Source organism: Paenibacillus sp. YIM B09110 (genome assembly GCF_037167145.1).
GTDB lineage: Bacteria > Bacillota > Bacilli > Paenibacillales > Paenibacillaceae > Pristimantibacillus.
Genome location: NZ_JBANSP010000013.1, coordinates 115,343 through 173,013, shown reverse-complemented (window position 1 = coordinate 173,013; position 57,671 = coordinate 115,343). Strand labels below are relative to the sequence as shown.

Annotated in this window: 46 protein-coding genes and 2 riboswitches (2 of these 48 running past the window's edge); of the genes, 7 read left to right on the top strand and 39 right to left on the bottom strand. The window is 51.7% G+C overall.

What is annotated here, in order from left to right; translation table 11 throughout:
- From V8F51_RS19620 to V8F51_RS19590, 7 genes are all read right to left on the bottom strand, one after another.
- Positions 1-363 carry the start of a M24 family metallopeptidase gene (locus V8F51_RS19620; RefSeq protein ID WP_337102098.1) on the bottom strand. 714 nt of this gene lie to the left of the window's left edge, so 363 of the gene's 1,077 nt are visible here — the first part of the coding sequence; the start codon lies at positions 361-363; its stop codon lies beyond the left edge, outside the window.
- 15 nt (positions 364-378) lie between these two features.
- The gene (locus tag V8F51_RS19615; protein WP_442956462.1) at positions 379-1,254 is read right to left on the bottom strand and encodes a carbohydrate ABC transporter permease; all 876 of its coding nucleotides are present in this window, start codon (positions 1,252-1,254) and stop codon (positions 379-381) included.
- The gene (locus V8F51_RS19610) at positions 1,224-2,126 is read right to left on the bottom strand and encodes a carbohydrate ABC transporter permease (RefSeq protein ID WP_337102097.1); all 903 of its coding nucleotides are present in this window, start codon (positions 2,124-2,126) and stop codon (positions 1,224-1,226) included. Before V8F51_RS19610 ends, V8F51_RS19615 begins: the two co-directional genes overlap by 31 nt.
- 101 nt (positions 2,127-2,227) lie before the next feature.
- Positions 2,228-3,646 (bottom strand): ABC transporter substrate-binding protein, encoded by a 1,419-nt coding sequence (locus V8F51_RS19605; protein WP_337102096.1) that lies wholly within the window; start codon positions 3,644-3,646, stop codon positions 2,228-2,230.
- A gap of 153 nt (positions 3,647-3,799) precedes the next feature.
- Positions 3,800-5,374: a response regulator transcription factor gene (locus V8F51_RS19600; protein ID WP_337102095.1), complete on the bottom strand. Its 1,575-nt coding sequence runs from the start codon at positions 5,372-5,374 to the stop codon at positions 3,800-3,802.
- 12 nt (positions 5,375-5,386) lie between these two features.
- A complete protein-coding gene (locus V8F51_RS19595) occupies positions 5,387-7,198 on the bottom strand; it encodes a cache domain-containing sensor histidine kinase (protein WP_337102094.1) in 1,812 nt (603 codons plus the stop codon).
- A 34-nt stretch (positions 7,199-7,232) separates the two neighbouring features.
- Entirely contained in the window at positions 7,233-9,191 is a 1,959-nt protein-coding gene (locus tag V8F51_RS19590) for a glycoside hydrolase family 127 protein (protein ID WP_337102092.1), read from the bottom strand.
- A gap of 205 nt (positions 9,192-9,396) precedes the next feature.
- Here V8F51_RS19590 and V8F51_RS19585 point away from each other — a divergent pair, with 205 nt between their 5' ends.
- Positions 9,397-10,761: a dipeptidase gene (locus V8F51_RS19585; RefSeq protein ID WP_337102091.1), complete on the top strand. Its 1,365-nt coding sequence runs from the start codon at positions 9,397-9,399 to the stop codon at positions 10,759-10,761.
- Positions 10,762-10,835: 74 nt separating this feature from the next.
- Here V8F51_RS19585 and abc-f read toward each other — a convergent pair whose 3' ends face one another.
- On the bottom strand, positions 10,836-12,740 hold the full coding sequence (gene abc-f, locus V8F51_RS19580) for a ribosomal protection-like ABC-F family protein (RefSeq protein ID WP_337102090.1): 1,905 nt from the start codon (positions 12,738-12,740) through the stop codon (positions 10,836-10,838).
- Positions 12,741-12,841: 101 nt separating this feature from the next.
- Positions 12,842-12,985 carry a hypothetical protein gene (locus tag V8F51_RS19575; RefSeq protein WP_307206274.1) on the bottom strand — a complete coding sequence of 48 codons (144 nt, stop codon included), beginning with the start codon at positions 12,983-12,985 and terminating at the stop codon, positions 12,842-12,844.
- A 161-nt stretch (positions 12,986-13,146) separates the two neighbouring features.
- On the opposite strand from V8F51_RS19575, the gene V8F51_RS19570 reads away from it, so the two are divergent.
- The 3 genes from V8F51_RS19570 (at position 13,147) to V8F51_RS19560 (ending at position 17,854) form a co-directional block, all read left to right on the top strand.
- On the top strand, positions 13,147-13,701 hold the full coding sequence (locus tag V8F51_RS19570) for a YdeI/OmpD-associated family protein (protein WP_337102088.1): 555 nt from the start codon (positions 13,147-13,149) through the stop codon (positions 13,699-13,701).
- Between the two features lie 615 nt (positions 13,702-14,316).
- Positions 14,317-16,092: an ABC transporter ATP-binding protein gene (locus tag V8F51_RS19565; protein WP_337102087.1), complete on the top strand. Its 1,776-nt coding sequence runs from the start codon at positions 14,317-14,319 to the stop codon at positions 16,090-16,092.
- Positions 16,079-17,854 carry an ABC transporter ATP-binding protein gene (locus tag V8F51_RS19560; protein ID WP_337102086.1) on the top strand — a complete coding sequence of 592 codons (1,776 nt, stop codon included), beginning with the start codon at positions 16,079-16,081 and terminating at the stop codon, positions 17,852-17,854. Before V8F51_RS19565 ends, V8F51_RS19560 begins: the two co-directional genes overlap by 14 nt.
- A gap of 330 nt (positions 17,855-18,184) precedes the next feature.
- Here V8F51_RS19560 and V8F51_RS19555 read toward each other — a convergent pair whose 3' ends face one another.
- The 16 genes from V8F51_RS19555 to V8F51_RS19480 form a co-directional block, all read right to left on the bottom strand.
- On the bottom strand, positions 18,185-18,892 hold the full coding sequence (locus V8F51_RS19555; protein ID WP_337102085.1) for a DNA alkylation repair protein: 708 nt from the start codon (positions 18,890-18,892) through the stop codon (positions 18,185-18,187).
- A 47-nt stretch (positions 18,893-18,939) separates the two neighbouring features.
- On the bottom strand, positions 18,940-19,734 hold the full coding sequence (locus tag V8F51_RS19550; RefSeq protein ID WP_337102084.1) for an ABC transporter permease subunit: 795 nt from the start codon (positions 19,732-19,734) through the stop codon (positions 18,940-18,942).
- A 27-nt stretch (positions 19,735-19,761) separates the two neighbouring features.
- Positions 19,762-20,559 carry an ABC transporter permease subunit gene (locus V8F51_RS19545; RefSeq protein ID WP_337102083.1) on the bottom strand — a complete coding sequence of 266 codons (798 nt, stop codon included), beginning with the start codon at positions 20,557-20,559 and terminating at the stop codon, positions 19,762-19,764.
- 6 nt (positions 20,560-20,565) lie between these two features.
- The gene (locus V8F51_RS19540) at positions 20,566-21,450 is read right to left on the bottom strand and encodes an ABC transporter ATP-binding protein (protein ID WP_337102081.1); all 885 of its coding nucleotides are present in this window, start codon (positions 21,448-21,450) and stop codon (positions 20,566-20,568) included.
- 120 nt (positions 21,451-21,570) lie between these two features.
- Positions 21,571-21,736: riboswitch (cyclic di-AMP (ydaO/yuaA leader) on the bottom strand.
- 139 nt (positions 21,737-21,875) lie between these two features.
- Complete coding sequence (thiD, locus tag V8F51_RS19535; RefSeq protein ID WP_337102079.1) at positions 21,876-22,730, bottom strand: bifunctional hydroxymethylpyrimidine kinase/phosphomethylpyrimidine kinase; 855 nt, start codon at positions 22,728-22,730, stop codon at positions 21,876-21,878.
- An 8-nt stretch (positions 22,731-22,738) separates the two neighbouring features.
- Positions 22,739-23,857: a glycine oxidase ThiO gene (gene thiO / locus V8F51_RS19530; RefSeq protein WP_337102077.1), complete on the bottom strand. Its 1,119-nt coding sequence runs from the start codon at positions 23,855-23,857 to the stop codon at positions 22,739-22,741.
- Between the two features lie 27 nt (positions 23,858-23,884).
- On the bottom strand, positions 23,885-24,664 hold the full coding sequence (locus V8F51_RS19525; protein ID WP_337102076.1) for a thiazole synthase: 780 nt from the start codon (positions 24,662-24,664) through the stop codon (positions 23,885-23,887).
- Positions 24,665-24,667: 3 nt separating this feature from the next.
- Entirely contained in the window at positions 24,668-24,865 is a 198-nt protein-coding gene (gene thiS / locus V8F51_RS19520) for a sulfur carrier protein ThiS (RefSeq protein ID WP_337102074.1), read from the bottom strand.
- A 13-nt stretch (positions 24,866-24,878) separates the two neighbouring features.
- A complete protein-coding gene (thiE, locus tag V8F51_RS19515; protein WP_337102072.1) occupies positions 24,879-25,496 on the bottom strand; it encodes a thiamine phosphate synthase in 618 nt (205 codons plus the stop codon).
- Positions 25,497-25,514: 18 nt separating this feature from the next.
- Positions 25,515-26,528: a ThiF family adenylyltransferase gene (locus V8F51_RS19510; protein WP_337102071.1), complete on the bottom strand. Its 1,014-nt coding sequence runs from the start codon at positions 26,526-26,528 to the stop codon at positions 25,515-25,517.
- Between the two features lie 122 nt (positions 26,529-26,650).
- Positions 26,651-27,658 carry an ABC transporter substrate-binding protein gene (locus V8F51_RS19505; RefSeq protein WP_337102070.1) on the bottom strand — a complete coding sequence of 336 codons (1,008 nt, stop codon included), beginning with the start codon at positions 27,656-27,658 and terminating at the stop codon, positions 26,651-26,653.
- A gap of 35 nt (positions 27,659-27,693) precedes the next feature.
- Positions 27,694-28,449 carry an ABC transporter permease gene (locus tag V8F51_RS19500; protein ID WP_337102069.1) on the bottom strand — a complete coding sequence of 252 codons (756 nt, stop codon included), beginning with the start codon at positions 28,447-28,449 and terminating at the stop codon, positions 27,694-27,696.
- Positions 28,446-29,267, bottom strand: coding sequence for an ABC transporter ATP-binding protein (locus V8F51_RS19495; protein ID WP_442956461.1), 822 nt, complete (start codon positions 29,265-29,267; stop codon positions 28,446-28,448). The genes V8F51_RS19500 and V8F51_RS19495 overlap by 4 nt, the downstream gene beginning before the upstream one ends.
- On the bottom strand, positions 29,255-29,926 hold the full coding sequence (gene tenA / locus V8F51_RS19490) for a thiaminase II (RefSeq protein ID WP_337102066.1): 672 nt from the start codon (positions 29,924-29,926) through the stop codon (positions 29,255-29,257). The genes V8F51_RS19495 and tenA overlap by 13 nt, the downstream gene beginning before the upstream one ends.
- A complete protein-coding gene (locus V8F51_RS19485; RefSeq protein WP_337102065.1) occupies positions 29,907-31,262 on the bottom strand; it encodes an acetylornithine deacetylase in 1,356 nt (451 codons plus the stop codon). Before V8F51_RS19485 ends, tenA begins: the two co-directional genes overlap by 20 nt.
- A gap of 67 nt (positions 31,263-31,329) precedes the next feature.
- A riboswitch (TPP riboswitch) is annotated at positions 31,330-31,439 on the bottom strand.
- Positions 31,440-31,648: 209 nt separating this feature from the next.
- Complete coding sequence (locus V8F51_RS19480) at positions 31,649-32,125, bottom strand: GCN5 family acetyltransferase (protein WP_337102064.1); 477 nt, start codon at positions 32,123-32,125, stop codon at positions 31,649-31,651.
- Positions 32,126-32,276: 151 nt separating this feature from the next.
- On the opposite strand from V8F51_RS19480, the gene V8F51_RS19475 reads away from it, so the two are divergent.
- Positions 32,277-33,254 carry a toxin Cry1Ac domain D-VI-related protein gene (locus V8F51_RS19475; RefSeq protein ID WP_337102063.1) on the top strand — a complete coding sequence of 326 codons (978 nt, stop codon included), beginning with the start codon at positions 32,277-32,279 and terminating at the stop codon, positions 33,252-33,254.
- A gap of 289 nt (positions 33,255-33,543) precedes the next feature.
- On the opposite strand, the gene V8F51_RS19470 is transcribed toward V8F51_RS19475, so the two are convergent.
- The 3 genes from V8F51_RS19470 to V8F51_RS19460 all read right to left on the bottom strand — a co-directional run bounded on the left by V8F51_RS19470 (position 33,544) and on the right by V8F51_RS19460 (position 42,431).
- Entirely contained in the window at positions 33,544-38,064 is a 4,521-nt protein-coding gene (locus V8F51_RS19470; RefSeq protein ID WP_337102062.1) for an S-layer homology domain-containing protein, read from the bottom strand.
- Between the two features lie 168 nt (positions 38,065-38,232).
- Positions 38,233-41,286 carry an ATP-binding protein gene (locus V8F51_RS19465; protein WP_337102061.1) on the bottom strand — a complete coding sequence of 1,018 codons (3,054 nt, stop codon included), beginning with the start codon at positions 41,284-41,286 and terminating at the stop codon, positions 38,233-38,235.
- A complete protein-coding gene (locus V8F51_RS19460; RefSeq protein ID WP_337102060.1) occupies positions 41,283-42,431 on the bottom strand; it encodes a response regulator in 1,149 nt (382 codons plus the stop codon). The genes V8F51_RS19465 and V8F51_RS19460 overlap by 4 nt, the downstream gene beginning before the upstream one ends.
- Positions 42,432-42,705: 274 nt before the next feature.
- Here V8F51_RS19460 and V8F51_RS19455 point away from each other — a divergent pair, with 274 nt between their 5' ends.
- Both V8F51_RS19455 and V8F51_RS19450 read left to right on the top strand, forming a co-directional pair.
- On the top strand, positions 42,706-43,368 hold the full coding sequence (locus tag V8F51_RS19455; RefSeq protein ID WP_337102059.1) for a transcriptional regulator: 663 nt from the start codon (positions 42,706-42,708) through the stop codon (positions 43,366-43,368).
- Between the two features lie 276 nt (positions 43,369-43,644).
- Positions 43,645-43,824, top strand: coding sequence for a hypothetical protein (locus V8F51_RS19450; protein WP_337102058.1), 180 nt, complete (start codon positions 43,645-43,647; stop codon positions 43,822-43,824).
- Between the two features lie 46 nt (positions 43,825-43,870).
- On the opposite strand, the gene V8F51_RS19445 is transcribed toward V8F51_RS19450, so the two are convergent.
- The 11 genes from V8F51_RS19445 to cysD all read right to left on the bottom strand — a co-directional run.
- Positions 43,871-45,487: a response regulator transcription factor gene (locus tag V8F51_RS19445; protein ID WP_337102056.1), complete on the bottom strand. Its 1,617-nt coding sequence runs from the start codon at positions 45,485-45,487 to the stop codon at positions 43,871-43,873.
- A complete protein-coding gene (locus V8F51_RS19440) occupies positions 45,462-47,243 on the bottom strand; it encodes a sensor histidine kinase (protein WP_337102055.1) in 1,782 nt (593 codons plus the stop codon). Before V8F51_RS19440 ends, V8F51_RS19445 begins: the two co-directional genes overlap by 26 nt.
- 82 nt (positions 47,244-47,325) lie before the next feature.
- Positions 47,326-48,204: a carbohydrate ABC transporter permease gene (locus V8F51_RS19435; protein ID WP_337102054.1), complete on the bottom strand. Its 879-nt coding sequence runs from the start codon at positions 48,202-48,204 to the stop codon at positions 47,326-47,328.
- A 24-nt stretch (positions 48,205-48,228) separates the two neighbouring features.
- Positions 48,229-49,125, bottom strand: a complete 897-nt coding sequence (locus V8F51_RS19430; RefSeq protein WP_337102053.1) for an ABC transporter permease — start codon at positions 49,123-49,125, stop codon at positions 48,229-48,231.
- Between the two features lie 109 nt (positions 49,126-49,234).
- The gene (locus V8F51_RS19425; protein WP_337102052.1) at positions 49,235-51,028 is read right to left on the bottom strand and encodes an extracellular solute-binding protein; all 1,794 of its coding nucleotides are present in this window, start codon (positions 51,026-51,028) and stop codon (positions 49,235-49,237) included.
- Between the two features lie 425 nt (positions 51,029-51,453).
- Positions 51,454-52,014 carry a DUF4256 domain-containing protein gene (locus V8F51_RS19420; protein WP_337102050.1) on the bottom strand — a complete coding sequence of 187 codons (561 nt, stop codon included), beginning with the start codon at positions 52,012-52,014 and terminating at the stop codon, positions 51,454-51,456.
- Between the two features lie 37 nt (positions 52,015-52,051).
- The gene (locus V8F51_RS19415) at positions 52,052-53,215 is read right to left on the bottom strand and encodes a DUF4317 domain-containing protein (RefSeq protein ID WP_337102049.1); all 1,164 of its coding nucleotides are present in this window, start codon (positions 53,213-53,215) and stop codon (positions 52,052-52,054) included.
- A 69-nt stretch (positions 53,216-53,284) separates the two neighbouring features.
- Complete coding sequence (locus tag V8F51_RS19410) at positions 53,285-53,851, bottom strand: SF0329 family protein (RefSeq protein WP_337102048.1); 567 nt, start codon at positions 53,849-53,851, stop codon at positions 53,285-53,287.
- Between the two features lie 135 nt (positions 53,852-53,986).
- Positions 53,987-55,243, bottom strand: a complete 1,257-nt coding sequence (locus tag V8F51_RS19405) for a carbohydrate-binding domain-containing protein (protein WP_337102047.1) — start codon at positions 55,241-55,243, stop codon at positions 53,987-53,989.
- Between the two features lie 156 nt (positions 55,244-55,399).
- Complete coding sequence (locus V8F51_RS19400; RefSeq protein ID WP_337102046.1) at positions 55,400-57,004, bottom strand: sulfate adenylyltransferase subunit 1; 1,605 nt, start codon at positions 57,002-57,004, stop codon at positions 55,400-55,402.
- On the bottom strand, positions 57,004-57,671 hold the 3' portion of the coding sequence (gene cysD / locus V8F51_RS19395; RefSeq protein ID WP_337102044.1) for a sulfate adenylyltransferase subunit CysD. It continues 229 nt past the right edge of the window; the window shows 668 of its 897 coding nt (coding positions 230-897); its start codon lies off the right edge, out of view — the gene reads right to left on this strand; the stop codon is at positions 57,004-57,006. Before cysD ends, V8F51_RS19400 begins: the two co-directional genes overlap by 1 nt.

Below are 57,671 nucleotides of genomic sequence, written 5' to 3'. Positions count from 1 at the left end.
CTCTACGCACACGCATCCGTTACCGCCTAACTCCTCTTGCAGCATCCGGGCTTGCGCCATGGTCAATCGACTACTTTCAACAGCCAGCTCGCGAACGCCGAGCTTGCGGACAAGCTCCGCGATCGACGCGAAGGGCCGCTCCCCGTGCCGTTCCACCGTAAAGAGCGAAGCTTGCTCCGCCGCTTGCGACAGATAACGGAAATCGGTCAGCAGCACTGCGTGCCCGCCGGTAACGATCGCATAACCCGAAGTTCCGGTAAACCCGGTCATGTATAGGCGATTCGGTCCATGCGAAAGGAGAATGGCTTCTAACCCTCTCTGCTTCAGCACGGAGCGCAGTCTGGACAATCTTTCATTCGTCATCCGGAGTCAGTCTCCTCACCCTTTAATCCCCGTCAGCGTAATGCCCTCGATAAAGTAGCGCTGCGCGAGGAAAAAAAGCAAAATAATCGGCGCGACCATCGTAGCCGACGCGGCCATCAGATAGCCCCACTGCGCATTGTAAAGTCCTTTAAATGAAGCGAGCCCTAACGCCATCGTAAAGTTGGATTCCGAGCTGAGGTACAGAGTAGGCTCCAAAAATTGATTCCACACGTCGTTGAACGAAAAGACCGTTATGACCAGCAAAGCGGGTTTGGATAGCGGTATGATGACTCGCCAAAGCACCGTCAAAGGCCCTGCGCCGTCCATATAGGCCGCCTCGTCAAGCTCGCGGGGAATGGACAAATAAAACTGGCGCATTAGAAAAATAGCGAAAACGCCTTGCCCGGTATAGACGCCGGCGCCGAACCAAGAGGGCAGCGCGAGCGGAACGAACGAATCGAGCGCTCCCACTTCCCGCCACAGGACGAACATGGGTATGAGCGTCGCTGCGCCAGGCAGCATGCCGGTTGCCATCAGCACCCCGAACACGATGTTTCTTCCCGGCCACCTCAGCCTTGCGAACGTATAGGCCGAGATGATCGTCGTGACGAGAACGCCGCTTACCGTGAGCAATTCAAGCGTCATTGTATTCAGGAAGAAGCGGCTGAACGGCACGGCGGTGAGCGCTTCCGGATAATTGCTCCAACGGAAAGGGCTGGGCACCCACTCCGGCGGGAAAATGAATATTTGCGCATTATCCATCAAGGAGCTTCGGGCCAGCCAAACGAGCGGCAAAATCATCAGCAGGCTGAGCAAAATGAGCGTAATATACGTAACGATGCGGGGATTGGTTCTGCTCACTATTTTCCGCCCCCTTCGTAATACACCCATTTGCGGGACGTCCGGAACGTAATGAGCGTCAGCACGACGATAATAATGAACAAAATCCAGGACAGCGCGGAGGCATAACCGATCTTCGTCTCGGTGAAGGCAACGCGGTACAGATAGACGACATAGAGCAAGGTAGCGTTATTCGGTCCGCCCTGCGTCATGACATACACGCTGTCGAAGCTTTGGAAAGCCCCGATCTGCATCATGACCATATTGAAGAAAATCGTCGGCGTCATCGAAGGCAAAGTGACATGGTAAAACTTGCGCCAAGCTCCTCCCCCGTCCACTTCAACCGCTTCGTACAGATGCGCGGGAACGGATTGCAGCCCGGCCAAAAAAATGATCATATAATTGCCGACGCCCCATACGCTCATGAGCGCGATCGAGGGAATCGCCGTTTCTTCCGCATAGATCCATTGGCTGCCGGGCAGCCCTACGAATTCGAGCATCGAATTGAGCAAGCCGAAGTCGGGATTGAACAGCCACAGCCACAGCATCGTACTGGCTATCCGAGGAACGATGGAGGGTAAAAAAAAGATCGTGCGAAAAATCGATAATCCTTTTACTTTGCGGTTCAGAAGCATGGCCAGCCCGAATGCGGCGACAATAGCGACCGGCACCGTAGCGAGCACGTAATAGACGGTCACGAACAGCGATTTCGTAAATACCGGGTCTTCCGTTAAAATCGTCTCGTAGTTTCTCAAGCCTACGAAAGAGGATTGTCCGCCTATTTGCCAGTCGGTCAAGCTGAAGGCAAAGGATGCAATGATCGGGCCTATGGCGAACAGAATCAATCCCAGCGTAACCGGAAGCGCGAGAAGCATGCCCCAGCGGCGTTCCATCTTGAGAAGTCCGGACTTGTTGCGACTCATATTGGCTCCCTCCTTCCGGAATAGGTGAACGATGCGGCGATCAAGGGAGCGGAGCGGCGGCCAGCGCCGCCGCATTCCGCTTTACGTACGGATACGGGCCGTTATTCGTTCGGATATTCCCCTTGGATGAGAGGCTCAATCTGCGGCTTCAGTTCATCGAGCGCTTCTTGGGCTGTTTTCTTGTTCGTCCATATGAGGTCCAGTCCCGGTGTGAGCTTGCTGTTGATTTCCGGCCAATTTTTGATCGCCGTCGATGGAGATTTGACTGCATAGCCCTTCGTATATTCGATGCCGGCCTGCAGAAATTCCGGCGGATGCGCGGGATTATCGGTCCACTGCTTAATGGCCGCTTCTTCCGAGTAATACTTTTCCTCCGTCGGCATCCAGAGACCCGTACGGTACAAATCGACCTGCTCCGGATTGTTATGGAACAAGTAGAACTCCAGCGCCTCGGCAGGATGCTTCGTCGAATTGAAGACGACCGTCGTACCGGCCAGAATGACCGTCTTCGGCTCCTTCAGCTTCGGCAACACGCCGATGCCGTAATGGAGTTCCTTGTTGTTCGTCAAGTCGAGCAGCGCCCACGTTCCGTCGAGCACCATTGCGACTTTGCGCGTTTGAAGGCGAACATGGTTATCCGGCATATTTTGCTGCTGAATCAGATTCGGAGAAACGTGGTGGACATAAATCAAATCCTGCAGCTTCTGGAACACTTCGACGGCCTCCGGCTGGTTAAGCGCGTAGTTTTTGCCGGAATCGTCCAGAATGCCTGCCCCGTTGCTCTCGAGCAGCGGACCGTACGTGCCGCGGTCGGTACCGAACGAGAAGCCGTACGTATCGATGTTCTTCGCATCGAAGTTCGGATCCTCCGCATTCCGGCCTTTGTTGTCTTTCGTCAGCTTCTTGGCGACGGATACGAACTCATCCCACGTCCAGGCTTGCGTCGGATCGGAAGGCGGAAGCGCGATGCCTGCTTCCGTGAAAATATCCTTGTTGTAGTAGAGGACCATAACCTCGAGCGCGGTAAAGTTGGCCACCGCTTTGCCTGGCTCCGTGAACAGATACGAAGCTTTCAGCTTGTTTTGCAGCTCGGGGTAAGTATCGTAGTATTGGCTGAAATCAAGCAGCTTGCCCTCGCTGCCCCATTTGTTCGTCAAGCCGTCACCCAGATAAGCGACGTCCGGCAGCTCGTTAGCCGCCATCAATGTATTCATCTTCGTGTTGTAATCGCCTGGAACATGCTCGCCCGTCACCTGGATGTGAGAGTGGGATTCATTGAACGATTTGATCATGTTATCCATTGCCTTCTTCTCGTCCGTGCTGCCCCAGTACATGAACTTCAGCTTGACCGTTTCTTTCGGCGCTTCGCTCTTTTCCGTTTCGGCCGGCGCCTTCGATTCGCTTGGGGCCGTCGTCGGGTCTCCGTTGCCATTGCCGCCGTTCGAGCTGCAAGCTGCCATCAAGCCAAGCAAGACAGCCAACAATAGGAAAAACCATCTTCGTCTGCGTATCACCATCATGCTGGAATCCCCTCTCCATATGGAAATAAGTCTTTCGCATTCATTATCCGACTTTCCGGTGACGGCCAATATAAGGTTGCTCCATGTCCTCTTTGTTTTGGTCCGATTGTTTCAGCTTGTAGCCCCTATAAACAAAATAGATACCTCTGTTGCTCAGAGGTATCGTTTGCGAAATTCCGACGGCGTCAGGCCCATATTTTTTTTGAAGGCCATGCTGAAGTAGTTCGTATCGCTATAACCGACCGCCTCCGCGATCGCGGACACCTTTTGTCCCGGATCGAGCAGCAGCTCCCTGGCCCGCTCGAAGCGAACGCGGCTTAAAAAATCGGCAAAGCACTCGCCGGTCACCTGCTTGAAGCGCGAGCTGACGTACTTCGGGCTCAAGTGCAAATAATCAGCGAGACCGTTCAGGCTCGCCTCTTCGTGTAAATGCTCGCGTATCCAATGCCTCGCGTCCTCAAACATCTTCGGAACGGCAAACTCCCGCGATTCCCGAATCCATTTCCCGACTTTCAAGAAATAATCGGAAATGAAAGCGACAATGTCGCTTCCGCTCGTCATCCGCGACATTTCGAGCAGCGGATCACGGCAGAATCGCCCGCCCCTGTCCGGCAGCGGAAAGTCCTGAACGACCCGCATGACATAGAGCACGAGCTGCGTCGCCATCAGCTTCACTTGCCGCGATGGCAGGCTTGCGAATTGCGCCGTCCATTCCTGCAGAATCGATAACACAGCGCCGTCGTTTCCCGCGCGGATTTCGGACAGGAGTATCAACTCCTTGTCGAGCAGCGTTCGATTGTTCGTGGTCGCGATTTGCACGCTTTCGTACGGAATGATCTGCCCGTCTCCTATCCAACCCTTATGCTCTGCTGCATGCAGCGCTTCCCTATAAGCTTCCGGCAGCAGCTTCAGCTCCGACAATAACCGGCTTGCGCCGATCGTAATCGACACGTCCATATACGACTGGACGGCGGTTCGAACGCTCTTGGCCGCCTCGGTTACCGTTCCCCTTCCGGCGGAAGAGAGCACGATAAGCAGCCGGTCAAGAGACGTCGCCGCTCCGTATGCCGCCGCGCTTACTTGCGCCGCTTCGGTCGCCAGCTTGGCGAACGCGAGGCCGTACAGTTGGCGATCCTCCGCCGTCGAGAGCCGGGAGGGCAGCACATCCAGCTCGCAGCAAAGCACTGCGAAAGGCGGCTTCGCTTCTGCAAGCGGAGCCCCGGCAGCGCGCAGCTCCGCGATGGCGTCACCCCAAGACCGCCGCTGCAGAAGCAAATCCAGCAGCGCGTATTCCTGCATTCTGTGACGCTCCCGACTCCGTCTAGCATCACCGCTTTCGTCAAACCGACCGCGTCTCGACAATCGCTCCTCCGCCCGAAGCAGACCGGACGTCAGTTCATCCTTCGTAATAGGCTTGAGCATATAATCGACAGTCTCGAGCGTGATCGCTTCCCGAATAAACGCCATAGAGTTATAACCGGTCAGAAACAGCAGCTGCGTCTCTTCGTCAATAGCCCGAATTCGACGTGCCACGTCCAATCCGCTGAAGTCCGGCAGGTTGATGTCGAGAAGAACAATGTCCGGCTTCAGCTCCTCGTATAGGCGCATCGCCGTTTCCCCGTCTTCGGCGGCGCCTGCAACCTGGACAGGTAGCTCCATCTGAGCAATCAGATGCTTCAAGCCTTCGCGAATGTGGTGTTCGTCATCAACGATCAGCAATCGACGCATCTTTTTCCCCCTCTAAGACTGCTCCTCACGAATGGGAACATACAAAGTAATCGTCGTATATTTTCCGAGCTCGCTTGCAATGTGAACGCCGAATTCGGAACCGTAATGTCGCAGCCGTTCATGCACGTTTCTTAGACCGAACCCGATTGCGCCGACCTCCTCATGCTGTCCACTCAACGTTCGCCGAATTTCATCGAGCCTTTGTTCAGGTATACCGTTACCGTCATCGCTGATCGAGAAGCGCAGTCGTCCTTCTTCACGAACGCCGGACAGCATTAGGTAGACTACGTCTTTCCTTCGCTTTGCCCCGTGATAGATGGCGTTCTCCACGATGGGCTGGAAGATCAGCTTAGGCACACGGCAGTGCAAAATATCTTCGTCGATCTCCGATATCCATTCCAACTTGTCCTTGAAGCGGAATTGTTGGACGCGAACGTACGCGCCCGCATGCTCTGCCTCGTCGGCAACGGTAATTTCCTCGCTGCCTTGGCTAAGCGCGATACGAAAAAACTTGCCTAGCGCGCCAATGACCTCGGACATTTCGTTATGACCGCTCGCAAGCGCCAGGCCGTTCAACGATTCCAGTGTATTGTATAGGAAATGGGGGTTAATCTGCGCCTGCAAAGCCCGGAATTCCGCTTCCTTCCGCGAAAGCAGCGCCTCGTAAACCCGCTCGTTCAGCTCCTTGTTTTCTGTCATCATCCGCTCGAATCGGTCGCCGATCTGTCCGACTTCGTCCAGCGGATCGAAAGGCGGGAGCGCCGAGGCCATGCCGCCCGTCGTGCCTATCAAGCGGCGCAGCCGGCGGAGCGGCCGCCTGATCGTATCGCTCATCCGATACGCGACGATCCAGCCGATTACGAACACGACGAGAAATATTTCCATCGTCCATCTGCCAATCTGATTCGCGTCCTTTAATAACGCGTCCGCTTCGGCCAAGTGCAGAAGCGTCCATTGGTTGGCCGCAAGCGGCGCGTAAGAAACCATCGTCCGCTTGCCGTTCCAATCCGTCCAGCCTTTATCCTGCGTCGGACGGCTTGCTGCGGCTTCCGCGACTTCGCGCAGCGCGCGATGATCCGCGACGGCCCCTTCTGGCATCCGATAGACCGAATTGCCGCCGCTGTCCACGATCCAGAACTGCTCCTTATCATTCGGGTCCAACACGGATATGCCGCTAAAAAAATGCACCTTCTCGATTTCCAGCATCAAGAAACCAAGATCTTCGTAATTTCCTTCCGTCTGCCGCAGCAGCTTGCCGACATACAGATGCTCATCATCCGCGGAAGCATTCCCGTTGCCTTCAAAGGGTGAGCCGTCATGCCACATGATGCGATTGTCGCTGCGCAGTTGGTCATAATAAATGCGGGCTTCCAGTTCAGTCGGGAGACCCCCGAAGCGGATCGAATCGTTGCCTTGATAGAACGTTTGATTTTCACCGCCGCCGGGGGCGTATACAAGTGTGGATATAATGTAGGATTTCGTCTGCGTTTGCGCTCGGATAATTTTGTTCACCCGCTCTACGTTGCGAAGGAAATCGTAATCGTCCGCCGGGCGCAGTTGCAATATCGCTTGTACTTCGGGGTTGCCTAGAATAGCGTTAGTTAAATCGTGAAGATCAGCAATCGTGCGGTTCAAGAAGCTCTCGCTCATTTGCCTCGATTGCGTCGCGCGCTCCTCCGCCTTGCCGACGAGGGAATGTACGGCTATGCGATGGAAGGTAAAGGTTAGGACAAACATCGGCACGACCGTAAGCAGCAAGGTAAGCATCAGAAATTTACCCCGTATCGTACGGATCCTCCATACTCTGCCCCGCCGTATTTTCATCCGTCGTCCGCCTCCCTTTCGGTTTGAAGGCTCTCTATTGTAATCCGCTTTCTCTTTCCCGTATCCAAACCGTCATTTCGCCTTCCTCACGGTTGGCCCAAGCATAATAAGGAATGAATACGGCTTTCGCATGTTGCTTGGCATAACGCTTTGTCGTGTACAGCTCGGTGGACACCTCATCATAAGACGTCCGCCATGCATCGTTCGATTCCAGCCTATATACGCCTTCCAGCAGATCCGGAACGAACGCCCCTTCGAATGCCGCTTCCGAGGAAAGCTGCAGATCGCGAAGATTGGCTCCGTTGTCCGCTTCCTCCAAGCAATAGATGATAGGTCCGCGTTGAATCGCGGTTTTGCCGCTTGCTTCCCGGAGCTCGGGATGCGGACGTACGAGTGCGACGCTCATGTCCAGCTCCATCTCGATGATGTCGCCTTCGTTCCATATTCGCTGAATTTTGGCATATCCCTTCTCGGTAATGGCAGCGATTGCAATCACGGCGCCGTTCAAGCGAATGACCGTACGCTGCGACCATGAAGGAAGCCTGAGCGCAAGCGCAAATTCCGCCTGACCGCCGGTAATCTCGAGCTTAACGCTCCCCGTCCAAGCATACTCCGTCTGTTGGCGGACGGCGATGCTGCTCCCTTGGAATATCTGCTCCGTTTGGCTACCGATGTACTGATGTACATACAGCTCATTCTCGTTCACGGAGTAAATATAGCTGCTCAAGGAGGCAATGAACCTCGCGATATTCGGCGGGCAGCATGCGCAGCCGAACCAAGGCTGCCGGCGCGTTCTCGCGCTCGGGATATCGTCTCTCCGCCCGCTAACGACGGGCCATACCTCCAGCGGATTGACATAAAAATAGCTTCGACCGTCCAGCGAAATGCCGCTTAGCAGGCCGTTGTAGAGCACTCGCTCAATGACATCGGCGTAGCGCGAATCCGCCTCAATCTGCAGCAGGCGCTGCCCCCAGTTCAAGAAGCCAATCGCTGCGCAGGTCTCGGCATAGGCGCGATCGCTCGGCAAATCGTAGTCGAACGAGAACGCCTCGTAATAATCCGAAGAGCCGATTCCGCCTGTCACATACATTCGGCGCTGCACGACGTTGTCCCATAGCGACTTGACCGCGGATAGCAGCGATTCATCCCCGTATTCGCTCGCGATATCCGTCGCTCCGGCGAACAAATACACGGCGCGCACGGCGTGTCCGTCCGCCGTCCCTTGCTCGCGGATCGGCGCATGCGACTGGAAGTAGTCCATCGGGCGGCGATCGACGCGTTCCTTGCGTCCGGCGGCAAGCCTTTTCTCCAGCTCGACGTCGAAGTATTTCGGATCTCGGCCTCGCTCCTCTACAAAAAAACGGGACGTTTCCAAATACGACCGATTACCGGTCAGCTTGTAGAGCTTGACCAGGGCAAGCTCTATTTCCGGATGTCCGCAATAGCCGGGAAGCTGCCCCTCGCGCGGTCCGAACGTCTCTACGATATGATCCGCGAATTTGCACATGATATCGAGTATTCTGGCGTTGTTAGTCGCTTCGTAATAAGCTACCGCAGCTTCCATGAAGTGACCTGCGTTATACATTTCATGGTCGTCCCTTACGTTCTCCCATTGCTCCCCCGGCTTTTGAAGCTGATAATAGGTGCCGATATAACCGTTATCCATCTGGGCGTTGCCGATCAGCTCGATTGCGGCATCCGCCAGCTTCTCCAGTTCTTCGTCGCGGCCCTGCTGAAGCACGAAGCCGACCGTCTCCAGCCATTTTGCCAAATCGCTATCCTGAAAAACAAAGCCGTGATGCTCCCCCTGCCTGCCTTCCGCAGCAGCTCGAAAGTTGGCTATCGTACCGCTCTTCTCCGCGCCTTCGATAAGATCATTAAGCGCCTCCCATTGATAGGGCACGACGACGTCCCGTACCAGCTCCTGCCTTGGACTCCAAAATCGATCATTAATGGCCGCTTTCGAGACTGCGACCGGGTTCATCTTTCTCATCGGTTCATCCCTCCGCCGTACATGGTATGCCTGACTCTTTCAAGTTATCATGCGGCGAAGACCCGTGTCAGTCCGTCAAAACAACACAATTGGTAGATAAAACCGACTTTTATCGATGCTTAGCAAGCGTCTCGTTTCGCGACAAGTTTAACTTGCCTATCCGAACAGGTATACTAAAGGAATAATGAACGAGGAGGTTTATGCCGTGAGCAACGCGAGCTATGAAAGCTATTTCCGGAACAAAAGAGAGCAGCACCTAGACGAGCTCAAACAATTTCTAACGATACCGAGCGTCTCGGCATTGTCCGAGCATAAGAACGATATGATCGACGCCGCGAAGTGGGTGGCTGCCAAATTGGAGAAAGCCGGTCTGCAGAAGGTAGAGATCGTTGCCACGAAAGGCCATCCGATCGTATACGCGGAGCATATAGGCGCGCCCGGCAAACCGACCGTGCTTGTCTACGGTCACTATGACGTGCAGCCCGTTGACCCTCTGCATCTCTGGGATACGCCTCCGTTCGAGCCGACCATTCGCGATGGCAAGCTGTATGCGCGCGGCGCAACGGATGATAAAGGACAGCTGTTCCTGCACATGAAGGCGATTGAAGCGCTGTTGGAGCAAGAAAACGGGCTTCCGGTAAACGTGAAAATTTGCATCGAAGGCGAAGAAGAGATCGGAAGCGCGAATCTGCCCGCATTTATGAAGGAAAATGCAGACAAGCTGGCTTCGGATGTTGTGCTTATATCCGACACCTCGCTTCTAGCACCGGAGAAACCAGCTATTTCGACGGGCTTGCGCGGACTTTGCTCGCTTGAAGTCGCGATCGCGACCGCCAATACCGACCTGCATTCCGGCACATTCGGCGGCGGCGTTCCGAACGCGCTTCACGCGCTCGTATCCCTGCTCGCTTCCTTGCACGACGATCAAGGACGCGTCGCGGTTGACGGCTTCTACGAAGGCGTGCCTGAGCTTTCCTCGGACATGCGCAATGAGTTTCGCAAGCAAAATCACGATGAAGAACAGTTAAGAAGCAATCTTGGACTCGAAGCCCTTTACGGAGAAGGAGGCTATTCTTTCGTTGAGCGGACAGGCGCAAGGCCAACGCTCGAGCTGAACGGCGTTTACGGCGGCTTCCAAGGCGAAGGCACAAAAACCGTCATCCCGAAGGAGGCTCATGCCAAAATCACCTGCCGTCTTGTCGGCGATCAGGATCCCGCTCTCACCCTTGATCGTATTACGGCGCATCTGGAAGCCCGCGTCATGCCGGGCGCGAAGCTGATTATTCGGCGCGGCGAGCAAGCTCCGGCGTTCAATATGGATCCTACGCATCCCATCCTGCAAAAGGCAGCGGACGCTTATGAGCAAGTGTACGGCACTCGCGCGCTGTTCACGAAGGACGGCGGATCGATTCCGATCGTCGAGACGTTCTCCCGCATCCTGCAAGCTCCCGTCGTCATGATGGGCTTCGGCCTTCCGGACGAAAACCTGCATGCGCCGAACGAGCATTTCAATCTCGAGAACTTCGACAAAGGCTTGCTTACGATCGTAACGTTCTTGAAGCAGCTTTAATATCCCGTTACAACGCAAGAGGACCTCGGCCTCCACTGTCAATGTGGAGGCCGAGGTCCTTTCTCGGTTCTAAGTCAATGACTAGAGTCCGACAGCTCCAGCCAAGAAGCCATAATCGTATCCAGCTTCGCTTGCAACGCTTCCCTGTCATGCCATTTGGCTTCAAGGCTTGCGGCATCGCCGCTGATATCGAGCCGGTGCAGCTCTTCATCCGCAAGAGCCAGTTCCTCTTCCATGGCAGCAATGTCGAGCTCCAGTTGCTCGCGTCTTCGTTCGTTTTGGCGGTCCGAGCCGCCGCCATGAGGCCCTTTGGCTTCCTTCGGCAGCTGTACGGGTGCCGATACCTGCCTTTCGCCGCGTTTCGCTCTATAGTCATCGTAATTGCCAAGATAAGTGGCAATCTTGCCTTGCTCCAGCTCCCAGACGCGCTTCGCGAGACGATTAATGAAATACCGGTCATGCGAAATCGCCAATATCGTGCCCGGGAATTGCTCCAGCGCTTCCTCAAGCGCTTCACGAGAGGCGACATCAAGATGATTCGTCGGCTCATCCAGCAGAAGCAGGTTCGGCTTTCGCCTTACGAGCAAGGCTAAGCGCAGTCGCGACCATTCGCCTCCCGAGATCATGTGCAGCGGCTTGAATACGTCGGCGCCATAGAACAAATATTGCGCCAGCACGCTTCTCGCCTCCCCTTCCTCCATGCCTCCCTCGATGCGGAAGTAATCCAGCACCGTCAGCTTACGATCGCTAACCGGCTCCTGCTGCGCCAAATAACCAATTTCCACGCGCGCTCCCAGCTCCACCTTGCCTCCATCCGGATCCATGACGTTCTGAAGCAGCTTGAACAGCGTCGTTTTTCCCGATCCGTTGTCTCCGAGCAGCATAACCTTCTCGCCGTACATCAGACTTCCCTCTGCTCCGTTCAGTATCGATTTCCCTGCGAATTGTTTCGTCACGCCTTCGAATGCGAGGACCTTGCGACCGGATCGTTCAAGAGGAGACAGCTCGAAATCCGCCGTTTTCCGCTCCAAGACGGGACGTTTCACTGTCTCCATTCTATCCAAAGCTTTACGGATCGAAGCTGCCCGTTTGAAAAACTTCTCGTTCCCTCCGATGCGCCCCCATTCCTCCAGCTGTCGAATCGTTTCTTTCATTTTTTTGATCGCCTTCTGCTGCTCTTGATAGTGAGCAAACTGCTGCATAAGACGCTCTTCCTTCTCCTTTATATAACCGCTGTAGTTGGTGAGGTACGTATGCGCTTCGCCATCCTCCAGCTCGATCATCTTTGTCCCCATGGCATCGAGGAAATAACGATCATGCGACACGATCACGCATGCGCCTTCGTAACGCTGCAGAAACTGCTCGAGCCACTCGATACCTTTGAGATCCAGGTGATTCGTCGGCTCATCCAGCAGCAGCAAGGCCGGACGAACGACAAGCTGGGACGCAAGCACAATGCGCGTCTTCTCGCCGCCCGATAAGCTGCCGAACTTGCGTCCGTCATTGCGGCGGTCGATTTGCAATCCGCTCGCCACTTGAGCGATAACCGTATCCATGTCATATCCGCCGCCTCGCTCGTAGCGCTCTTGCGCCAAGGCGTAAGCCTCCAGCAATCCCTCCAGCAGCGCTGGATTCGATGCCGCATCGGAGCTTGACATTCGCTGCTCCAGCTCCGACATTTCCCGCTTCGTGCCGATAAGCTCGCGATATCCGTAAGCGAGCACCTCATATACGGTAAGCTGCTCGAATTCCGCAGGAATTTGCGGCAGGTAGCCGATACGCAAATCCCTCTTAACGGTCAGCATCCCCTCGTCGATTCCGTCATGACCCGAAATTAGCCGAAGCAGCGTCGATTTCCCGCTGCCGTTGCAGCCGATCAAGCCAACCTTTTCTCCTTCTTGAAGCTGTAGCGTCACCCCGTCCAATACAAGGTTCGCCGCATGGTATTTTTTTATTTGTTGAACGTTAACAATTATCATTTTAAGAGCCTCCTGTTGGATGAAGACCCTCCTCGCGTACAAAAAAAGGGCCGCGGCAACAAGCCCGCGACCCTCTGGATGCTAAAAACAATCCGTTGTGGTTAAGGTAGGCGTCTTCTCGCGAATGGTTCAAACGTATGATCGTAATTGGACAGACTGATCCCGTTCGCGGAAAACGCATGAACAATGCCAGCCGTTGCAATCGGCAGCTGGCTAATACGGTTGTTGGCCATTTCGTGATTCACCTACCTCACCCCCTTCATATTCGTAATTCTAAGTTATCATAACCCAAGGCGCGATAGCAAGCGCAGCTGAACACTGACATACTGTTGTCAGACATGACGGGTTACAATGGTATTAACATTATTACTTACTATGCTAAACTTCATGAAAGGTGATCGAAACCATGATTATTGATAACATCGTACGGGCAGACAACCGGCAAGACTGGAGAAATTGGCTAAACGATAATCACCAAGCGGAAGATTATTGTTGGGTGCTTACAGCTGATTATTCCTCAAACTACGTCGATTTCGTTGAAGAAGCGTTATGTTACGGATGGATTGACAGCACCAAAAAAATGTACGACAAGAAGACGGCGCAACGATTCTCCCCTCGCAGAAAAAAGAGCAATTGGACGGAGCTCAACAAAGAGCGCGTCCGCCGTTTGGAAAAGCTCGGGCTGATGACGGAGGCAGGGCGCAAAGTGCTGCCCGACATGAGCGCTGAAGCCTTCGTTGTCCATGAAGATATATGGGCCCTATTACGCGAGGACGAAGTGCTTTATGCGAACTTTCAAGGCATGCCCGATCTCTATAAGCGCATTCGCATCGACAATATCCAGTCCGTGCGCCATGACGCAGCCTTATTCCAGAACCGGTTAACCAAATTTATCGAGCACACGCGAAACAATAAAATGTACGGGCAATGGAATGATAAGGAGAGACTTATTCAGTATTAGCGGCTGTTTTTTCATTGATAAAAAATACTGTCGTTGTGTCTAACGGTGAGAACATGGCTTGCCCCCTGATTAAACACGATCAGGGTTTATTTGATGACTGTATATCCTGTTAATACTGATCTCGTTGCATTTTATGCAACAGAACGACCCGCTCGTGCTCCAAGTGACCATCCCCACTGCACTTTATGCAACAGATAGACCTATGAAGTCTCTATTTTGCCTGTTCTGAGCCAATTCCGTTGCATATTGTGCAACGAGGCCCTCTTCAACAGCCCATTTCCCCCATTCTGTTGCACATTATGCAACGACCGGCGGCGCCAATCACCCAAAAGGATTCATGGACGGTATGGTTGGCAATAAAAATTAACATTTTTCTGCTCCAAATTAGTGTTTTTGCATCTATTCACCCTTAGATATATATCATTGTCATATAAATTTGTATCAATTAAATATAAAAAAATAGTTCCGCAATATTTCCAATTCACATGTTATAATTTCCATAGTAATATTCAAGAGGAGCCGTCTCAGTTCGATTGGATGCAACCCATCCATGAACAGGGGGGGCTTTTCACTCCGAAATTCAGAATCTAGAAACTTACAGAAATCGGTGATCAGATGTTTCAATTCAAGTGGTTATGGCTCAATTTAAAAGGAGATCGTGTACGGTATATTCTTGCGTTATGCCTATCTGTCGTTGGCTCCTCGCTCACCATTATTAACCCGTACATCGGTCAACGCATTGTCGATACGTTTATCGCAGGCGACAATGCCATGCAAAATCTATCGCGCGAGAAGGCGCTGCTGATCGGTCTTTGCCTCGGCATGATCGGCTTTTCCTTGCTCCGCACGGGACTGGCTTATTTTACGACCATCATGTATGAACGAGCATCACAGAACATGCTTTACCGCGTCCGAATTTATTTGTACAACAAAATTCAAGGCCAGGACATGAAGTACTACGACCGCAACCGCACGGGAGACCTGATGACCAAGATGACGGGCGATCTCGATATGGTGAGACACTCCTTGGCGTGGATCATCAAGACGATCATCGAATCGCTGACCGTGTTCGCAGCGGCCGTCGTCTATTTCTTCTTCATTGACGTCGAGCTGACTCTGTGGCTGCTTCTTCTGTCGCCGCCGATTTTTATCGTGGCCTTTATTTTCGCCAGACGCGTCCGCCCGATGTATGTCGACCTACGGGAACGTCTCTCGCAGTTGAATACGACCACTCAGGAAAATATCGCCGGCAATCGCGTCGTCAAGGCATTTGCTAGAGAAGAATTCGAGGTTCAGAAATTTACGGAGAAAAATATCAGCTACGCCAAAGCGAACAAGACCGCGGCTATGGTGTGGCTTGACTACTTCCCGTACCTGGAAACGTTCTCCCAAGCATTCAGCGTAATCCTTATGCTTGCAGGAGGTCTATTCATCATGGATGGGCGCATCACCTTCGGTGAATTTTCCGCCTTCTCCGCGCTCATATGGGGACTGTCCAACCCGATGCGCAACATCGGCATTATCATTAATGACATTCAGCGATTTTTTGCAAGCCTTAACAAAATCATCGATGTCTATTACGCGCATCCTGACATCGTCAACAAGCACAACGCGGTTGATAAGCGACGTTACCAGGGCCGCATCCAATTCGACCGCGTAAGCTTCAAATACGACAACGTAACGGTGCTTGAGGATATCAGCTTTACCGTTGAGCCGGGCGAGACGATTGCCATTATGGGCGCAACCGGATCCGGCAAAACAACGCTAATCAATCTGATTCCGCGCTTCTATGACGTAGCGAAGGGCAGCGTCCTTGTAGACGGCATCGACGTGCGCAAGCTGGAGCTCGATGAGCTTCGCGGCAATATCGGCGTAGCCACGCAGGATGTCCTGCTGTTCTCCGATACGATAGACGGCAATATCGCATACGGTAATCCGGATATGCCGGAGGAGGAAGTGACGAGGTTCGCGAAGCTCGCCGCCGCCCACGACTTCATCGGCAAGATGCCCGACGGCTATAATACGATCGTCGGCGAACGCGGCGTCGGCTTGTCAGGCGGACAGAAGCAGCGCATCGCTTTGGCACGCGCCATGGCCGTGCAGCCTCCTATCCTCATTCTCGACGACACGACTTCGGCCGTCGACCTTGAGACGGAGGAGCATATTCAGAAGAGCTTGCGGGAATTGGACTTCTCCTGCACAAAGATCATAATCGCCCAGCGCGTGTCTACGACGGCGCAGGCAGACCGTATTCTGATTCTAGACAACGGCCGCGTCATTGAAGAAGGTACGCATGCCGAGCTTTTGGCGAAGCGCGGCTATTACTACGACGTGTTCATTCTGCAGAATGAGGGCATTGAAAGGGATGTGACTACTCATGGCCAGAAATAAATTCGACATCGACGAGAATTTGGAGTCCCCCTTTGACATCCGACACTTCCGGCGGGCGCTTGTCTATATCAGGCGCCACCAAAAACCGATGATTATTGCTTTCATACTGAGCGCCCTGTCTGCGGGCATCGCCCTATCTGCGCCGCTTATCATCCAGCATGTCATCGATGTGACTATTCCCGCGAAGGACAAACAGTCGCTTATCTGGTTGTCGGCTCTGACGCTTGCCACGATTGTCGTCAGCGTCATTCTCGCCACGATCCGCTCGCGCATTATGACCCGTGTCGGACAGGATATCATCTTTGATATCCGCACGGATCTGTTCAAGCACTTGCAGGAGCTGCCGTTCCAATATTATGACGACCGTCCACAAGGCAAGATTCTCATCCGGGTCGTCAATTACGTCAACTCGGTATCGGATGTGCTGTCCAACGGCATCATCAACTTTATCTTGGAAATCTTGAACCTGCTCTTCATCGGAGCGTTTATGTTCGCCGTTAATGCTAAGCTATCGCTTGTCATTCTCGGAGGCCTGCCCATCTTCCTCGGCATCATGCTGCTCATTAAGACCAAGCAGCGCCGGGCGTGGCAAGCGGTATCCAACAAAAGCTCCAATATGAACGCATACATGCAGGAGAGCATCAGCGGCATTCGCGTCACCCAAATCTTTACCCGCGAGAAGCATAACGAAGGCACGATGACCCGTCTGTCCGACAATTACCGCAATACGTGGATGAGAGCGATGTATTTCAACTTCCTAATCCCGTTCTCGGTAGACAACCTGGCGGCCATCGTGACGACGGCCATCTTCTTCGTCGGCTTGCTGTCGCTGGGACCAGCAGAGGTTACATTCGGCGTCATACTCGCCATGAGCAGCTATGCCGCGCGCTTTTGGCAGCCGATCCTGAGCATATCCAACTTATATAACAGCTTTATCAACGCCGTGGCTTATCTCGAACGGATCTTCGAGACGCTAGATGAGCCGGTAACCGTGAGCGACATTCCGAAGGCACGCGAGCTGCCGCCTATCCAAGGACGGGTAACGTTCGACGATATGACCTTCGCCTATGATCCAGGCCACAATGTGCTGGAAAATCTGAGCTTCGATATTCAAGCCGGCGAAAGCATCGCCCTCGTCGGTCCGACAGGCGCCGGCAAGACGACGGTCGTCAATCTGATCTCGCGCTTCTATAACGTGACGGGCGGCAAGATTCTTATCGACGGCCATGATATATCGGAAGTGAAGCTGAAGTCGCTGCGCAGTCAAATGGGCATCATGCTGCAGGACAGCTTCATCTTCTCCGGCACGATTATGGACAATATCCGTTACGGCAAGCTCGACGCCACCGAAGAAGAGATTATCGCCGCTGCCAAAACCGTATGCGCCGACGAGTTCATTCGCGAGTTCGAGAAAGGCTATATGACGGAAGTTAATGAACGGGGTTCGAAGCTTTCGCAAGGTCAGCGTCAGCTCATCTCGTTCGCCCGCACGCTGCTTGCCAATCCGCGCATCCTTATATTGGACGAGGCTACTTCATCCATCGATGCCCAGACCGAGCGCTTGCTTCAGCGGGGCTTGAACGAATTGCTCAAAGGACGCACCTCGTTCATTATCGCGCATCGTCTCTCCACCGTTAAGAACTGCGACCGGATCATGTACGTAGCCGACAAAGGCATTGCCGAATCCGGCTCGCATGACGAGCTAATGGCCCTTCGGGGTCGCTACTATAAGCTGCACTCCGCTCAGAAGATGGAGGCGTAAGCCTCCTGAGCTGGGCGCAAAAAAGCCGAGAATCCTTATTTACAAGGACTCTCGGCTTTTTCGGTTCAAACATCTACTATTGCGTGCATTGGAAGGTTGTACGAAAAATCTTACAATTCACCTAGGGAATGGTGTCCAAACGGTTGATTTGTGCGATAAATCATACAATACGAGCTAGCAACGGGTTTAAGAGTCGTCTTTTATATGAAAAATCGTACAAAGTGGACAGGACGGCGAATCGGGTCAGCGTATTGTACGAAAAAACATACAAATCGTCAGCCAGCCTCTAAATCGCATTACCCGAAAACGGAGCTCGATCGCAGCCGGCGCTTAACACCTTACATGTCTGCGTTTGAACCCAACCCTCCCTTTTGCCGTTTCCTTCTGGATGTTAGCCAAAGCGTGTATGAGCTTGGTCGGTTTCTTGACTTTACTGACTTCCACAGGGCCTACCGATTCTGCAATCTCAGTCGCCTTCTCATGGAGCGGCACATAGGATATCGCCACCGTGTACATGAAGTTATTCATCGAATATTTCGTGCGTTCGGGAGCATCGTGGATCGTATTTTTCACCAGCTCGAGCATATTGGCTAATTTGGTTTCGTCGAATTCGCTGTCCTTCCGATTGCCCAGCAACCAGCAGTAACAGCTCCAGCCCGCCGACATTCGCAGCTCGTCGCCGCTTGCGATCCATTTGTCGGCAACCTCTTGCGCAATATCCGCTTCCGCCAACGTAACCGAAACGACAAAATCGGACAGCATATAAAAATAAGCGCCGTCCATCCAGCGATCATAATCCGCTGCCGTCATCGCATTGGGATCGGCAATGATACCAGCGAAGTACATCGCATCGTAATTCCCTGTGGCGTACAGTTGCTCAGCCAAAGGCTGATTGATTTTCGTTTTTTTGAAAATAGGCTTCATAGCGCCCGTAGCGACGCCGAAGAGCGGCTCGTGCGCGCCATTAGAAATGTACATTTTCTTCATTCGTTCCTTGCCGAGCGCTTCAAGCTCCTGCATAACCTCTTCTAAATTCATCGTTCGACACTTCCTTTTTTATAGAGGTATTACCATTTATAAATCTCTTAAACATGCAAATCGCGTTTCTTAAATAAGATATACGTTATTACGGTTAAAACTGCAATCAAAACGATAGATAAGAGAACGAATACGATATTCAATCCCCCGCCGTACATGATGTCTTTGGCTTCGAAATACTTAAACGGCGTGAACACCCTCAACGTTTCGAGTTGATCGTTCAGATCGATTGCAATCGACAGAATGAACGTAATAAGCAGGATGCCGGTTGCAAGCGAAGCTGCCTTCTTGGGATTGGCGTATGCGGCCGCGATGGCGGTTCCTATAACCAGAAAGAGAAGCTGCAAAAGAAGCATACCCGCCATGACGATGGCAATATCGCCATTTACAGCTTCACCCTTGCTGTAGTTCCCGACGATTGCGACGCTCGACGCCCAGGTCACGATATTCAATAGGAGGATATTGGCCAACGCGCCCAGCAATTTCGCCGTAACGACGGCAGTCCTCGATACCGGTTTGGCAAATAGAAACTCCGCCGTTCGGTCCCGTTCTTCCTTTGCGATTATATTTGCTCCGAGCATAGCCCCGTGAATCGTTGCCATCAACAAAAAGTATACGACCAGAATACCATAATAACCGCTAGCTTTGGACAAGTCTAAATCCCCTGACCCCATTAACGCCTTGAGTGCCTTAGGCATATCATCCATCACGCTGTCCAGCTGTCCGCCGGATGCCGTTGCTTCATATTTATTCATGCCGCTGGCGACCAGCAGAATGATGCCGATACTCCAAAAAATAATCGATTTCCGGTACGATTTCAATTCCCGAACGAAAATATTCAATGTTGTACCCCTCCTCTTCGTATTCGCTTATACAGCATGAACATCTTTTTTCAAATAGACGACATAGCTGGCGGCGATGCAAACCACAATGATTCCGATTGCCGCTGCAATAAAGGGAGCTTCATAGTTGGCGCTTTCGATAATAGTTCTGGGTTCAAAATATTTAAAGGGAGACAAATAACGTTTGGTCCCCTCATCGCCCGCCGATACGAGCATGCCGATGACGAAAAAGGCAAACACCGTACTGAGCGAAACGGATAGCACGGCTTTTATTCTAAGAAAAACGACGGATACGATAATGCCTATGGCCAAAAAAACAAGCTGTATAAACAACAGCGTGATTGAAATCATAAAGAACAGTTTCCCGCTATACTCAACCGTCTTCACCTGAACGGCAATGAGATTAGCCGCAATAAGATAAAACGCATTCGTTACCGATAAGGAAACGACCGCAGCCAGCAGCTTGGAGGTCATGATTTGCGTACGCGATACCGGCTTCGTCAAGAGAAAGTCTGCCGTTTTGTCGCGAACCTCCTTGGAGACGATCGACGTTCCCAGAATCATTGCTTGAATAGCGCCACCGAGCGTAATGTACATGAAAATATAACCATAAAAGCCGAGAATCGTCCCCATGCTTTCGATTTCAATGCCGAGCGCTTTTCTGATGCCCTCCGGATACCCTTCCAGCACTTTGGAAAATTCGTCAATGTCCTTTGAAACGGCAGGGAAAAGCGACATGAGCAAGATCAGAATGCCAATTAAGGAGCACGTCCATACGAGCATCGATTTTCTGTACGCCTTCAACTCATGCACAAACATATTCATCGCCGATCAGACCCCTTTTTCGTAATAATGCATAAAGATTTCCTCAAGGCTCGGCTCTTCGATCCACAGGTTCTCGATTTCGATTTCGGCTATTTTTTTCATTACCAGATTGATATTGCCTTTAAATAAAAAACTCGTCGTATTCCCATTCGCCGCAATATGGTTCACGCCGGTGATATTGAAGTATTCGCGCTCGATTTGTTCCGACGTTTCTACCGTAAACTTTTTATAGTTGTTTTCTTTTAACGTACTGATTTTTTCGACCGTAACGATCTTACCTTCTTTTATAATCGCAACTCGATTACATAGCCGCTGAACTTCGCTTAATATATGTGATGAAAATAATATCGTGGCCCCTCTTTTATTTTCTTCTTCAAGCAATTCGAAAAACTTTTGCTGCATGAGCGGATCAAGCCCGCTGGTAGGCTCGTCTAGAATGATGAGCTTGGGGCTATGGAGCAGCCCTTGAACGATGCCCACCTTCTTTTTGTTGCCCAGAGACAGGTCGTCGATTTTTTTGGTGATATCCAGATCCATGATTTCAACCAATTCTTTTATTCTTTTTTTGCAGTCCTTTTTGTAAAAGCTGGCCGAATAATATAACAGATCTGCGACCTTCATATTGTCGTAATAAAAAACCTCCGACGGCAAATATCCGATTTCCCTTTTGATTTCCGGAGCAAATTTGATGCAGTCTTTGCCGAAAATAGCCGCGCTGCCGCTTGTCGGATAGATGAGAGACAGCAACGTTCGGATCGTCGTAGATTTACCTGCCCCGTTCGGTCCGATAAAACCAAAGATTTCTCCCTGTTCGATGGAAAAACTAATGTCCGTTATTCCTCTTGCTTTGCCGTACGTTTTGGTCAGATTATGAATTTCGATCGCATTCATGGGTCAGCCTCCTCGCGGATATTATGCTTTTACGCAACAAAAAAAAGCCCTGAGAGCAGAGACACTCTACTCTCGGACTTCTTGCATAACGAAAAGACGAGCCTATGCAAGGCACGATCGCGGTTCTCTCACAATACGCTTACGAGGTTAGCTGTCGGATTCGGGCTTGAGAGTGCCCTACCTCATGCTTGCTAAGGCAAGCGAAAGGATTCACCCCATGAAACCATTGGAATGGTTTCGGTTGGTTCCCCCGTTTCCCGGTTCGGGAATTTAGCGTTTGACTCATTTAGTTGTTGAACAAATCATACGCCCATCCTTATGCAAAGTAAAACCGAAATTCGGAGGGTTTAAGCTGATTTTTGATTCCATATTTGGATGGCATCGGCTTAAAAGGGCAGTAGCATTTATTATCGAAAGAAATGCCATTATTTGCTTGCGTTTTCGCTTGACAGCATGGAGGTAGACGATTGGCTGCGCTTGTACGCCCAGTGGTTCGTTGGACCGCGGCCGCCGCCGATATGGATTCCGTCCCCGATCGCCGCTTGAATGAAAGCTTTGGCCTCCCGCATGGCGCTCTCGACGTCCAGCCCCCGGGCGAGGCCGGCCGTAAGCGCGGCCGAGAACGTGCATCCCGTACCGTGCGTGTGCCTTGTCGCTATCCGTTTGCCCGCCAGCTCGGTAAAGTAACGGCCGTCGAACAACAAGTCCACCGCTTGCTCTCCTTCGTCATGACCGCCTTTAATGATGACATACCGGGCGCCGAAGCCGGCTAGCCGCTTCGCCGCTTCTTCTTTATCCGTCTTGCTCCGAATCGGGCTGCCCGTAAGCTGCTCCGCTTCCGGAAGGTTTGGCGTCACGACTGCCGTAAGCGGCAATAGCTTGCCCGTCAAAGCGCGAATCGCCTCTTCCTGCAGCAGGACGGTGCCGCCCTTGGCTACCATGACGGGATCCACGACAACCTTCGTCCATCCGAAAGTCTGGATCGCTTCGGCAACCGCAACGATGATTTCGCTGCTGAACAGCATGCCCGTCTTAACGGCATCCACTCCGATATCGTTGCCTACCGTGAGAATCTGCTGAATGATCGCATCCGTGCTCATCGGATATACGCCATGTACCCCGAGGGTATTCTGAGCAGTCACTGCCGTAATGGCGGACATGCCGTAGACGCCAAGCTCTTGGAACGTTTTCAGATCGGCCTGTATGCCCGCCCCGCCGCCGCTATCGGAGCCTGCGATCGTTAAAGCCCTTGCAACCTGTTGTCTTGAATAAGTATCCATCTATACGCTCAACCCCTTCTTCCAAACCGTTCCGGTGAGAAAGCTTGATTATATTCGGCTGTATCCTTGCCTTCCAGACAATCGGCAGCAAGCTTGGCGGTAGCCGGACTAAGCAGAATGCCGTTGCGGTAATGACCGACCGCGAATGCCACATGTCCGGCCTCTCCCAGCGTGCCGATCAAAGGAAGGCCGTCCTGGGTGGAAGGACGCAGCCCCGCCCATCGGTGGAAGGGAGTCCGCTGCTCAAGGAAAGGAAACGCTTGTTTATTCCATTTCCTCAGCCTGTCGATCCCCTTGTCCGTCACCGAAGTATCGAAGCCGGCAACATCCTCCGAAGCTCCGCATACCAACGTACCGTTTTCTTTGCCTACTAGATAACCCTGATTGCTAAAAACCATATGCCGAACAGGCTTCTCGTCTGCCTCATAAGCACAAATTTGGCCTCGGATCGGGTATACGGGAATGCGGATGCCGAACGTATCGGCAAGCTCCTGCACCCATGCTCCGGAGCATACAAGCAGTTTGTCTCCGCTGAACCTCTTTTGATCCGCTGACTGAACGACAATGGCGTCCCGCCATTCGCTGACGGACAGCTTGCCTAAATTCTCGTGAATGTCGACCCCTGTTAATCGGCAAGCTTGCTCCAGAGCGATTACATAATGCGGCGCGTAGAGATGGCTCTCTTCCGGCGTATGAAGAGCTGCCCGTACGTTCCTCGACAAATTAGGCTCGAGAGCGAATAAAGCCTCTCCCTCCAGTATGCTGCCGGAGGATCCGAACTGCTGCTGCCATAGCAGCCTGCCTTCCAGGGCTAGCAAATCCGCCTCATGGTAGGCAATATAGAGACTGCCAGAGTTGGTATATTCGAAATTGCGTCCCGAGACCTGCTTCACCATTTGTTGCCACTCCAGGTATAGCTGCAGGCTTTGCAGACAAAATCGGAAGAAGGCATCCGGGCTCTCGACATTCTCGGAATAAGGCGCCAGCATGCCGGCGGCCGCACCGGAAGCCTGCCCTCCGCAGCGATTGATTTCCAGCACCGTTACCTGATGTCCCCGCCTCTGCAACTCCAGCGCGCAGGATAAACCGATGACTCCCCCGCCCATGACCAATATGCTTTGTTTCATCTCGCGAACCAGCTTTCGTTAATGTAATTATTTCAGCTTATATTCCTCGAACCCGCTGCTTGCCGACGCATACCGCTTCTTATCGATCCTTCCGGATAGATACGCTAGCCTTCCGGCTTCAATCCCCATTCTCATCGCTTCCGCCATGCCGACCGGGTCGGTCGCTTTCGCTACGGGCGTATTCATCAATACGCCGGATACTCCGAGCTCCATGGCCTGGGCTACATCGCTCACTGAACCAAGACCGGCATCCACAATGATCGGCACTTTCGCTTCCTCAACGATTAGACCAAGGTTATAAGGATTAAGAATCCCAAGTCCCGTGCCGATCGGTGCTGCTCCCGGCATGACTGCCGCAGCTCCGGCCTCTTCCAGACGCTTGCATATAATAGGGTCGTCCGATATATAAGGAAGAACGGTGAAGCCTTCTCGGACGAGTATTTCCGTAGCTTTCAACGTTTCGATCGGGTCCGGCAGCAGCGTGCGTTCATTCGCGCTAATCTCTACTTTGATCCAATCGCTCAAGCCGGAAGCGCGCGCCAACCGGGCGATGCGTACCGCTTCATCAGCCGTTCGCGCGCCGGATGTGTTCGGCAGGTAGGTGTATGGCTCATTCTGCAAATGCTGAAGGATCGAATCATCCTCCGTGGACTCGAGGTTTATTCGCCGAATGGCAAAGGTCAATACTTGAGCACCCGAAGCTTTGATCGCTTCCATCTGAACGTATGGATTGGGAAACAGTCCGGTACCGATGAAAAAGCGCGATGTTAATTCATGGTTGCCTATACGCAGAACGTCGTGTTTCATTCGTCAGCCTCCTCCTACAAAATGTACGAGCTCGATCGGCATCCGGTGATGAACTTCCGTATCCGCCCATTGTTCCGTCTTCAGCACAACGCCGCCCGCTTCTACGACAACCGGCTTTCCTGCCAATCCAAAATGCTCAATGACATCTTGAATCGTGCGTGCGTCCAGTTCCTGCTTTAATCCATTGATTATAAGTTCCACGTGCTGTGTCCTCCTATTTGTTCAGCTTGCTCAGGAACGCTTCGCAAGTCCCTTTGACATCGCTGCTCCCGACAATCTCGCTCACCGCGCAAATCCGCGTCGCTCCCGCTCCAATGACTTCATCCACATTATTTAGTTTAATCCCGCCAATAGCGACGAAAGGAATGCGGATATGCTGTGTTACCTCGCGTACATACGAGACGCCCACTGGGTCGACGACATCCGCTTTAGTCGCCGTGCGGTATACGGGACCGACGCCAATATAATCCGCGCCTTGTTGCTGTGCCAGCCATGCTTCTTGAAGCGCATGCGTGGAAATACCGATGATTTTGTCGCCTACGATCTTTCTTGCATCCAATAAGGATACATCACCCTGTCCTAGATGAATGCCGTCCGCATCAACCTCCATCGCGACATCGATATGATCGTTGACGATAAAGGTTACGCCATGCTTGCGGGTTAATTCCCTAAGCGCCCTAGCTTTGCGCAGCAGCTCCGGTTTGGCGCTTGTTTTGTCCCGCAGCTGTATAATATCCACTCCGCCTTGGATCGCTTCTTCCATGACCTCGATCAAATCCCGATTCGGATGGAATTGCTCTCCTGTTATTGCATACAAACGGAAATCCCTCATCTTCGATATCCCTCCTATTTATGATCCGATATAACGGGCATACAAGGTTTTCGCCCGAACCAAGTCATCCGTCCCCTGAACGAATACGCGGCCATCGGGGAACAGCACAAGCTGTTCGCCGCCTTGCAGCTCTGCCTTTAGCAAATAAGGATTTACCATAATCTTTACGCATACAGGCTCCAGCCTATGTCGCCAAAGCTCCAAATCCATCGGTCCGCTCCCGGCAATCTGCACCGTGCCTCGCCCGCATAAGGAAATCGCCGAGTCCCGGTCGAACTTGTCCAGGGCGGGATATTCCTTCAACTGACAGCAAGGACAGTTAATCGTAGGCTCTCCAAGCTTCATTTCATAATAGCGGTTATTCCATACATCAAACGTGACTAAGCTGTTGCGTCTATTGTCATTCGCGTCGACCAAATACTTCAGCGCCTCTACTGCCTGATAGGAAGCGACGATATCGACTACGGGAGATATGACGCCGATCATATCGCAGGTTTGCCCGCCGGCATCCGCGGATTGAAGGAAGCATCGCAGACAAGGGGTACGGCCTGGGACTAGAATGGCGCTCATTCCCCGCGAGCTGACGGCGCCGCCGTACGTGAACGGAATGCCCATACGGAAGCATGCATCATTCAATAGAAATCTTGTTTGGAAATTATCCGTGCCGTCCAGCACCAAGTCCATGTCCATAAGCAAAGAGTCGATATTATGGACGGTGACATCGGCCACTATCGCCTCGAGACGGACATCCGAATTGATTTTGCGAAGCTTCTTCTCCGCCGCAACGGCCTTCGGATAACCGTTCAACACGTCATCTTCATCGTATAACATTTGCCGCTGCAAATTACTTCGTTCCACGTAATCCCGATCCACAAAACGCACCAAGCCTACACCGGCTCTGACCATATGATTGGCGAGCACCGTGCCTAATGCGCCCATTCCCACAATACATACCGCGCTGCTCGCCAGCTTCCGCTGCCCGGCTTCGCCGATTGGCGCAAACAGCATTTGTCTCGAATATCGTTCGTCCACCTGCCTTAACTCCTTTGTTCAAGCGTAAACGGCTAACACCGTCCTATGGCGGCGTGTAGCATTCGTTTCGCGGTGAAATATAGGCGTAAGTATAAGAGTGAAACTTATAATCTCCTATATTTTTAAAGATGACGGAATGCTTGCTCTGCGCTAACGTCCTGCTTGATTTGCCCTTGCTCCTTCAACCAATCTATGATGGAGCTCCATGATTCTTTAGACTGGCTGCCGAAAGGCTCCGACCCCGCATCCATTAGAGGAAGCAGGATATCCAAGCTTTTTCTCTCGATCTCAGCGTCCAGCGGAAACTCTTCGCTTTGCTGATCGAGCAAAATTTGCAGCGCTTCATCCGGGTGGCTCGCCGTGTACGCTTGCCCTTTGGCGGCTGCCTCCATAAATTTTTTGATCGCATCGCTATTGCTCTTCAGTCCGTCCTCGCTCGCTGTCAGAACCAGCTCATAATAATCCGGCACTCCGTACTCGGAAGGATCGAAAGCAATCAGCTTCTCGCCTTCCTTCTCCAATAACAGCTTCTCATGGTTTACGTAGCCCCCGATAATAGCGTCCACCTTCTTCGTGCTCATTGCCGGAATCAGATCCCAGCCGACGTCCACGTAATCGAGCTTCGTCGGATCTCCGCCATCCGATTTCACCATCGTGTCCACGATCGCCTCGTCCAGGGGAATGGAAGGATAACCGATTTTTTTGCCGACGAGATCCTTCGGACTCCGAATCTCTCCCGAATCGATTACCATGAGCTGATTAAGCGGATGGCGAACGATCGCACCGACCGATACGATTGGAATGTCCTCGGAGCGCGATATCGCTACCTGCATTTGATAGCTGAGCGCTAGATCCGCTTTGCCGGTCGCGACCAGCTTAAGCGCATCATTCGTGTCCGCAGGCGTTTGGAGCTTGACCTTTAATCCCGCTTCTTCGAAATAGCCTTGCTGCTCGGCAGCATACAAGAACGTATGCACCGCATTCGGATACCAATCCAGCAGTACCGTAAGCTCCGTCTCTCCGGACTCGGCTTGCGTATCGGATGAACCGCAACCCGTCAAACCTATTAAAGCTAATACTAGAGCAATAGATAATGCTGCACTTTTATTCCATGAACCGAACCTAAACATCAATAAGCCCCCTCAACTAACCGTTATATTTGTCGTTACGCGCTTCTGCGATGAGCAAGAAACATTTTTTCCACTGCCAGTACTACAAGGAACAGTAAGATCCCCATGGCCGACAGCAGCAGTACACCCGAGAAAACCGCATCTCCCCGCAGCATGTTGGAAGCCCGCTTCGTATACATGCCAAGCCCGCTCTCCCCGCCAAGCCATTCTCCCAGCGTAGCTCCTCCGACGCTAATAGCGGCAGCCATCTTCAGTCCCGTAAAAAATCCCGGCAGCGCGGATGGAATCTTCCACTTCAGAAAGCGATCGCGCTTGCCGGCTCCCATCGTCTGCATTAGCTCCCCGATATCGGGATCCGCGGAACGGAATCCGTCCGCCGTATTCACGGCAATGGGAAAGAACGTAAACAAGATCACGACGGCAACCTTGCTCCATATTTCATAACCAAACCACATCACCATAATCGGCGATAAGGCGATAATCGGAATCGTCTGGGACATGACAAGGAGCGGATAGATCGTCTTCTTGGCTAAGCCCGAGCTTTCGATCCATACGGCAGCCAGCACGCCGAATACGGCGGAAATTCCGAGCCCCAGCAATGCCTCTCCCAGGGTAACGGCAAAATGTTTGCCCAGCACCCGTCCGTTGTCCCACATGGATACAAATACATCCGATAGCTTAGGAATAATGTAATGCGGAATATCGAAAATGGTCGTTCCGGCTTCCCACCCGATAACCAGCAGCAATGCGAAAACAAGCACAGGCCCATAAGCCGAAAGACTGTGTCTCATGTCCTTCCTCCTTCAGAAGCGAGTGCGCCGCGTCCAATCAACCCTAGCAGCTGCCGCTTCAAGTCTATGAATGCCTCATCCAGCGCAATATCATAGTTGCGAGGGCGGGGCAGACTAACGGTAAGCTCGCTAAGCGTTGCAATCGGTGATTGCGCCGCCACAAGCACCCGGTCGGATAACAGCAGCGCTTCGTCTACGTCATGGGTGATGAACAGAATCGTTTTGCGGTGCTGCTCCCATACCTGCAGCAGCCATTCTTGCATGCCGACCCTTGTCAGCGCGTCCAAAGCGCTGAATGGCTCGTCAAGCAGAAACAGCTCTCCTCCCCCTAGCAGGGAACGCAAGAAAGATACTCTTTGGCGCATGCCGCCGGACAGCTCATGCGGATACTTGCGCTCCGTCCCTTCCAGCCCTAAGCCCGGAAGCAGTTCCATGACCTGACGACGAGCTTCGCGCCTCGTTGTCCCTCCTAATTCCAGCCCTAATGCAGCATTATCCAGCACGGTCCTCCAAGGCATGAGACAATCCTTTTGCGGCATATAACCGATGTTCCCACGCTTCGACGCAGCTGCAGCCGAGTCACCTGCCGCTCCTATAGCAATCGTTCCAGCCTGTGGGGTCAGCAATCCGCTCAGCAATCGGAACAGGGTCGTCTTGCCTTTGCCGCTTGCCGCTAGAATACTGACGAACTCGCCTGGCCTAATATCGAAATCCAGCGCGTCGAACAAGGGAGGCTCTCCGGGAAAGGAAAATCGAAGGCCGCGAACCGCTAGCGCCAGCGGCCGTTCTTCTAGGTTACGTATGCTCAAACCGGCCACTCCTCTTGCCGGTAGGCCATATCCCAGAACATATACTCAAGCTTGGACGCGACGACGAAGCGTTCCTCCAGCGCAGCCAGAACCTGCTCGGGAAGCCCCTCCGCGAGCCGATCCATCAGACCGATACACCAGTCGGTAAGCGCTCCGAATTCCTCGGAGCTGTACATTAAGATCCATTCCCGATACAGCGGGTGGTCCAAAGCGCCGGGAACCTTCGAGTAAGCGACTCCGATCTCCCGGTAGCTCCACATGCATGGGAGCAGGGCGGCAACTACTTCTGAAAGCGGTCCTTGCGAAGCGGTGTCCAGCAAATACTTCGTATACGCAACCGTAGTCGGAGAAGGACGCGTCTGCGCAAGCTCCTCGCGCGTTACGCCGAAGCGCTCCGCATATTGCCGATGAAGCTCCATCTCCACATTCAGCGTAGAATGAAGCAACTCCGCGAACTTGACCATCGTGTCGAGATCCCTTGCCTTCATGCTGCCTATCGCGAACATCTTGGCATAATCGATCAGATACACGTAATCCTGTTTGAGATAATACATAAACCGCTCGGGATCCAAATTTCCGTCTCTTAGTTCAGTCAGGAACGGATGTGCGTGACTCTTCGCCCATATCGCCTCCGCTGAACGGTAGAGCCTATCGCTGAATCGACTCATGGATATCCAATCCCCTTTCATCATGAATCAAGGCTGATCGCCCGCTCTCCGATATCTCCGGCTTTACCCGGTTGCACCAGTCCGCAATAAAAGCAATCATCACTTTCGCGTAATCGATCAGCTCTTGCCAGTCTGCGCTCTCGTCTACGGAATGAGCCTCTGCAAGCTCTCCCGGACCGTAGATAAGCGTCTCGATTCCTGCCCGTCCCAGCCAGCCTGCATCCGTAACAGAGGGGCTCATACCGACGGCAGGAGAAACGCCGAGCACTTCTTGATGGCTGGCAGACAATGCTTTCAGCCCTTCGCCACCCGTATTCAGCACTAATGACGGGAATATCTCTCCCCGTTCCTCGATCATCGACCGGCCTCCCCAGCGGAAGGTAGGCGGATGATTCCTCAGCCATGGATCCCCCTCGGCGACTCTTAGCAGATGCTCCTCGATTTCGGCGGCTACCGTTTCATAGTCCTCGTTCGGATAAAAGTGCACCGTAATCCATAAGGAGCACCGGTCCGCTACGAATGCCGCATGACGGCCTCCCTCGATAACCGCCGGATTGATTGTGTTCGAGCCCGCCGAGAATCCCGGGAAGGATTTGGTCACCGCCCAGTGGCGCTCCAGCTCTTGAAGCCCGGCGATTAACTTGACCATCTTCTCGATCGCGCTGGCGCCTTGAACGCCGCCGCCCGCGTGAATCATTCGGGATCTCATCCCGTCATGATAGGTAACCGGACTTTGTACCGTAACCCAGCCGGTAATGACTCCGCCTTGCCCTTGGATGGCCAGCCCGCTCGTATCCGCGACTACGGCTAGATCCGCCTTATACCCTCTCTCCATGCAAGCCCGAGTTCCTGCCTCGCCGGCTTCTTCGCCGATGACCGAATGAAACAGCAAGTCTCCTTTTAGCTCTACTCCCGCTTCCTCAAGCAGCTTCACTGCGAACAGAAGGGCGGCAAGCCCCCCTTTCATATCCGCCGTTCCTCTGCCGTAAGCTCTGCCGTCATTCATCGTTAGTATGAATGGATCACCTTGCCACTCCCGCGTATCACCTACTTCGGCTACGTCCATGTGGCCATTGAGCAGCAAGCTTTGATATTGATCCCGCTGAGTGCCCGGCTTAACCGCGGTAACATTCGGATCGCCGGGATACACCTTCCACAATTCCGTTTCGAAGCCGCTTTTCTTAAGCTGTTCCTCCAAATATTGCTGTGCCTTATACGTATTTCGCGCAGGCGGGCTAACGGTAGGAAAAGCGATCAAATCGGCCAATAGAGCAAACAGTTCTTCCTGTCTTTCCTCCGCTTGCTGCTGTACCCTGGTAATGATAGAATCAATCATTTCTAGTCTCCTTCGCTTGGCAGAAGGCGCGAACAACAGAAAAAAACCATTCGAGAATAAACGAATGGTTACGATTCGATAAGTTCTCTACGCCAGCATTACCTGGATCAGATTAACGGTCAGGGAAATAAGTTCCCTATCTCAGCCGGACTTCATCCAGCACCCATACTCTATTAAATTAACACTACTATAGCTCACAAGTAAGTTTTTGGCAACAACAGTTAATTCATCCGCCCCCTTGCTGGCAGCTCTAAAGGATAACGGACAAAATAGCCCCTTAAACTAATAATCGATTGTTTTCGGAGGTACCTTAATGTCCATTATAAGCGGAACAGTTCATATTATGATCGCTGAGCGTTGGCAACGTGTAACATGCCAAAGCCGTTTTAGTTATAGGTCATCCATACCGTGCTCCCCAGAACCTCAAAGCCTTGCTTAAACCAAAAGTTGCGTGTTTTGTCCAAGGTGTAGACGTACATCTTTTTATTAGGGTATTTCGCTTTAAGCCAGTTAATAAAGAAAGCCGCATATCCACTACCCTCATATTCCTTCAGAACATCCAGCGCTTCAATGAATATAAAATCAGTTTTGTTTTTAATTTCAATATAGAAATCCTTCTCCAGATACTTCTCGTCATCGTTAAAATAATCTTTTTCCGCCTTGTGGATTAACTGTTTCCCATTAGCGTATTCCCAAACCACGCCGTAGCCGACCATATTAGAGCCAGCCTCAATCAAATGAATTTCTTTCGGAATTTCCGAGCTATCCTTCCTGCTGAGTTCCCCAGCGTGATAACCGGATTTCAATTCACCTAATAAGGTCTGCATCTCTTGATCGAATGGCTTTGTATGAATAGCAGGCATGTTGGTTAGCTCCCTTTTCTCTCTCTTCTATCTACGCTATTGTATCAAATCAAATTATGTTCTCATAACAAAATTAAAATGTTACTTTTTTCCTATCTCTGCGTACCAAAGAAGGAAAATAAATAATATATTGGAAACCGAGGAGTGCGACATGAAAAAAATAACAATCATTTCAATCTTAGCTGTACTACTGGTAGCAGGCGGATCGGGGTTTACGATTTGGAAAATCAACGATAATAAAGAGAAAAAAGAGCTAGCTACTTTAGCTGATATTTCGAGCATCCAAGAGAAAGTGAATTCGCTCTATAACGACGAAACTAAAACGAAGCTTGCCGATCATATTAATGAAGAAACGTTAAAAAGCACTCATGACTTATTTGTAGACTATAGCGATAAAAAACTTTCGCCCGAAGCAACCGCGCTATTCAATCAGGCTTCGCAAGACATAAGCGATGTGGATCGCATGTACGCATTAAAACAAGGCGTAGACAGCCTGTTCGATAGTAATGGCGCAATTATTGAGACGGCTGACAGCGAGATTTATAAAAAACTGCTGGACGAGCTAAAGTCGAACAAGCCCGCCTTTGTAGATGAGCTAATGATTAAAATTAACGAAGCTGATGCTCAAAAGGAACAAATCTCAAACGCAACAAAACTGGTTGATTTGTTATTTACTTCTTCTGAAAAATCGACCGTCAAAGAAGCGATTACACGCGCAGAGATCGACGACGCAAAAGCGAAAATAAATAGCATTAAGCAGGATACTACGAAAACAGCTCTATTGTCGTATATACAAGTTGCGGATGTTCATTTGGAAGCTAAACTAAAAGCGGAAGCCGAGGCCAAAGCGAAGGCTGAAGCGGAAGCCAAAGCAAAAGCCGATGCCGAAGCAAAAGCGAAGGCTGAAGCGAATAAATCTAAAAATAACAATTCCGGTAAAAAGTCAGACGACTCTTTCGATATTAATGAGTGGACTCCTTATGATACGGACAATCTTGCCCAACTAATCGAATATTTGGCATCAGGCGATGTTATTGAATACAACGGTCAATATTACGCCTCTCCAAGTCTTGTCAATATGATCGCCAATGAAGAAGTCGTTTATTTCCATGATATAGCTAATGATTAGATAACAAAAAAGGATAGAGCATCAGAAACATCTCTGACGGCTATATCCTTTTTTTTCATTATGCTTCGATAGCTCCTCGAACGTTAGGATTCACCGTCACCTTGAGACCCCCCGAATTTTGAATCTCCCATTCAGTGCCGTCAACATGAAAAAGGGATTGTCCCGAAATCCCCCTACTGCCACAAAACGGCATTGCCATAAGCCACACCAATGACCTACCCCGAAGAGTAGGTCATTTTTTCGCGAAACTGCGCACCGCTTATCCAATAGTCATAGTGACTTTAACTGCTTATATCAATCCCGATTTTTGCAATAATCGTTGTATCGTAGTGGCAACCTCGGCTCTAGTCATGTGAGCCTTCGGCGCTAGCAATGCCCCGTTTTTCCCCATTACGATACCCGCCTGCACAGTGTCCGCAACGCTGCTTTGCGCCCATGAGGACACTCCTGACACATCTTCGAACGGAAGAAGCGCAGCTTCAGGCGATTGTTCAAGCAACTGGTCTTTCAGACCGGTTATGGCCATCGCATTGGATAGAATAACCATGGCCTGTTCTCTCGTAATCTTATCGTTCGGCCGGAAATTGCCGTCTTCCATGCCCTTGACAATCCCATAAGAGTAAGCCGTATTGACCGCGCTGCCGTACCAATCTTCCGGCAACACATCCGAGAATGGCGTTGCTCCATTCTCCAGCTTGAGGCCTAATCCACGGACGATGATGGCTGTAAATTCGGCGCGGGTGATGTCACGGTTAGGACTGAACATGCCGTTGCCCGTTCCGCCGACGACCATCCGGGACCCCATGTCGTTAACGGCGTCTTTCGCCCAATGCTTCGCTACGTCGCTAAATTCGATCGGATGCCAGACGACCGCATACGTGCTGTTGGTCAAGCTGTTGATTTGGGCTTCATACTTGCCGTTGAAATATTGGACCTTAGTCGGTACATGGCGTACCGATCCATCCTGTTCGACGACAACACCCGTCGTAATCTTGTTCGGATCAACGCCGTCAGGGATCGCTATCGTTCTTTCCACATAGGCGTCGAACTTCGTTACTTCGACGATACGGTCTCCGTACACGGCTGTCACCGTAAAGTTGAGAGGCGGAGCGGCTAGCATGAGCTGGCCATTGGCCGCCGCGTTCTCCACCAGCTTCAACGTGTCCGCTGTCGGAACGGCAATTTCTATCCTCACTTTAATATCCTGCAAAGCTATTAACTGTCCGATTTGCTCGGATATTGCACCGATATTGATTTGTTGCGCAGGAAGCGTGTAGGTCGCATGCTCGGTTGTGAACTCTAGAACCGCTTGCTTGTCCTCCATATTTCTCACCATTTGGCCGTTCAATTCGGCAACGAAGATATCGAATGTCTGGTTGATCGGTATCGTGACGACGGCATTTGTCCCTTCGATCGCGAGCCTCTCATCCAGTTTTTTCTGATCCACGGCCACCGTTATTTCGGTCTGATCATTTCGCTTTGCTACCGTAGCCGTGCCCGCATTCTCGACTTTGCCGTTAACAAGGATATCCACGCCTGTATTCGTCGTGTCCGGTATCGTTGGCGTAGAAGGCTCTGACGGCGTCGGCGTATGGGATGCTCTAGGAGTAACGGCGTTCGATTCTTCGGACGCCTCGCTGCTGCCCGCGTCATTAATCGCTTTTACCGTAAAGCTATAGCTTGTTCCATTCGTTAGTCCCGTTATGGTAATCGAACTTGTCCCCCCGGTCACGACCGTGCCTCCCGGTGAAATGGTCACCTCGTAACCCGTGATCGGACTTCCGCCGTTATCGGCCGGAGCCGTAAACGTAATGACGGCTCGTCCATTGCCCGCCTTTGCCGTCACACGGGTCGGCTCTCCAGGGACGGTCGACGGAGTCGCGCTGGCTTGATTCGATGCCTCGCTAAAGACTCCCGCGTTTTCCGCTTTTACCACAAAGTAATAGGTCGTGCCGTTGACCAGGTCTTGTACGCTGTAAGTTGAAGAAGTTACAGTCGCGATTTCAACGCCATGATCCGGATCGGCATCTATTGACATATATATTCGGTATTGCGTCGCTTCCGGTACGGCATCCCAGTTCAATACAACTTGTCGGTCGCCGCCGGCGGCCTCAAGATTTTGCGGATTTGCGGGAGCATCCGGCAAGTTCACCGATTGCGTAACGGTAAACGTTACGGGCGTCATGCGATCCGCCGATACCTTAACCGTTGCCGTGTAGGTGCCAGCCGGCAAATCGTCATTTGCAACTATGTCGAAGCTCGTTGATTCGCTCCCGGTTAAAGTCGCGGATTCCGGCTGCGTGATTGTAAAATCGTCAGCGTGACCGCCGCTAAGCGTGACCGACAGATTCTCCAAATCGCCGCTGCCGGTATTCATGACCGAAATGTTTTTCGTCTCTTGGATACCGGATTCGTAGCCCTGAGTCAGTGCCGTTAACGATTGATTCGTGATTGGAGCAATCGTATACGTCGGCGCTGCCGTGACCGTTATCGTCGCCGTTCCCGTCTTGCTGCTATCGAAGGTCGAGGTCGCCGTGATGATATAATCGCCCGGCTCGGCATCCTCCGCGACGGTCACGTTGCCCGTGCTGTCCACCATCACTTTGTTGCCGGCATCATTGCTTGTCCATGTGACCGTCGTCTCAGCCTCTCCTATCGCGTCTACCATGGCAGTGAGTTGCCTGTTTTCCCCCTGCACGACGCTTGCGCTGATTGGGCTTACGCTTACGCCGTTTACCGCCGTCGACGGCGTGACCGTTATCGTTGCCGTCCCTTTCTTGCCGGTATTGAAGGTCGACGTCGCCGTTATCGTATAATTGCCCGGCTCGGCGTCCTCCGCTACGGTGACGTTGCCCGTGCTGTCCACCGTTACCTTATCGTCGGTATCGCTGCTTGTCCATGTGACCGTCGTGGCAGCTCCTCCCGCTGCGCCCACCGTAACTGTAAGCTGAAGACTATCTCCTTGTATAACGTTCTCACTGCTTGGGCTCACGGTTACGCTATTAACGGCCGGCGCTTCCGTGACCGTAATCGTCGCCGTCCCTTTTTTGGTAGCATCAAAAGTCGACGTTGCCGTTATCGTGTAATCGCCCGGTATGGCGTCCACCGCCACGGTTACATTCCCCGCACCGCTCACCGCTACCTTGCCGGAGGCATCGTTGCTCGTCCAAGCGACCGTCGCCGCAGCTCCTCCTGCCGCGTTTACCGTTGCCGTGAGCTGACTGCTATCTCCTTGCATGACGGTATCGGTGCTCGGGCTCACGCTGACGCTGTTGACGGCCGGCGCCTCCGTAACGGTGATCGTCGCCGTTCCCGTTTTGCTGGAATTGAAAGTCGAAGCTGCCGTTATCGTGTAATCGCCCAGTCCGGCGTCCGCCGCGACAGTGACGTTACCGGTACCGCTCACCGCTACCTTGCCGGAGGCATCGCTGCTCGTCCAAGTAACCGTTGCCGCAGCTCCTCCTACCGCATCTACCGTAGCTGTCAGCTGCCTGCTCTGTCCTCTTGCGACGTTCGCGCTGCTTGGACTAACGACTACGCTTCTGACCGCCGGCGGAGGCGGCGGCGTATACGAGGCTACCCGAATTTGTTCAATGACGCTGTTTTTCTCCTGCCACGATACGTATATCGTATCGTCTAACACGGTTACCGCAGGATATTGGGCGGTTTTCGTAGCATCCACAATCAAACCGTTCAGGCCGCCCTCAGCACTTGTCCAAACCGTACCGTCATACTTCTTCACGCGAATTTTGAAAATGGAACCCGATCCCGTGTGTTCTTGCCACACCGCATACAATTCGTTATTGATGGACGTCAATTCAACATAGTTGCCGCGGAAAGCCGGATTCACATTGATTCCGTACGTCCCGTTGCCGTCAAGGCTCGACCAGGTGGTACCGTCATATTTTTTGACCCGGACTTGGTTATCCGTACCGCCGATCGGTTCGTCCCATGCTACGTACAAGGCATCGCCCGCGACGGCTACCGACGGATTAGTCGCGCTTTTCGAACCAACGATATTTAAACCGGGCGAACCGCCGTCAATCGCCGTCCAGCTCGTACCGTCATATTTTTTCGCTCGGATCTGATAATTGGATCCGACCAATTCAAACCATACCGTAATTAAGTCATCGCCTAATACGGCCATCACAGGAGAAGCTGCATAGGTTACGCCGCTATCGACTCTCGTCCACGCGGTGCCGTCATACTTCTTGACTCGCAGCTCCCCGGCTTCAGACCAAGCCGCATACAAAGCATTGTTGTATACGGCCAAATTAACAGTGTTAGCACCCTTGGAAGCATCTGCGTTTATTCCGGCCAGACTTCCGCCTTCGGCGCTTGTCCAGCTTATGCCGTCGTACTTCTTGACCCTAATTTGATCGATGGCCGCTGCATTTTTTTCTGTCCACGCGATATACAGTTGACCGTCGAACTCGGCCATAGCGGGTCTGATTGCCGGTTTGGAGGCATCTACGTTCAATCCGTTGCCATCGATGTTGACCCAGTTCGTGCCGCTACGTTTCTTGACTCTAATTTGGTTGTTAGGCGAGTATGGATTGACGACTCTTTCTTGCCACGCCACATAGACTTCATCATTATATACGGTCATAGCAGCATACTCCGCCATGTTGGCAGGGGATGCGTTAATCCCGTCGGTTCCGCCGCCGTCGATCATAGACCATCCGGCCGCCGCCGATGCCGTACCTCCGCCGCTCGCTATCAACGGTATGAAAAGGATAACGGCAAGTAAAATATATGCCGTTTTTCGTATTCTATCGTAGTTTTTGCTTCTTCTCGTTGTCGGGACCAATTTGCATCTTCCTCTCCGGATTATCATTTCGTTGCTTAGTCCTCAAGTACTAGCCCAGCATAACGGAAGATACCTTAAAAAAACCTTAAAAACCGACATATTTCTCCATGAAAAAACAGACCCCGTCGAAAATCGACGAGAGCCTGTTGCTTGAATCGTTACAGCCCCTTAAACCGGAGAAGCAGGGATCCGAACGGTCACTTTCGTACCGCGTCCCGGTTCGCTTTCCAGCTCCAACGAAATGCCGTATTCGTATTTTAAACGTTTGTTAATATTCCGTAAACCGACCCCTTGGGAATCATCCGAGCCGCCTCGTTCAAGCAGCGTCTTTAAGCGTTCGGGGGAGATTCCGACGCCGTCGTCGGCCACGACGAAACGCCACTCTCCGTCCGACTCTTCCGCCGTCATCGTCACCGTGCCGCCTTCTATGCGATCGCCGATGCCGTGACGGATCGCGTTCTCGACAAGCGGCTGCAATAGAAGCGGCGGCATGCGCAAACCATAGGTAGCCTCCGCGATATCATATTCGAAGCGAATACGATCCTTGAAACGGGCTTGCTCGATATCCACGTACGTTCGAATGAGGCTGAATTCTTCGGCAAACCCGATGCGCTCGTCCGCGTTGCTGAACCGGAAGCTTCCCCGCAAGTAATCGGCGAGATCGGCAATCATTTTCCGCGCGCGATCCACATCCTTATAGCTTGATGCCACGATGCTGTTCAGCACGTTATACAAGAAGTGCGGCTTGATCTGCGATTGCAGGAATGCCACTTCCATATGAACCGCACGGCCTAGCGATTCCTTCATCGATAACAAGCTGCCGATTCTGGCCTTCAGCTCCTCCAGATCGAATGGCTTCGGTAAATAATCGTTTGCCCCGGCCTGGAATGCCGCTACCTTGTCTTGTGGTTGAAAGGCCGCCGTCACCATCAGGACGGGCAGCTCCAGCAGCGAGTATCGCTTGCGAATTTCCTGACACACTTCATAACCCGACATGCCCGGCATCATCAGATCGAGAATAACGAGGTCGATTCTGCCAGACTGGTCGATTTGCTCCAGCGCCTCGTAGCCGTTCTTGACCGCGATTACGCGATAGTCGAGCGCTTGAAGCGCGTCCAATAAAACCTTCAAGTTCACGTACTGATCATCGACGATCAGTACCGTATGCTTGCCGTCGACATTCGCATGATGAGGCGTCTCGAAGGAGTATTCGGTTTCCTTGGGCATGACCTGGGGACTTGAATAGGACAAGGGCAATGCCTCTGCGCCTCTGTCGCCGGCGACGGGAAGCGTGAATGTAAAGGTAGAACCGACTCCGGGCGTGGACGCAACCGAAAGCGTCCCCTTCTGCAGCTCGACCAGCTGCTTCGCGATCGAAAGGCCTAATCCGAAGCCGCGTTGCCGTGTTCCCTCCAACGATTTGAACGGTTCGAAGATGAACGGAAGGTCCTCCGGTTCAATGCCTGTTCCCGTGTCGTGCACCGCGATTTCGAGCTCGCTTCCATGCTCCCTTCCGGTAATGACGATCCTTCCGTTCTTCGTATGTTTAATCGCATTGTCCAGCAAGTTTCCGATAACTTGGCTCAATCGGACTTCATCCGCCAAAGCGGGAGACAGCTCGGCTGGGATCCGGTTCACCAGCTGAATATCTTTTTCCGTACACAGATAGGAATAGAAACGCACCTGCGCCTCCGCGACCGAGCGGACATCGATCGGAACCGGAACGATTCTCAGCTCGCCATGCTTCAGCTTGGACAGGTCCAAGATATCGTACACGAGCTGCGAAAGCTTCCTCGTAATGTCGGTTACCAGCTGTAGCTTTTCCCTTTGCCCTGCGGTAGGCGGATGTGCCGCATCGTCCAGCATCGAACGGGAAATATTCATCACGCCATGAAGCGGCGTCTTGAATTCATGCGAGGTTCGAGCCAGGAAATCATCCTTCAGCTTGTCCGCTTGCATCAATTGACCGGACAGTTCCTCGATTTTCTGGAACGCGTTCGAGAACCGGAGCGACATTAAGAGCGCAAGCATCAGCAGGACAACAAAAGGTTCGATCGGAGGCAGCGAATAGATCGGCACGCCGAAATAAACGTACATATTCTGGTTCAGCAACAGTACGTTCAAAGCCAGGGCCGCCAGGGCCAAATACCAGCTGCCCGCTACTTTGTGCAGGACCGCGTATACGAATACATAGGTTGCATAGAGCAAGGCGAATGTCACGTATAACGAGGTCAGCAAACGAAACGATCCCGTCGTGATCTGGGTAGCGAAGCCGATATGCAGCACGGCCAAGATCGTCCCCACTATCAGACCGCCCCGAGTGAGCCATTGGTAGCTGTAGGGCCGGAAGGCCGTATAGACATACAGGAAAAAGCCGGCCCCTACGCCAACCGTCAGGATCATCTGAATACGGAAATACAGCCAGAACGGGATCTGGCCGACCACGTCGAACAGAACCCGCTCGCCGCTGACGCTCGTGAAAGCGGCGATAAATACGCAAACGATGCCAAATACGACAAGCGATTGATCGTTTCTTCGCTGGGAAAACAGTCCGATAAAATACAAGCCCATGATCAGGAAGGCAGTTAGCACGATCCAATCATGCGCCGTCGCCCGATCGCGCAGCCCCGCAATTTGCTCGGCCTTGCCGAGCTGAAGCGATTCGTTGATTCCGCTGCTTACGTGGAATTCATGGTTGGCCACCTGAATCAAGATTTCATTCCAGCCCTGCTGCAGCGTGAAGTAGCTGACGTATGGCTTGTTAAGCGCTTGGTAATGCCCTTTCTCAGCCGGATTCCCGCTTGATCCGACGACCTGGCCATTGACGATGAGCCGATTGGAAATGTGGATAGACGCTGTTTTCAATCCATACACCGCGCTTGCATCGTCGATTCGAAGCTGAAGGCGATAGGTCGCCATGCCAAGCGTATTCATCTGCTTGGACCATGAACCGGGGACCTGAATCATCGCAGCTATTAATCCCCCTGCAGCGGCGGAAGAGAGAGAAGTTTGACCTGGAAGCAGTTGATCCGGATAAAACGCCCACTTCCCGTCCAGCCTGACGACTCCGTCTTCTTCGAAATTCCATGCGGTTAAGTCCATGGCCCCATTCTCCGCTACAGGCATAGGATTCTTATTCATAGAGAAGTAGATTAACAGCAACCCATAGGTTGCCAACAATAGAGATAACGTAATAATCGCCGCCGCGGCTTTTTTTCTCATCGGGCTTGCCACTCCGTCTTGTCTGTCGTCTGCCGGATGAGTCGCAGCGTCTCCTCCTCCAGCTCTGCGCCCAATTGATTGCGCACCGCATGCTCCAACTGCAAGCAGACTCGATACGCCTCATGTCGATTGCCCGTCTCCAGATGCAGCCTAATCAGCTCGCGTCCGTCGATCTCGGAATCGGGGACAAGCGACAACAGGTTTTGCATGCTGTCCGCCGCGAGCGCGCGATTGTCCTGTCTTCGAAAATGCGCATACGCTTTGCGAAGCGCGCGGACGTACGAGGCTTTGATCTCCAGTTGTCTGGCGTTTGCCCAGCCGAAATCGCAAGCTTCCATGTATTCGCCTTTATACATCCTGTTCATTGTATCGTAGGTCCGTTCATCCATGGCATCTTCGGACATTACGCCCCTCAGCAGCTGCTCGAATTCGTTTGCATCGACCGTGAGCCCGTCCAATTCGGCGACGAAACCTTGATCCGCCTTGCGGATATGGATCGGGATATGATGCTCCGCCAAGCTTCTTCTTAGATAGGACAGGCAGGTGTACAAATACGTTTTCGCCTTGTTCAAATCGTAGCCCGGCCATAACGCCTCGATGATCGATGCGGTATTCACGGATTTTCCTTCATGTTGGATCAGAAACGCGCAAAGCTCTTTTTCCTTTTTCGTTTTCCATGCCAGCACCTTGTTCGCATCACCCGGCACCCCGATTTGGAAGCCTCCCAGACAGTGGATGGTTGAGGCGGCACTTGCGCTCTGGCGCGTCTGACCGACGGAATCGGATAAGGTTTGTTTAATGCGCGCAACCGTGTTCTGCAATCTATCTTTCGTAAACGGCTTCAACAGGTAGTCGGTCGATTGAATTTCGAACGCTTCGACCGCGTATTCCGCATAGGCCGTCGTGAATACGATCGGCATTTGAGGGATCATGCCTCTGATCTTTCTGGCAGCTTCCGTACCCTTCATTCCGGGCATCTGGTTATCCAGAAACACAGCATCGACAGGAGACTGGGTCAAAGCATCGATCGCTTGAATCGGATTGACGTATCTTCCGGCGACTTCGACGCCCCCGATCTGACCGAGCAATATTTCCAACAGATCCAGCGCATCTTCTTCATCGTCAACAATCAGTACTCGCATCATCGGGCTTGTCTCCTTGTTGTTCATTTAGCACCTCTTGATTTCGTTCTATTGTACCATATGCTGGTATTATCGGATCAAAGGAGATTGCTAGATTCTGATCACCATTCGCCCAATGGTACTAGAAGCTCGTGATATTGCAGCAATTACTATTATCCGGTATACTCCAACTATCCAATGCATTTGGCGTGAAGCACATGCCGCTTTGATCTTGAACCCTATTAAGGGATCGTGGTCAGGGCGGCTTTTCTATTTTCAGGTGACGGGGGAGATGTTGGTGACTGTTATTGATAGGAGAATCGAGGAATGGTTAAAGGAGCAAGTTTCCGCAGAATCCAATCCGAGAAGGCGTGAACGGCTTAAGAGTGGGTTAGGTCATGCAACGATTGAGTTTTTAAGATCCATCTGGTATCCGACTATAGGCAACCTGGATCACTTGTATCCCGAATGGGAGCTCCGCGACCTTAACAATAAGTATCGCTATCTCGATCTGGCATACATGCCCTTGGGAGCCAAAGGCTGCATCGAAATTCATGGATACCGCTCACATGCTAGGGACATCGAGGCTTGGAGGTTTAAGGATCTGTGCATGAAGCAAGCGCTGCTTGGACTTGACGACTGGTTGTTCCTTCCCATTGCCTACTTATCGATTAAGGAAGAACCCGAACTTTGCAGGCAACTAGCGCTTTCCTTTGTAGGCAAGTTTGTCGCGATGCCCGTGACGGCCGGACTTGGCTGGGATGAAGCAGAAACGCTGCGTTTTGCTCGCCGACTGCTTCGACCCTTTACCTCTGAAGAGCTCGCAGCTCATCTCCAACGGTCCGATAGGCAGGCTAGGCGTACGTTGCAAGAGTTAGTGGATAAGAACTTGTTGCTGAACATTGGAGATAAACAACGATACCGCGTCTATAAGCTCGCTGACCTTACAGTAAACCGATAATGGATAACTTATAACGGACAAAATAGCCGCTTAAACTAACAATCTACTGATTTCGAGACGCTAATGGACAGAAGCGACGCTAAGAAGGCAAATGAATACTAGTTTAGTTACTTAAGTGCCTGTAACGATCCGTAATGTCCATTAGAAACTACGCAGAGCATTAAACGATCGCTAAGCGTCAGTAGTGTCCATTACAAAAACAACCGAAGCCCGAACCCTTCTATAGCAATCTCATATTAATAGATTATTAGATTGGATGGGAGGGGAGGGGGTTCCATGCTTGTTCATAAAATATTGAATCATTCCCGCGGGAAAGCTGTTGTGCTTAAAACGGTGTCAGGAGAAGAAATAATAGGCGTAGTTATTAAAGTAAAAGGCGGAGTCGTCCAATTAAAAAACCAAACGAGAAGAAGCATCTTTGTTTTCATTAACAAAATCGTCGCTGTCATAAAATAAAAACAAGCCCCTTCCACGTTAAGGAAGGGGCTTGCTTGCCTGTAGATCACGACATCCCCGCCCGGTCGCGAAACTCCTGCGGGGTCATGTTCGAATAGGCTTTGAACAGCTTGATGAAATGCGGAACCGCCTGATATCCGATCGTCTGGGCAATCTCGTATATCTTCTTGTCGCTGCTGCGCAGCATATAAGAGGCCAATTCCATCCGGTAGCGTTGGATGTGATCGCTCAGATTGTTTCCCGTCTCCGCCCGGTAGGCTCTCGACAAGTAGGCGGGATGAAGGCCGATATGCGCCGCGATCGTCTGCAGCGACAGATTGCCGTTCATGTTCTCCTCGATGAATTTATGAACCTTGTCGACCATGCTTACCTGCTTCTCGGTCCCCTCCTCCGATTGCTCTCTAAGACTTCGGAGCATGAAGAAAGCCCACTTCTCCAACTGGTTAAGCGAAGGCGCGGCCGGCATGAGCCCGAAGGAGGAAGCGCCGATCTCGCTAAGCAGCTTCCCTTTCTTATGCGCCATGTACTGGTAGGCGTTAGCAATGGCAAAATAAGCTTCATTGGCATGCTCGGGAGGGTAATTCTTGCTTCTCAGCTCGGCGAATATTTCGATCAGCTTCTCCTCCGCATGGACCCAGTTGCCCGTATCGAGCAAATGAATGAGAAGGGGAGGCCGATACAGCGAGGTGAGCGTTCCGATCTGCACCCGATCGGAATTGCCCGCGATCCTCATAAATACGCTTTGCCGATTCTCTTCGATCGCCCTCATTCCATCGATGACCGATCGATACAGTCCTGGGATGCCCTCGGGAAAATACGCCCAATCCTCCACCAGCACGATGGATATGCTGCCGCTGAGCAGCGAGCCCACCTTTTTCTTCAGCGCTGCCGCCCTAACGTCCATTTCGTTCTGGAGGTCCTGCTCGCTGGCGTCCACGCTTTCTTTGGCCGATACGATCATAACGAGATATTCGTTGCAATCCCGGCAGAACCACAGATGGAACGCGTCCCGAAACAGCTCCTCCGCCATATTCGTAACCGCATATTCGATCAGCTCTTTATCCATGCTTTCGTAGTCTTGAAGCTTCCCTTCCAGCCTGACGACGAACAAGCCCACTCGCTGCTGCAAGGTAAAAGGGATGTTCAACAGGAACAGCTTCCGTTCCAGCTCCGCGATCGGGATGCCGTAACCGTACAGCAGACGATTCAGCAGCTCGCCCTTGAGCGCGGGCAAGTTCTCGCGAAACGCATAGGCGTCCCGATGCTGCTCCTGTTGCAGCTTCTGTTCGCCAGCGATTTCCTCCGCTAGCTTGCTCAGAGTCTCCCGCATCTGGTCCGGGTTCACCGGTTTCATCAAGTACCCGGACGTGTTATACGGGACGACGCTTTTCGCATATTCGAAATCCGCATACCCCGATATGACAACGATTTTAACTTTACGCCCCATTTCGCGAATTTCATGAATCAGCTCTATTCCGCTCATCTCCGGCATCCTTATATCCGTAATGACGATATGGATGTTTTGTTCCCGGTAAAGCGCCAGCGCTTCTCTCCCGGAATAGGCTTTGTGAATACGTCCGATGCCAAGCTCTTCCTTCGGAATCGTAGCGGCGAAGCTGTCCACCTGAGAGGGGATATCATCCACGATCAGAACTTCCAACATTGGAATCGCCTCCGTTCTTAATCATCAACGTCACTCGAAGCCCGCCCAACTGCGAATGCTCAACCAGAAGTCCCGAAGTTTGCCCGAAGTAGTTTCTTACGCGCTGATGAACGTTGCGCAGACCCAGACTAAGATCCGCGCTCGACTGCAGGTTTAAGGAATGCCTTAACGCCTCCAAGTCAGCTTGTTGCATGCCGACTCCATTGTCTTCCACGGACAGCTTCCAGCCATCTCCGGTCATGCTGCCGGTGATCACGATCTCGAAGCTCCCGATCTTGCCTTCCATGCCGTGCACGATCGCATTCTCGACGAGCGGCTGAATGAGCAGCCTCGGCATAAGAATGGCAGTCATGCCGTCTTCCATATGTTCATGAAAATGCAGACGCTCGGACTGCATCCGGTGGATTTCCAAGTAATTGCGAATCAATTCCATTTCTTCGGCCAATACCGTCAATTGCTGCTCCGTCCGGGTCGTATAACGGTAGTATTGGCTCAAATGCTGCGTGAAGGCGACGATCACCTTCGTTCGTTCCAGCTGCGCCATGCTTTGAATAAAGGCGAAGTTATTGTACAGGAAATGCGGGCTGATCTGCGCTTGCAAATGCTTGAGCGACGATTCCTTGGCGTGAAGCTGCTCCGCGTACACCTTGTCGATGAGCGTCTGTATGTCCTCGGACATCAGGTTGAACTGCTCGATCAAATAATGGAACTCGTTGCGGTTCTCGCGCTTGATCCGATGATTGTACACGCCCTTCCGAAGCGACTTGACCGCTCGGATCAAATCATTGATCGGCAACTGCACGTTGCGGTACAGCAACGCTGCGGAGGCGATGCCCATCATCAGCAGCAGCAAGCCCGAAGCATAGAACATTCGCTTGCTATGGTCAATCGGCGCCAGCACCTTCTTCATCGGCTGGAAATCGACCATATACCAGCCCAGCGATTCCGAGGTGACATAGTTGACGAGATACGGTTCATCGCGAAACGTAATCTTGACCGACCCCTCGGTCGGATTCTGCGCTCGAATGATCTCGAATTTGTCCGCCATGGCGGCCATCAGCTCGGGATCGAAGTCCCGCGGCACGAGCGGATCAAAGTCCGGATGATAAAGAAACGGCTGCCCGATGCCGCCTTGCATGAATCGTTCGAGCATCTTGACCAGATTATCCGACGTGAACATCACTTCGACGTACAAGTTCGGATTGCCCGTCTTCGACAAAATATCGAACGGAGTAATCAAATCGCGCACGAACGCCTTCTCCGGTCCCCGGTCCGCCACGATGACGCGATAATCCCAGCGCTCCTGGACCGCGTCCTTAAAGTATTCCGCATCGTAAATTTGCTTCAGGTTCGTAGAAACGACGATATCCGACAGAGGCGAATACACCGTGAAATCATTGACCCATTCGAAGGAGGTCGACTGCATATCCAGCTTCTGCAGCAGAAGCCTCTTCGAAGCCAACACGGAATACGCAGGCTCGGCGGAGGTGTGCAGCTGCAGTTGCAGCGTGTCCGGATCGGTGGCGACGACAAAGGCAGATCTCCATAGCCGGTCCGCCTCGACGTCCATCTGCTCAACAAAAAACTTAATCCGATTCAGGTTGATCTGAAGCAGCTCTTGCTCGACAACGCCCGTACTCGTTTTATTCGAAGAATTGTACATGAGTATGATCGGGATAAGCATCAGGACGATAACGATGATCACTTTCGTGAAAATATTCAATTTTCCAATCGGACCGCGTCTGATTCTATACATGAGGCTCACCTGATCCGATCTCTATTTTTGAAGGTCGATTACGCTTTGAAGTATAGCGCTTTCATCGTTTCTTGCGTTCGCCCTAGGATTTCACCGAGCCAAGCACGATGCCTTTGACGAAATACTTTTGGAGAAACGGATAGACGAGCAGAATCGGCAGCGCTCCGATAAAGATTTGCGCCGATTTGACCGTTCGGTTAGAAAAGTTCGCTACACTATCCAATGTTACACCGACCCTCGACAGGTTGTCACTAACAATCATGGAGTGCAAATAAGTGGCGAGCGGATACCCGTCCGGATTGGACATGTAGATCATGCCGTCGAACCATGAATTCCAATGGAACACCATCGTGAATAAGGACAGCGTCGCAATGGACGGCATCGATACAGGCAAATAAACGCTCCATAGCACTCTCAAATGACCGGCTCCGTCGATATGGGCAGCCTCCTCAAGCTCCTGCGGAATCGTCCGAAAGAAATTGAGCATCAGAATCATATTCCATACGCTGACGGCCGTAGGCAGAACCAGCGACCAGATCGTGTCGATCAAATGCAGCTTGCTAACCAACACATAAGAAGGGATAAGCCCACCTGAGAATAACATCGTGAAGACGAACACCCAGATGTAAATTTGACGGCCCGGGAACTTATGAATGGATTTGGACAAGCTATACGCCGCCATCGTGATGACCGCCATCGACAGCACTGTGCCGAGCACCGTCCGCTCGAGGCCGAAGCCGAGCGATTTGATGAACATCGCGTTGCTGAGCGTCTTCAAGTAAGCGTCAATCGTAAAGCCGATAGGCCAGAAATTGACGATATTCGCCGTTGCGGCTGCCCGCGAGCTGAAAGACATCGCTAGCACGTGAAGAAGAGGTAGAATGCAAATCAGCGACAGCAGACTAAGAAAGATCGTGTTCGAGATCGTAAATACGGTGTACCCTCTAGAGCGATAGCGCATCGTCTCCGCCTCCTCAAGACTATATTAAAATATGCGATAGTTGGCTAATTTGAATGCCAGTCTGTAACTGATGACAATTAGGACGAAGCCGATCGCCGACTTGAATAGGCCGACTGCCGTTCCGAAGCTGAACTGTCCGTTGTTCAAGCCTTCCCGATAGACGAACGTATCGATGATATCGCCATGCGAATAGACAAGGGGATTGTAAATATTAAGAATTTGATCGAAGCCCGCATCCAGTATTCTGCCGAGCGACAACGTCGCGACGACGATCACGATCGGCATCATCAGCGGAACGGAGATCAGCCTCACCTGCTGCCAGCGCGTAGCCCCGTCGATTTCGGCAGCTTCGTACAGAGCCGGATTGATTCCTACCAAAGTGGCGAGAAAAATAATCGCGGAAAATCCAAATTCCTTCCATACGTCGCTTAGCACGACCGTGAATCGGAACCAGTTGCCGTTGCCCAAAAAGAAGATGCTGTCGATACCGAATGAATTCAGGAGACGATTTACGATGCCGCCCTCCGTCGACAAAATATCGATCATAATGCCGCCTAGAATAACCCACGACAGGAAATGCGGCAAATAAACGAATGTCTGCACTGCTCTCTTGAAAAACATTTTGCTGACTTCATTAAGCAGCAGAGCGAAAATAATCGGAATAACCAAATTCACAGCCAGCTTGAACGCCGAAATAATTAACGTATTCCATATGATCTGCTTGCCGTCCGGATACGTGAACAAATACTTGAAATGGTCCAAGCCTACCCAAGGCGAATTTTTGATCCCTAGCCACGGCTCGTAATCCTGGAAGGCAATAACGGCCCCGAACAAAGGAATATATTGAAACACGATGACCAACGCCAAAGCCGGCAACAATAGAAGATGAAATGGCCAAGTTTTTCGCCAATACGCCGCCATTACGAACCCTTCCTTTCCGTTAAAAAAAATGGAGGAGGAGCGAGCGAGCCAAGGCTGCCCTCTCCTCCCTGTTCAATTTATTGAATCTTCAACTGTCATCCGTGATGAATTACTGGTTTTTGGCATACCAATCGTTGACTTCGTCCGTAATTTTCTGACCGCCGTTATCCAGCCATTGCTTGACGAAATCATCGAAATACTCGATCGGCTTGTCGCCGTAGATGATCTTCAGATAGCTTTCCGTAGCGAGCTTCTTGAGCAATTCGCCCTTCGACTTCATCGTTGCCGTCATTGGACCGGTAAAATAGTTTTTGCCTTCGGAGACGGTTTGGTTAATCCGGACGCCTGCAGCCGCAAGCTGTCTAGGCTTCATTTGCTTGACGTCGAATTCCATGGACGTTACCGCCTCGGCGTTCGGGTCAGCCAGGAACTTCTTGACCGCTTCGCTGTTGGAGTTCGGAATGCTCGTGAAGTTACCGAGAATATTCGTCATCATAAAGCGGATGTCGATCGTAGCGCCGTCCTTGAGCGGCCATTGGTCCGCCGGTACGCCTGCCGCTTCGTAGTTGCCCTTGATGACTTTGCCGTCCAGTTTCACGTAATCGTAGCCTTCATGGTAGCCGTCCTTCCAGCGCGGATCGAAGTACGGGTCGTCGGCCAGTTCCAGCTTTTTCGCAATAATTTTGTTAAAGTAGGCGAACCAAGCATCGATATGCTTGAAGTCTTTGTTGAACACCGTGAAGCCCTGCGTCAGCGGCTTCTCCGCGCGGCCCGTCAAGCCAGTTGGCCCGGCTGGGAGCGGAAACGGCTGGAAGTCGGCCTCCGGGTTGTTCTTCGTTGCGTCGCCGAGCGGCCAGTCGCCCATCCAGAACGGTCCGAACATAATGCCGGCTTTGCCGCTTGCCGCGAGCTCGGAAGCTTTGGCCGGATCTTTGATGCCGGCTTCCTTGTCAATGTAGCCTTTGCTCATCCAATCGCTCATCTTCTGCAGATACAGCTTGGCGTCCGGATGAATCGCGCCGTAGCTCAGCTTGCCGTCATCGCCCTTGTTCCAGAACAAGCGCACGTCGTACGTATTGATCATTTGATCCGTAAGAGCGGAGACGATCGCGTCCGTCTGGCCCATCCATGTCCAAGGACCTTCCTTGAGCGGCACAGCCAAGCCGATTGTATCCTTCTGACCGTTCTTGTCCGGATCGCCTTCGGTGAACTGCTTCAGCACGTTCTCGAATTCGTCCAGCGTCGTAGGCGCTTGAAGTCCTAGATTGTCCAGCCAGTCTTTGCGAATCCACATGACCGTGCCTTCGTCGCCCATGAAGAACGCCGGCAAACCGTAGATCTTGCCGTCCTTCTTCACTTCGCCGAGCGCATAGCCATACTTCTCCAGCATCTTCTTATATTCGGGATGCGCGTATTTCTCGATCGCTTCGTCGAGCGGCAGCAGCTTATCCGCCGCCAGCAGGTTTTGCAGCGGGTCATTACCTGCCGCGAACGAGTCAGGCAGCTTGCCTCCGCTGGACAACAGCAAGCGAAGCTTCGTATCGTAATCTTCCGGCTTCGTTACGATGAAATCGAATTTCACGTCGATCCCCATGTTTTCCTTCATCCAGCGCGTATTGGCGTTGTCCTCCATCGATTCACCGGGCTTGAACGCGTTGCCCCGCGAGGTGCCATCGTCTACGATGGCCGTCGTAATCGTAACCGGAGGATCGAACTTCTGCTTCCATACTTCCGTTGCCTCTTCTGTATTGCTATTGTCCGTTGTTGGACTGTTTGTTGCGGCTGTCGTGTTTCCGGTGTTATTGTTGTTGCCGTTACCGCTTGTGCATGCCGCTAATGTCGGTAATAGTCCAATTGCAATCGAAAGTGCTAATAGCTTTACGACCTTCGCATATCGACTCATCGTTTTCCCCTTTTCCCTTCGCATTTAGTGGTACGATTCAAATTATATGGACTAAGCGGGACTGCGTATATATTCGAATTTTAACGTGATAACGAAAAACGTACATTACAAAAATGGCTAACGCTGAATGAGCGCTAGCCTTCTATTGTGAACAAGTACTCTCTGATGTTACGTTTGCCTGTATTTCATACAGTCTAATCGGTCCCAATCGCCTGTGAATTTACTTTTGAGTGGAATTTATACAACCAAATCCGGCATTTTAGCCTTCAGTAAACTTTCTCCGTCCATTTGACTGTACAAAATCCAATCAAACTCTGATAACTTCTCGTTCCTCGTTTTTTGATTGTATGATATCCAGTCAAAAACCCCCTCCATTGACTGGAAGGGGCGTCGTTCTTCTGAGCAAATATAGATTGGAATTATCTTTAAACCCTTAGCAGCCCGCGAAAGCCTCTGGCCCCATAGTAGGATTCTGCTCCATTGTGGTACACGAAGACCGTGTCGTAGCGGCGATCGCAGAAGAGGGCTCCTCCGAGTTTTCTAATAGGAGCAGGTGTTATCACCCAGCTCGATGTTTTCAAATCGAAATTCCCGAATTCCTGCAGCTTCCGGTATTGTTCTTCCGTTAATAGCTCAACGCCCATGTCAGCAGCCATATCCATAGCGCTATTGGCAGGTTTATGCTCTTTTCTTGAATCCAGCGCCGCGCGGTCATAACAAATGCTTCTGCGACCTTTTGGGCTTTCCGCTGAACAATCGATGAAAATGTATTCGCCCGTCTTCTTATCATAGCCAACGACGTCCGGCTCGCCGCCGGTTTTTTCCATTTCGCCCAGCGACCACAGTTTTTCAAGATTAGCTTCGAGCTTCGCCTGCACATCGGTCCATAACAGGTCCTCATGGCGGTTCGTATTTTTCTCGAATCGGCCTTTTAATGTTTTGAGCAGCCCTTCAATTGCTTCAGGTGAAAGCTCCCGGTTTGTCATGTTCGTTCCTCCTCGTTATTTGCATGGCTTCTTGAGCCTACAACGTCTCCGTAGTAAGCGTAAATCCTTCAATAACCGCATCCTCGTCGACCTCGATTAAGATGCATCGTTTCCCTCTATAATTGACCTGTTTCACATATTTTAAATCTTGCGGGCTGACCGAAATCGTGGCTACCTTCGTATCGATCTTAATCGATTTCGAAGTAAACTTCGGAATGACGCTGGTCGCTTTGAGCTCATAATTTTTGTCGTCGACAACCGTTTCGAACGCCAATTCCACCTTTTCCGTCGTCACATTATCCACTCCGCTTGCAGTGAGCATATGCGCTACATCCTTATAATCCAGCTTCGGGGGCTCTTCCTCCTCGCTCGTCTCGATGATCTGGTGAATTTCCTCGTACACATGAGCGAGCGTTGCCGCATCGAGCTGTTCTCCTGCCACTTCCTTCACGATTTCCTCGAAAATAGCTCTCTCTTCCTGCGCCGTCACGGACTTCTCGGCATTCAAGACCTGCTCGATAAAATGCGGATTCGGTTCATTGGATTTACCCGCGCAATACATAATGCGATTCACGTCGGAATAGTTCTCCGTCACGCTAGGGTAGAAAAATCCTTGCTCCGGCGCGTTCAATTTGATGATGGGATCTACGAAGACATTATACTTGAACTCCCTCTCGACATAATCGAACATAAGGGTGTTGCGCTGTTGTTCCGTAGAATTCACGCTGCACAGAATGAACGGATTGACGAACAGCTCGTCCTTTCCGCTCTCCTCGGCTTCTTCGTTCCTTTCCTTGGTCGGGCGAAAATATTGTCCGCGGACGAAAGTAACGACCGTATCCCGTTCATACTTCGTATCCGACAACATTTTGTCCACCATCAGAATCATCAGATCATGCCATTCATCCGAATCGCCGGTCACCAACGCTTGATGGAGAAGCACCTGTGAAGGGTCCACCGCTTCATCCATGAACTTTAACTCGAATTGCTTCTGATCCAATTCTCCGGTCAGCAATTTTTTGAAATTGCTCATATACAGCTCTTGCTTCTCTCTGTCCAGCATGGCGAACGGCTGACGCTCGTAATGATAAATTTCATTGCTTTCTTTCATGATGTATACGTTAAGAATCTCGAAAAGGTTAAGCAAATCATTGTCCAGCTTAAATTGTTTGCGAATATGTGCAAGCTCTTTCTTTATCATGTTCCGTCAGACAGCTCCTATGTAATAAGATGACCTTACGCGTTTAATTGAATGAGTTAATAATGTTCATTACGTACTAAGCCGCAGCTCATAAAAATATTGGACAGCGGGATGCTTCAGCTTCATTTGGTCGGCTATGTTCAATAATCGCTTCTTCCCGACTCGTCTGTCGACCAAGGCTAAAATATTCAATAAAATATCGTTGCTCTCCATGCTGGCCTCGATCGAAGTGGATAGAAACGCATTGGCTGTCACGACGAAGTTGGATTTGCTTAAAGAGACTTGCGCCGTCATAAGCTGCTTGGCTAGCTCTGCTTTTTTTCTGCTTCTTGCCATCACTTGCAGCCGATCCTCCGGAATGACTCCCGACGCGCCTTTGCGTACGGCTTCGATTTCTTCGTCAGTGATCGGGATGTAGATGCCGGCATCATTCTTAATGTCCAGCTCCGTCTCATACCAACGGATCAAGGTCGTTTTGTCGATCATATTGAGCACGTTCTTTTTGTCCGCCGCAATATAACAAAGTCCGGCTTTATCGGGCAAATAACGGTAGCCCGTTGCTCGGTATTCGACCCTTCCGCTTAGCGCCGGACTGAGAAAGCTCTCCAATTGCTGCTTCAATTTGCTCCAGGACATCTCATTCACCTATGTTCTCTATTATAAACTGCCTATTGAGACAGTCATACTCTATAATAACCTAAAAAGGCTCAAGCCGCATGGGCTTGAACCTCGTTCCGGCCGGAAAGAACCGTCTTCTATTCGACTCCTAGACTACTGGCGGCCCATTCCTCTTCCGCCCCCTGCACCTCCTCGACCACCGCCTCCTTGCGATAGAGTAATTTGAGTGATTTTTTCTCCATTGACCGTAACATCTCCGCCGTTTAATTGAGCTGTACCATCCGCATCAAAGGCTGACGAGGCTTCGACCGTTATGGTGCCTCCGTTAATATAGAGATCGCCGTTCGAATCAAAGGCGTCCGTATCGCCGCTTCCCATCTTTACATTAATGGTGCCTCCATTGACTTCGATAACGACATTGCCATCGACTTTTTGCGAAGCGTTAATTCCGTCATCCTTCGCATACAGCGTGATCTGACCGTCATTAATCTTGACGGAGGTCGCCTCGATCCCTTCTTCGCTGGTCTCTATGTTAATCGTGCCGCCATCGATTTGAACAAAGCTGTTGCCTTGGATAGCATCGTCGCCAGCGGAGATCCTGAAGTCGCCGCCTTTAATAATGATATAACCAAGAGCAGCATCCTCATCGTTCTCGCTGTGCAGGGCATCCTTGCCCGAATTGATCGTTAGCGTTCCATCGTTGATAAGGATCGCATCATTGGCTTCTAAGGCATCCGCGGAGGATTGAATGTTGTACACGCCTCCGGTAATTTTCAGATCATCCTTGGAAGAGATCCCGTTCCCGTCATTCGATACAATTTCCAAACTTCCGGTTCCATTCAAGGTCAGATCTGCTCTGGAAAAAATAACGGCATCCAAATTGGTATCTCCGTCCGCCACATAGCTGCCGGTAACCTCCATATAGCTCTCGCTGTCCGTGGATGTAACAAAGACTTTATCCGCTTCTTTCACATAAATGGCAGGCGAATCTTCATTGGTAATCCGGACGCCGTCAAGGACGATTTGAACTTTCGCATCCTCGGCTGCTTCAACCACCACCGTCACATTGGTTGCCTCACCACTTAAGACATAAACACCTTCTGTATTCAGCGTCACGTCTTGATCACTCACCAAATTAATTTGCGTTGCGTCCGCAAGGTCCGCCGACTGTTCCAAATCCCGTTCGCTGAACAATTCCGAAGTGTCTAGAACGGAAGCGTCAGCTGCTGTCGTTCCGCTTGATGACGTTATCGCGCTTGTTGTCGGCGTGCTTGTTTCTTGAACAATTGCGGTTTGAGCGGCTGCCGCATCCTCGCTGCCGTCTTGCGCGTTAGAGCATCCCACGGCTGATACGCTAAGCAATAGGGCCAACGTAATGGCGCTTATTTTCTTTATCTTTTTTGTTTTCATGAATGAACACTCCTCTATTTGATTGATATCATCGCCTCTTGTTCTATTTGAATTGTAATCCTGCTAGCTTTAGCCAACCTTAAAAATAAAAACTAAAAAAAAGGCTCAAGCCGCATGGGCTTGAACCTTTTCTTTTGCCGAGCTTACTCGAAATGCTTAACCTTTATCTCGTACGAGAATATTGCGGTATTTGCCAAAGCCTCCGATTGCACCGGTACCTGCTTCCAGTCCGTTCACATCAAGCAAAGGCAATCGCGGCTCGCGAGGGCCGAAACCTAAGAATAGGCCGCCGCGGATATGAGCAAAGCCTGCATCCGACTGCAGATCAAAATCAGCAGGATATCGGCATTGATCGCTCTGCAGAGGCAGCGCGTCCCCTTTGTTATACGTAGCGGCTGGATGTTTCTGACGAAGCACCATGTTCACGTCGGGCTCGAACCAGAAGCTGTCAAACAGATTGACTTGCTGCTTCGTATCGCCTTCCTGCAAGAACACGCCATCCTGATTCTCGCTGCCTACGGATACAACAACCCCGCATGCCGCCGTAGCGTGCGTAACACGGTCAATCAGAATAAGTCCGCCCATCGTTTTGTGCAGCAGAAACTCATCGACAACGAGCGGTTCAGAGACAACAATATCACAGCTCACGAGCTCGTTTTTGACCGCTGTAGTAGCCGCAAGCAAGTTGCCGTTATTGACGTCCACCTTGTGATGCAGCTCCGTCACCAAGGCAGGCAACAGCTTCGTGCCCAGCTTGATCCAGTATTCCTTGCCCGGAACGAGCTGTTGCTCATCCATCCATAGGAGCGTCGTCGAAAGAACGGTCGATGTTTTCAAGCCAGCATCCTTGGATAGCACGCAGCCGCGCGATACGTCGACCTCGCGATCAAGCTGTATCGTCACAGGCTGTCCAGAGATTGCGTTATCTACCTTCTTCTCTCCGATATGAAGCGACTTGACGATTGCCGTCTCGCCGCTTGGCAGAATCGTCAGCGTATCGCCAACGGCAACCTTGCCCGCTTCGATCTGACCTTGGAAGCCGCGGAAGCTATGATCCGGACGGCTTACCCGCTGAACAGGCATGTAGAAGCCGCTCTCCGTGACATCCGTAGAAATATCCACCGTTTCCAGATGCTCCAGCAATGTCGGACCGTCATACCATTCCATATTGGCAGAACGCTGCGTTACATTGTCGCCCTCTGTTGCCGAGACGGGAATGATAACGGCATTATCCAATCGGAGCTCGTTGCGAAGCTGCTGAATATCCTCGGTAATGTCCAGGAAACGTTGCTTATCGTAGCCTACGAGATCGATTTTGTTAACCGCGAATATAAAATGCTTAATCCCCATTAGCGCGCATATACGGGCGTGGCGACGAGTTTGCACCAGAACGCCCTGCTTGGCGTCCAGCAAAATAACGGCCAGGTCAGCAAATGCCGCACCGACGGCCATATTGCGGGTGTATTCCTCATGCCCCGGCGTATCGGCAACGATAAAGCTGCGCCTTTCGGTATTGAAGTAACGGTAAGCAACGTCAATCGTAATGCCTTGTTCGCGCTCAGCCATCAGACCGTCGAGTAATAATGAATAGTCGATAGCTCCGTTTCGGCTGCCAACCTGACTGTCCAGCAAAAGAGCCTGCTCCTGATCGGCATATAACATTTTGGAGTCGTATAGAATATGGCCGATAAGCGTTGACTTGCCGTCGTCCACGCTGCCGCAAGTAATAAATTTTAGAAGACTGCTTTCCGTATGACTCATTAGAAGTACCCCTCCCGTTTGCGCCGCTCCATGCTGCCTGCAGCTTCCTTGTCAATGACGCGGCTTGTTCGTTCGGAAGTCGTTGCCGATAACGTCTCTGCGATAACCTCGTCCAGCGTATCAGCTTCAGACTCAACCCCGCCTGTAAGAGGGTAACAGCCTAATGTACGGAAACGCACCATCTTCATCTCGGGAGTTTCTCCCGGAAGCATCCGCATGCGATCATCATCCACCATGATGATATTGCCGTCACGATAGACAACCGGGCGCTCAGCTGCCAAATATAGCGGAACAATCTCTATATTCTCGCGCTGTATATATTGCCATATGTCCTTCTCCGTCCAGTTGGAGATTGGGAATACGCGCATGCTTTCTCCCTTATTGATGCGGGTATTATAAAGCTTCCACATTTCCGGACGTTGGTTCTTCGGATCCCATGTATGCTGCTCGTTACGGAACGAGAAGATACGCTCCTTAGCGCGAGACTTCTCCTCATCCCGTCGTCCTCCGCCGAAAGCGGCGGTAAACTGATACTTGGTCAACGCCTCTTTGAGCGCTTGCGTTTTCATTATGTCCGTATATGCCGATCCGTGATCAAACGGATTGATGCCCTCTGCAATAGCAGCTTCGTTGCGATGAACAATCAATTCAACACCGAGCTCCTGTG

What these genes read in the sequence shown, in the direction of transcription:
- V8F51_RS19425 (WP_337102052.1), bottom strand. Translation starts at nt 51,028, where the DNA reads ATGAGTCGATATGCGAAGGTCGTAAAGCTATTAGCACTTTCGATTGCA.
- V8F51_RS19420 (WP_337102050.1), bottom strand. Translation starts at nt 52,014, where the DNA reads ATGACAAACCGGGAGCTTTCACCTGAAGCAATTGAAGGGCTGCTCAAA.
- V8F51_RS19475 (WP_337102063.1), top strand. Translation starts at nt 32,277, where the DNA reads ATGAAAAAAATAACAATCATTTCAATCTTAGCTGTACTACTGGTAGCA.
- V8F51_RS19595 (WP_337102094.1), bottom strand. Translation starts at nt 7,198, where the DNA reads ATGAAAATACGGCGGGGCAGAGTATGGAGGATCCGTACGATACGGGGT.
- V8F51_RS19500 (WP_337102069.1), bottom strand. Translation starts at nt 28,449, where the DNA reads ATGAGACACAGTCTTTCGGCTTATGGGCCTGTGCTTGTTTTCGCATTG.
- V8F51_RS19400 (WP_337102046.1), bottom strand. Translation starts at nt 57,004, where the DNA reads ATGAGTCATACGGAAAGCAGTCTTCTAAAATTTATTACTTGCGGCAGC.
- thiD (WP_337102079.1), bottom strand. Translation starts at nt 22,730, where the DNA reads ATGGATACTTATTCAAGACAACAGGTTGCAAGGGCTTTAACGATCGCA.
- V8F51_RS19605 (WP_337102096.1), bottom strand. Translation starts at nt 3,646, where the DNA reads ATGATGGTGATACGCAGACGAAGATGGTTTTTCCTATTGTTGGCTGTC.
- V8F51_RS19525 (WP_337102076.1), bottom strand. Translation starts at nt 24,664, where the DNA reads ATGAAACACGACGTTCTGCGTATAGGCAACCATGAATTAACATCGCGC.
- V8F51_RS19405 (WP_337102047.1), bottom strand. Translation starts at nt 55,243, where the DNA reads ATGAAAACAAAAAAGATAAAGAAAATAAGCGCCATTACGTTGGCCCTA.
- V8F51_RS19505 (WP_337102070.1), bottom strand. Translation starts at nt 27,658, where the DNA reads ATGTTTAGGTTCGGTTCATGGAATAAAAGTGCAGCATTATCTATTGCT.
- V8F51_RS19560 (WP_337102086.1), top strand. Translation starts at nt 16,079, where the DNA reads ATGGCCAGAAATAAATTCGACATCGACGAGAATTTGGAGTCCCCCTTT.
- V8F51_RS19545 (WP_337102083.1), bottom strand. Translation starts at nt 20,559, where the DNA reads ATGAATATGTTTGTGCATGAGTTGAAGGCGTACAGAAAATCGATGCTC.
- V8F51_RS19570 (WP_337102088.1), top strand. Translation starts at nt 13,147, where the DNA reads ATGATTATTGATAACATCGTACGGGCAGACAACCGGCAAGACTGGAGA.
- V8F51_RS19590 (WP_337102092.1), bottom strand. Translation starts at nt 9,191, where the DNA reads ATGAGAAAGATGAACCCGGTCGCAGTCTCGAAAGCGGCCATTAATGAT.
- V8F51_RS19415 (WP_337102049.1), bottom strand. Translation starts at nt 53,215, where the DNA reads ATGATAAAGAAAGAGCTTGCACATATTCGCAAACAATTTAAGCTGGAC.
- V8F51_RS19465 (WP_337102061.1), bottom strand. Translation starts at nt 41,286, where the DNA reads ATGAGAAAAAAAGCCGCGGCGGCGATTATTACGTTATCTCTATTGTTG.
- V8F51_RS19450 (WP_337102058.1), top strand. Translation starts at nt 43,645, where the DNA reads ATGCTTGTTCATAAAATATTGAATCATTCCCGCGGGAAAGCTGTTGTG.
- V8F51_RS19410 (WP_337102048.1), bottom strand. Translation starts at nt 53,851, where the DNA reads ATGTCCTGGAGCAAATTGAAGCAGCAATTGGAGAGCTTTCTCAGTCCG.
- V8F51_RS19460 (WP_337102060.1), bottom strand. Translation starts at nt 42,431, where the DNA reads ATGATGCGAGTACTGATTGTTGACGATGAAGAAGATGCGCTGGATCTG.
- V8F51_RS19600 (WP_337102095.1), bottom strand. Translation starts at nt 5,374, where the DNA reads ATGCGTCGATTGCTGATCGTTGATGACGAACACCACATTCGCGAAGGC.
- V8F51_RS19540 (WP_337102081.1), bottom strand. Translation starts at nt 21,450, where the DNA reads ATGAATGCGATCGAAATTCATAATCTGACCAAAACGTACGGCAAAGCA.
- thiO (WP_337102077.1), bottom strand. Translation starts at nt 23,857, where the DNA reads ATGAAACAAAGCATATTGGTCATGGGCGGGGGAGTCATCGGTTTATCC.
- thiE (WP_337102072.1), bottom strand. Translation starts at nt 25,496, where the DNA reads ATGAGGGATTTCCGTTTGTATGCAATAACAGGAGAGCAATTCCATCCG.
- V8F51_RS19435 (WP_337102054.1), bottom strand. Translation starts at nt 48,204, where the DNA reads ATGCGCTATCGCTCTAGAGGGTACACCGTATTTACGATCTCGAACACG.
- tenA (WP_337102066.1), bottom strand. Translation starts at nt 29,926, where the DNA reads ATGAGTCGATTCAGCGATAGGCTCTACCGTTCAGCGGAGGCGATATGG.
- abc-f (WP_337102090.1), bottom strand. Translation starts at nt 12,740, where the DNA reads ATGATAATTGTTAACGTTCAACAAATAAAAAAATACCATGCGGCGAAC.
- V8F51_RS19610 (WP_337102097.1), bottom strand. Translation starts at nt 2,126, where the DNA reads ATGAGTCGCAACAAGTCCGGACTTCTCAAGATGGAACGCCGCTGGGGC.
- V8F51_RS19480 (WP_337102064.1), bottom strand. Translation starts at nt 32,125, where the DNA reads ATGCCTGCTATTCATACAAAGCCATTCGATCAAGAGATGCAGACCTTA.
- V8F51_RS19615 (WP_442956462.1), bottom strand. Translation starts at nt 1,254, where the DNA reads ATGGGTGTATTACGAAGGGGGCGGAAAATAGTGAGCAGAACCAATCCC.
- V8F51_RS19440 (WP_337102055.1), bottom strand. Translation starts at nt 47,243, where the DNA reads ATGTATAGAATCAGACGCGGTCCGATTGGAAAATTGAATATTTTCACG.
- V8F51_RS19430 (WP_337102053.1), bottom strand. Translation starts at nt 49,125, where the DNA reads ATGGCGGCGTATTGGCGAAAAACTTGGCCATTTCATCTTCTATTGTTG.
- V8F51_RS19485 (WP_337102065.1), bottom strand. Translation starts at nt 31,262, where the DNA reads ATGATTGATTCTATCATTACCAGGGTACAGCAGCAAGCGGAGGAAAGA.
- V8F51_RS19445 (WP_337102056.1), bottom strand. Translation starts at nt 45,487, where the DNA reads ATGTTGGAAGTTCTGATCGTGGATGATATCCCCTCTCAGGTGGACAGC.
- V8F51_RS19555 (WP_337102085.1), bottom strand. Translation starts at nt 18,892, where the DNA reads ATGAATTTAGAAGAGGTTATGCAGGAGCTTGAAGCGCTCGGCAAGGAA.
- V8F51_RS19565 (WP_337102087.1), top strand. Translation starts at nt 14,317, where the DNA reads ATGTTTCAATTCAAGTGGTTATGGCTCAATTTAAAAGGAGATCGTGTA.